This window comes from Achromobacter sp. JCM 18799 (assembly GCF_055395645.1).
The window spans coordinates 3,086,431-3,139,566 of the sequence record NZ_AP043866.1; the positions used below are offsets into that span (position 1 = coordinate 3,086,431).

62 protein-coding genes (1 of these 62 only partly in view) are annotated in these 53,136 nt (G+C 65.7%); 23 read left to right on the forward strand and 39 right to left on the reverse strand.

The window, feature by feature from the left end; genetic code table 11:
* Positions 1 to 52: 52 nt before the first annotated feature.
* Both ACZ5YA_RS14470 and ACZ5YA_RS14475 read left to right on the forward strand, forming a co-directional pair.
* Entirely contained in the window at positions 53 to 1,027 is a 975-nt protein-coding gene (locus ACZ5YA_RS14470) for a Bug family tripartite tricarboxylate transporter substrate binding protein (RefSeq protein WP_306635905.1), read from the forward strand.
* A complete protein-coding gene (locus tag ACZ5YA_RS14475; RefSeq protein ID WP_059379471.1) occupies positions 1,024 to 1,536 on the forward strand; it encodes a GAF domain-containing protein in 513 nt (170 codons plus the stop codon). The genes ACZ5YA_RS14470 and ACZ5YA_RS14475 overlap by 4 nt, the downstream gene beginning before the upstream one ends.
* Before the next feature lie 33 nt (positions 1,537 to 1,569).
* Here the strand turns inward: ACZ5YA_RS14475 and phnE are convergent, their stop codons facing one another.
* The 3 genes from phnE to phnC form a co-directional block, all read right to left on the reverse strand.
* On the reverse strand, positions 1,570 to 2,364 hold the full coding sequence (gene phnE / locus ACZ5YA_RS14480; protein WP_088142243.1) for a phosphonate ABC transporter, permease protein PhnE: 795 nt from the start codon (positions 2,362 to 2,364) through the stop codon (positions 1,570 to 1,572).
* 81 nt (positions 2,365 to 2,445) lie between these two features.
* Entirely contained in the window at positions 2,446 to 3,426 is a 981-nt protein-coding gene (gene phnD, locus ACZ5YA_RS14485; RefSeq protein WP_059379473.1) for a phosphonate ABC transporter substrate-binding protein, read from the reverse strand.
* Between the two features lie 31 nt (positions 3,427 to 3,457).
* Positions 3,458 to 4,294 (reverse strand): phosphonate ABC transporter ATP-binding protein, encoded by an 837-nt coding sequence (gene phnC / locus ACZ5YA_RS14490; RefSeq protein WP_059379474.1) that lies wholly within the window; start codon positions 4,292 to 4,294, stop codon positions 3,458 to 3,460.
* 195 nt (positions 4,295 to 4,489) lie between these two features.
* On the opposite strand from phnC, the gene ACZ5YA_RS14495 reads away from it, so the two are divergent.
* The 5 genes from ACZ5YA_RS14495 (at position 4,490) to ACZ5YA_RS14515 (ending at position 7,075) form a co-directional block, all read left to right on the forward strand.
* Positions 4,490 to 4,921, forward strand: coding sequence for a GFA family protein (locus tag ACZ5YA_RS14495; RefSeq protein ID WP_059379501.1), 432 nt, complete (start codon positions 4,490 to 4,492; stop codon positions 4,919 to 4,921).
* A gap of 53 nt (positions 4,922 to 4,974) precedes the next feature.
* On the forward strand, positions 4,975 to 5,340 hold the full coding sequence (locus ACZ5YA_RS14500) for an ArsR/SmtB family transcription factor (protein WP_059379475.1): 366 nt from the start codon (positions 4,975 to 4,977) through the stop codon (positions 5,338 to 5,340).
* Positions 5,333 to 5,872, forward strand: coding sequence for an SRPBCC family protein (locus tag ACZ5YA_RS14505; protein ID WP_059379476.1), 540 nt, complete (start codon positions 5,333 to 5,335; stop codon positions 5,870 to 5,872). Before ACZ5YA_RS14500 ends, ACZ5YA_RS14505 begins: the two co-directional genes overlap by 8 nt.
* 499 nt (positions 5,873 to 6,371) lie before the next feature.
* Positions 6,372 to 6,635 (forward strand): translation initiation factor IF-1, encoded by a 264-nt coding sequence (gene infA, locus ACZ5YA_RS14510; RefSeq protein ID WP_013395703.1) that lies wholly within the window; start codon positions 6,372 to 6,374, stop codon positions 6,633 to 6,635.
* A gap of 152 nt (positions 6,636 to 6,787) precedes the next feature.
* Positions 6,788 to 7,075 (forward strand): hypothetical protein, encoded by a 288-nt coding sequence (locus ACZ5YA_RS14515; RefSeq protein ID WP_059379477.1) that lies wholly within the window; start codon positions 6,788 to 6,790, stop codon positions 7,073 to 7,075.
* Positions 7,076 to 7,111: 36 nt separating this feature from the next.
* Here the strand turns inward: ACZ5YA_RS14515 and ACZ5YA_RS14520 are convergent, their stop codons facing one another.
* From ACZ5YA_RS14520 to mog, 3 genes are read right to left on the reverse strand one after another with little or no spacing between them, the layout of a single operon-like run.
* On the reverse strand, positions 7,112 to 7,981 hold the full coding sequence (locus ACZ5YA_RS14520) for a peptidoglycan DD-metalloendopeptidase family protein (RefSeq protein ID WP_059379502.1): 870 nt from the start codon (positions 7,979 to 7,981) through the stop codon (positions 7,112 to 7,114).
* Between the two features lie 5 nt (positions 7,982 to 7,986).
* Positions 7,987 to 8,325 carry a hypothetical protein gene (locus tag ACZ5YA_RS14525; protein WP_059379478.1) on the reverse strand — a complete coding sequence of 113 codons (339 nt, stop codon included), beginning with the start codon at positions 8,323 to 8,325 and terminating at the stop codon, positions 7,987 to 7,989.
* Positions 8,326 to 8,385: 60 nt separating this feature from the next.
* Positions 8,386 to 9,018, reverse strand: a complete 633-nt coding sequence (gene mog, locus ACZ5YA_RS14530) for a molybdopterin adenylyltransferase (RefSeq protein ID WP_118932809.1) — start codon at positions 9,016 to 9,018, stop codon at positions 8,386 to 8,388.
* Positions 9,019 to 9,298: 280 nt separating this feature from the next.
* Here mog and ACZ5YA_RS14535 point away from each other — a divergent pair, with 280 nt between their 5' ends.
* The 4 genes from ACZ5YA_RS14535 to ACZ5YA_RS14550 all read left to right on the forward strand — a co-directional run bounded on the left by ACZ5YA_RS14535 (position 9,299) and on the right by ACZ5YA_RS14550 (position 12,896).
* Entirely contained in the window at positions 9,299 to 10,426 is a 1,128-nt protein-coding gene (locus tag ACZ5YA_RS14535) for a D-alanyl-lipoteichoic acid biosynthesis protein DltD (protein ID WP_464092695.1), read from the forward strand.
* A 13-nt stretch (positions 10,427 to 10,439) separates the two neighbouring features.
* Positions 10,440 to 10,565, forward strand: a complete 126-nt coding sequence (locus tag ACZ5YA_RS14540; protein ID WP_262422096.1) for a hypothetical protein — start codon at positions 10,440 to 10,442, stop codon at positions 10,563 to 10,565.
* 104 nt (positions 10,566 to 10,669) lie between these two features.
* Entirely contained in the window at positions 10,670 to 12,145 is a 1,476-nt protein-coding gene (locus ACZ5YA_RS14545) for an inorganic phosphate transporter (RefSeq protein ID WP_059379480.1), read from the forward strand.
* A 97-nt stretch (positions 12,146 to 12,242) separates the two neighbouring features.
* Positions 12,243 to 12,896 carry a DsbA family protein gene (locus tag ACZ5YA_RS14550; protein WP_118932799.1) on the forward strand — a complete coding sequence of 218 codons (654 nt, stop codon included), beginning with the start codon at positions 12,243 to 12,245 and terminating at the stop codon, positions 12,894 to 12,896.
* 16 nt (positions 12,897 to 12,912) lie between these two features.
* Here ACZ5YA_RS14550 and ACZ5YA_RS14555 read toward each other — a convergent pair whose 3' ends face one another.
* The 5 genes from ACZ5YA_RS14555 to ACZ5YA_RS14575 are packed head-to-tail and all read right to left on the reverse strand — an operon-like array spanning position 12,913 to position 15,947.
* Positions 12,913 to 13,527 (reverse strand): glutathione S-transferase family protein, encoded by a 615-nt coding sequence (locus ACZ5YA_RS14555; protein WP_059379482.1) that lies wholly within the window; start codon positions 13,525 to 13,527, stop codon positions 12,913 to 12,915.
* A 42-nt stretch (positions 13,528 to 13,569) separates the two neighbouring features.
* Complete coding sequence (locus tag ACZ5YA_RS14560; protein ID WP_059379483.1) at positions 13,570 to 13,917, reverse strand: AzlD domain-containing protein; 348 nt, start codon at positions 13,915 to 13,917, stop codon at positions 13,570 to 13,572.
* On the reverse strand, positions 13,914 to 14,627 hold the full coding sequence (locus ACZ5YA_RS14565; protein ID WP_059379484.1) for an AzlC family ABC transporter permease: 714 nt from the start codon (positions 14,625 to 14,627) through the stop codon (positions 13,914 to 13,916). The genes ACZ5YA_RS14560 and ACZ5YA_RS14565 overlap by 4 nt, the downstream gene beginning before the upstream one ends.
* A gap of 55 nt (positions 14,628 to 14,682) precedes the next feature.
* Positions 14,683 to 15,000: a chaperone modulator CbpM gene (locus ACZ5YA_RS14570; protein ID WP_059379504.1), complete on the reverse strand. Its 318-nt coding sequence runs from the start codon at positions 14,998 to 15,000 to the stop codon at positions 14,683 to 14,685.
* Positions 15,001 to 15,002: 2 nt separating this feature from the next.
* Positions 15,003 to 15,947 (reverse strand): DnaJ C-terminal domain-containing protein, encoded by a 945-nt coding sequence (locus ACZ5YA_RS14575; protein WP_464092696.1) that lies wholly within the window; start codon positions 15,945 to 15,947, stop codon positions 15,003 to 15,005.
* Between the two features lie 192 nt (positions 15,948 to 16,139).
* Between ACZ5YA_RS14575 and ACZ5YA_RS14580 the strand changes: the two genes are divergently transcribed.
* The 8 genes from ACZ5YA_RS14580 (at position 16,140) to fabI (ending at position 23,799) form a co-directional block, all read left to right on the forward strand.
* Positions 16,140 to 16,631, forward strand: coding sequence for a GNAT family N-acetyltransferase (locus ACZ5YA_RS14580; RefSeq protein WP_464092697.1), 492 nt, complete (start codon positions 16,140 to 16,142; stop codon positions 16,629 to 16,631).
* 53 nt (positions 16,632 to 16,684) lie between these two features.
* Entirely contained in the window at positions 16,685 to 17,014 is a 330-nt protein-coding gene (locus ACZ5YA_RS14585; RefSeq protein WP_054451523.1) for a DHCW motif cupin fold protein, read from the forward strand.
* Between the two features lie 101 nt (positions 17,015 to 17,115).
* Positions 17,116 to 17,751, forward strand: coding sequence for a glutathione transferase (gene yfcF, locus ACZ5YA_RS14590; RefSeq protein WP_059379487.1), 636 nt, complete (start codon positions 17,116 to 17,118; stop codon positions 17,749 to 17,751).
* Between the two features lie 17 nt (positions 17,752 to 17,768).
* Positions 17,769 to 18,164, forward strand: coding sequence for a VOC family protein (locus ACZ5YA_RS14595; RefSeq protein ID WP_059379488.1), 396 nt, complete (start codon positions 17,769 to 17,771; stop codon positions 18,162 to 18,164).
* 182 nt (positions 18,165 to 18,346) lie between these two features.
* Positions 18,347 to 20,728, forward strand: a complete 2,382-nt coding sequence (locus ACZ5YA_RS14600) for a DUF3141 domain-containing protein (protein ID WP_464092698.1) — start codon at positions 18,347 to 18,349, stop codon at positions 20,726 to 20,728.
* On the forward strand, positions 20,725 to 21,669 hold the full coding sequence (locus ACZ5YA_RS14605) for a phosphate acetyltransferase (protein WP_059379490.1): 945 nt from the start codon (positions 20,725 to 20,727) through the stop codon (positions 21,667 to 21,669). The genes ACZ5YA_RS14600 and ACZ5YA_RS14605 overlap by 4 nt, the downstream gene beginning before the upstream one ends.
* Before the next feature lie 175 nt (positions 21,670 to 21,844).
* On the forward strand, positions 21,845 to 23,029 hold the full coding sequence (locus ACZ5YA_RS14610) for an acetate/propionate family kinase (protein ID WP_059379491.1): 1,185 nt from the start codon (positions 21,845 to 21,847) through the stop codon (positions 23,027 to 23,029).
* Positions 23,026 to 23,799, forward strand: coding sequence for an enoyl-ACP reductase FabI (gene fabI, locus ACZ5YA_RS14615; RefSeq protein WP_059379492.1), 774 nt, complete (start codon positions 23,026 to 23,028; stop codon positions 23,797 to 23,799). Before ACZ5YA_RS14610 ends, fabI begins: the two co-directional genes overlap by 4 nt.
* Positions 23,800 to 23,835: 36 nt before the next feature.
* Here fabI and ACZ5YA_RS14620 read toward each other — a convergent pair whose 3' ends face one another.
* From ACZ5YA_RS14620 to ACZ5YA_RS14685, 14 genes are all read right to left on the reverse strand, one after another.
* On the reverse strand, positions 23,836 to 25,524 hold the full coding sequence (locus ACZ5YA_RS14620) for a SulP family inorganic anion transporter (RefSeq protein WP_251881101.1): 1,689 nt from the start codon (positions 25,522 to 25,524) through the stop codon (positions 23,836 to 23,838).
* Positions 25,525 to 25,926: 402 nt separating this feature from the next.
* Positions 25,927 to 26,172, reverse strand: coding sequence for a DUF2274 domain-containing protein (locus ACZ5YA_RS14625; RefSeq protein WP_019043472.1), 246 nt, complete (start codon positions 26,170 to 26,172; stop codon positions 25,927 to 25,929).
* Positions 26,169 to 27,446, reverse strand: a complete 1,278-nt coding sequence (locus ACZ5YA_RS14630) for a TraB/TrbI/VirB10 family type IV secretion system protein (RefSeq protein WP_019043471.1) — start codon at positions 27,444 to 27,446, stop codon at positions 26,169 to 26,171. Before ACZ5YA_RS14630 ends, ACZ5YA_RS14625 begins: the two co-directional genes overlap by 4 nt.
* Before the next feature lie 2 nt (positions 27,447 to 27,448).
* Positions 27,449 to 28,453, reverse strand: coding sequence for a P-type conjugative transfer protein TrbG (gene trbG, locus ACZ5YA_RS14635; RefSeq protein ID WP_023083099.1), 1,005 nt, complete (start codon positions 28,451 to 28,453; stop codon positions 27,449 to 27,451).
* Entirely contained in the window at positions 28,450 to 29,154 is a 705-nt protein-coding gene (trbF, locus tag ACZ5YA_RS14640; RefSeq protein WP_019043469.1) for a conjugal transfer protein TrbF, read from the reverse strand. Before trbF ends, trbG begins: the two co-directional genes overlap by 4 nt.
* Positions 29,155 to 29,171: 17 nt before the next feature.
* Positions 29,172 to 30,560: a P-type conjugative transfer protein TrbL gene (trbL, locus tag ACZ5YA_RS14645; protein WP_019043468.1), complete on the reverse strand. Its 1,389-nt coding sequence runs from the start codon at positions 30,558 to 30,560 to the stop codon at positions 29,172 to 29,174.
* Positions 30,557 to 30,871: a hypothetical protein gene (locus ACZ5YA_RS14650; protein ID WP_023083100.1), complete on the reverse strand. Its 315-nt coding sequence runs from the start codon at positions 30,869 to 30,871 to the stop codon at positions 30,557 to 30,559. Before ACZ5YA_RS14650 ends, trbL begins: the two co-directional genes overlap by 4 nt.
* A 12-nt stretch (positions 30,872 to 30,883) precedes the next feature.
* Positions 30,884 to 31,627, reverse strand: coding sequence for a P-type conjugative transfer protein TrbJ (gene trbJ, locus ACZ5YA_RS14655; RefSeq protein ID WP_023083101.1), 744 nt, complete (start codon positions 31,625 to 31,627; stop codon positions 30,884 to 30,886).
* On the reverse strand, positions 31,624 to 34,074 hold the full coding sequence (gene trbE, locus ACZ5YA_RS14660; RefSeq protein WP_019043465.1) for a conjugal transfer protein TrbE: 2,451 nt from the start codon (positions 34,072 to 34,074) through the stop codon (positions 31,624 to 31,626). The genes trbJ and trbE overlap by 4 nt, the downstream gene beginning before the upstream one ends.
* Before the next feature lie 12 nt (positions 34,075 to 34,086).
* A complete protein-coding gene (locus tag ACZ5YA_RS14665; RefSeq protein WP_019043464.1) occupies positions 34,087 to 34,356 on the reverse strand; it encodes a VirB3 family type IV secretion system protein in 270 nt (89 codons plus the stop codon).
* Positions 34,353 to 34,745, reverse strand: a complete 393-nt coding sequence (locus ACZ5YA_RS14670; RefSeq protein ID WP_019043463.1) for a TrbC/VirB2 family type IV secretion system protein — start codon at positions 34,743 to 34,745, stop codon at positions 34,353 to 34,355. Before ACZ5YA_RS14670 ends, ACZ5YA_RS14665 begins: the two co-directional genes overlap by 4 nt.
* Complete coding sequence (gene trbB, locus ACZ5YA_RS14675; RefSeq protein WP_019043462.1) at positions 34,742 to 35,812, reverse strand: P-type conjugative transfer ATPase TrbB; 1,071 nt, start codon at positions 35,810 to 35,812, stop codon at positions 34,742 to 34,744. The genes ACZ5YA_RS14670 and trbB overlap by 4 nt, the downstream gene beginning before the upstream one ends.
* On the reverse strand, positions 35,809 to 36,297 hold the full coding sequence (locus tag ACZ5YA_RS14680; RefSeq protein ID WP_023083102.1) for a hypothetical protein: 489 nt from the start codon (positions 36,295 to 36,297) through the stop codon (positions 35,809 to 35,811). The genes trbB and ACZ5YA_RS14680 overlap by 4 nt, the downstream gene beginning before the upstream one ends.
* Positions 36,294 to 38,300 (reverse strand): conjugal transfer protein TraG, encoded by a 2,007-nt coding sequence (locus ACZ5YA_RS14685; protein ID WP_019043460.1) that lies wholly within the window; start codon positions 38,298 to 38,300, stop codon positions 36,294 to 36,296. Before ACZ5YA_RS14685 ends, ACZ5YA_RS14680 begins: the two co-directional genes overlap by 4 nt.
* A 35-nt stretch (positions 38,301 to 38,335) precedes the next feature.
* On the opposite strand from ACZ5YA_RS14685, the gene ACZ5YA_RS14690 reads away from it, so the two are divergent.
* The gene (locus tag ACZ5YA_RS14690) at positions 38,336 to 38,569 is read left to right on the forward strand and encodes a hypothetical protein (protein ID WP_127913711.1); all 234 of its coding nucleotides are present in this window, start codon (positions 38,336 to 38,338) and stop codon (positions 38,567 to 38,569) included.
* Here ACZ5YA_RS14690 and ACZ5YA_RS14695 read toward each other — a convergent pair.
* The 13 genes from ACZ5YA_RS14695 to ACZ5YA_RS14755 form a co-directional block, all read right to left on the reverse strand.
* Positions 38,536 to 38,802, reverse strand: coding sequence for an EexN family lipoprotein (locus ACZ5YA_RS14695; RefSeq protein WP_024570447.1), 267 nt, complete (start codon positions 38,800 to 38,802; stop codon positions 38,536 to 38,538). The genes ACZ5YA_RS14690 and ACZ5YA_RS14695 overlap by 34 nt on opposite strands.
* 33 nt (positions 38,803 to 38,835) lie before the next feature.
* The gene (locus ACZ5YA_RS14700; protein ID WP_134283722.1) at positions 38,836 to 39,747 is read right to left on the reverse strand and encodes a LysR family transcriptional regulator; all 912 of its coding nucleotides are present in this window, start codon (positions 39,745 to 39,747) and stop codon (positions 38,836 to 38,838) included.
* A 241-nt stretch (positions 39,748 to 39,988) separates the two neighbouring features.
* A complete protein-coding gene (locus ACZ5YA_RS14705; RefSeq protein WP_019043457.1) occupies positions 39,989 to 40,852 on the reverse strand; it encodes a universal stress protein in 864 nt (287 codons plus the stop codon).
* 14 nt (positions 40,853 to 40,866) lie between these two features.
* A complete protein-coding gene (locus ACZ5YA_RS14710) occupies positions 40,867 to 42,345 on the reverse strand; it encodes a SulP family inorganic anion transporter (protein WP_019043456.1) in 1,479 nt (492 codons plus the stop codon).
* Between the two features lie 312 nt (positions 42,346 to 42,657).
* Positions 42,658 to 44,646: a relaxase/mobilization nuclease and DUF3363 domain-containing protein gene (locus tag ACZ5YA_RS14715; protein ID WP_019043455.1), complete on the reverse strand. Its 1,989-nt coding sequence runs from the start codon at positions 44,644 to 44,646 to the stop codon at positions 42,658 to 42,660.
* Positions 44,647 to 45,094: 448 nt separating this feature from the next.
* On the reverse strand, positions 45,095 to 45,682 hold the full coding sequence (locus ACZ5YA_RS14720) for a S26 family signal peptidase (protein ID WP_019043454.1): 588 nt from the start codon (positions 45,680 to 45,682) through the stop codon (positions 45,095 to 45,097).
* Positions 45,679 to 46,203 (reverse strand): DUF2840 domain-containing protein, encoded by a 525-nt coding sequence (locus ACZ5YA_RS14725; protein WP_019043453.1) that lies wholly within the window; start codon positions 46,201 to 46,203, stop codon positions 45,679 to 45,681. The genes ACZ5YA_RS14720 and ACZ5YA_RS14725 overlap by 4 nt, the downstream gene beginning before the upstream one ends.
* Entirely contained in the window at positions 46,200 to 46,469 is a 270-nt protein-coding gene (locus tag ACZ5YA_RS14730; protein ID WP_019043452.1) for a hypothetical protein, read from the reverse strand. Before ACZ5YA_RS14730 ends, ACZ5YA_RS14725 begins: the two co-directional genes overlap by 4 nt.
* The gene (gene parA / locus ACZ5YA_RS14735) at positions 46,466 to 47,104 is read right to left on the reverse strand and encodes a ParA family partition ATPase (protein WP_019043451.1); all 639 of its coding nucleotides are present in this window, start codon (positions 47,102 to 47,104) and stop codon (positions 46,466 to 46,468) included. Before parA ends, ACZ5YA_RS14730 begins: the two co-directional genes overlap by 4 nt.
* Before the next feature lie 265 nt (positions 47,105 to 47,369).
* Entirely contained in the window at positions 47,370 to 48,215 is an 846-nt protein-coding gene (locus tag ACZ5YA_RS14740) for a replication initiator protein A (RefSeq protein WP_019043450.1), read from the reverse strand.
* A gap of 26 nt (positions 48,216 to 48,241) precedes the next feature.
* Positions 48,242 to 48,532: a helix-turn-helix transcriptional regulator gene (locus tag ACZ5YA_RS14745; RefSeq protein ID WP_024570164.1), complete on the reverse strand. Its 291-nt coding sequence runs from the start codon at positions 48,530 to 48,532 to the stop codon at positions 48,242 to 48,244.
* An 83-nt stretch (positions 48,533 to 48,615) separates the two neighbouring features.
* Positions 48,616 to 49,365: a DUF2285 domain-containing protein gene (locus ACZ5YA_RS14750; protein ID WP_019043448.1), complete on the reverse strand. Its 750-nt coding sequence runs from the start codon at positions 49,363 to 49,365 to the stop codon at positions 48,616 to 48,618.
* Between the two features lie 342 nt (positions 49,366 to 49,707).
* Positions 49,708 to 50,055, reverse strand: coding sequence for a DUF2958 domain-containing protein (locus ACZ5YA_RS14755; RefSeq protein WP_019043447.1), 348 nt, complete (start codon positions 50,053 to 50,055; stop codon positions 49,708 to 49,710).
* A gap of 223 nt (positions 50,056 to 50,278) precedes the next feature.
* Between ACZ5YA_RS14755 and ACZ5YA_RS14760 the strand changes: the two genes are divergently transcribed.
* The 3 genes from ACZ5YA_RS14760 (at position 50,279) to chrA (ending at position 52,375) form a co-directional block, all read left to right on the forward strand.
* The gene (locus ACZ5YA_RS14760; protein ID WP_024570163.1) at positions 50,279 to 50,572 is read left to right on the forward strand and encodes a helix-turn-helix domain-containing protein; all 294 of its coding nucleotides are present in this window, start codon (positions 50,279 to 50,281) and stop codon (positions 50,570 to 50,572) included.
* Positions 50,573 to 50,846: 274 nt separating this feature from the next.
* Positions 50,847 to 51,149: a PadR family transcriptional regulator gene (locus ACZ5YA_RS14765; protein WP_019043445.1), complete on the forward strand. Its 303-nt coding sequence runs from the start codon at positions 50,847 to 50,849 to the stop codon at positions 51,147 to 51,149.
* Positions 51,146 to 52,375 carry a chromate efflux transporter gene (gene chrA, locus ACZ5YA_RS14770; RefSeq protein WP_019043444.1) on the forward strand — a complete coding sequence of 410 codons (1,230 nt, stop codon included), beginning with the start codon at positions 51,146 to 51,148 and terminating at the stop codon, positions 52,373 to 52,375. Before ACZ5YA_RS14765 ends, chrA begins: the two co-directional genes overlap by 4 nt.
* 58 nt (positions 52,376 to 52,433) lie before the next feature.
* Here the strand turns inward: chrA and ACZ5YA_RS14775 are convergent, their stop codons facing one another.
* Positions 52,434 to 53,136: the 3' portion of an IS110 family transposase gene (locus tag ACZ5YA_RS14775; RefSeq protein WP_024570162.1), read on the reverse strand. It continues 254 nt past the right edge of the window; 703 of the gene's 957 nt are visible here — the last part of the coding sequence; its start codon lies beyond the right edge, outside the window; the stop codon is at positions 52,434 to 52,436.

Consider the following 53,136-nt stretch of genomic DNA (forward strand, 5'->3'; position numbering starts at 1 on the left):
TGTTTCATTCAACCGGCACACAGACCGGACATCAAGCAAAGGGGTAAACACCATGAAACTGCAATTCAAACGACTGCTGCGCACGTGCGCGCTGGGACTGGCGCTGGCCGCGCCCGCGCTCACCCACGCCGCGTGGCCCGAAAAACCCATCACGCTGATCGTGCCGTGGGCCGCGGGCGGCTCCACCGACATCCTGGCGCGCGTGCTGTCCGAAGGATTGACCCAATCGCTGGGCCAGCCCGTGATCGTGGAAAACCGCTCGGGCGCGTCCGGCAACATCGGCACCACCTTCGTGGCGCGCGCCAAGCCCGACGGCTACACCTTGCTGGTCGGCTCGATGAGCACGCACACGATGAACCAGGCGCTCTACTCCAGCATGCCGTTCGACGGCGTGAAGGACTTCACGCCCATCGCCGAACTCGCGCTGGTCACCAACACCCTGGTGGTGAACCCGTCGGTCCCTGCGTCCAACGTGAAGGAGTTCATCGCCTACCTGAAGGCCAATCCCGGCACCGTGGCCTATGCCTCCGCCGGCCAGGGCTCCACCAACCACCTGAGCGCCGCGCTGTTCGAGAAGGCCGCCGGCGTGAAAATGATGCACATCCCCTACCGCGGCGGCGCGCCCGCGGTGCTGGACACCGTGGCCGGCCGCACGCAGGTGCTGTTCAGCGCCGGCACGCAGACCCTGCCGCACGTGCAGAACAACAAGCTGAAGCTGCTGGCCGTCACCGAGGAAGCGCGTTCGCCGCTGCTGCCCGAGGTACCCACGGTGGCCGAGACCTTGCCGGGCTACGAGCTGTCGGTCTGGTACGGCGCCTTCGGCCCGGCAGGCATGCCGCCCGAACTGACCGCACGCCTGAACCGCGAGATCAACCTGATCCTCAAGCGTCCCGAAGTCATCAAGAAAATGGGCGACATGGGCGTGCTGCTGACCGAGACCACGCCGGAGCAATTCGGCCAGATCCTGGCGCGCGATGCCGACAAGTACGGCAAGCTGATCAAAGAACTGGGAATCACCGCCGAATGACCGTAAGCATCCGTTCCGCTGCGCCGACGCAGGCCGGCGTGGCCGCCATTGTCCAGGCATACGCCGCCGCCGATTCCACGGCGGCCTTCCGGGCCATCGACGCCCATGCGCATGCCGCGCTGGCGCACACGCTGTGCACGGTCAACCGCTATGACGCGCAGGCCATGCGGGTGCTGCGGCTGTATAGCTCCAACCCCGAGGCCTATCCGCCCGGCGGCAGCAAGGACAAGAGCGGCACGGCCTGGGGCCGCCACGTCCTGCTGGAAAAAAAAGTGTTCGTGGGTGAAGGCGAAGACGCGATCCGCGAGTTCTTCAACGACCATGACGCAATCCAGCGCCTGGGCCTGCGCTCCGTCATCAACGTGCCGGTGGTGTACGGCGAGGTCTGCCTGGGCACCGTCAACTTCCTGATGCCGCGCGCGGTGGTGTCGGAAGCCGATGTGCAGGCCGCGCAGCTGGCGGGCCTGCTGGCGCTGCCTGCGTTCCAGGCGCTGCTTCCGCAGGCCTGAGGCCGGCGGGGCCCGCCCGGGCCCCGCGCAGGCTCAGATGAGCGCGCGCCGGATACGCGCGGACGCCATGTCGATGATGACCACGAAAGCCACGATGATGATCATCACGGCGCAGGTTTCGGCGTAGCGGAAACTGCGGATGATTTCCCACAGCACGGTGCCGATGCCGCCCGCGCCGACGATGCCGACCACCGAGGCCGAGCGCACGTTGGATTCGAAGCGGTACAACGAATACGAGATCCACAGCGGCAGCACCTGCGGAATCACGCCGTAGACGATTTCCTCCAGCGCATTCGCGCCAGTGGCGCGCACGCCTTCCACCGGACGCGGATCGATGGCCTCGACCGCTTCCGAGAACAGCTTGGCCAGCACGCCGGTGGTGTGCACCCACAGCGCCAGCACGCCGGCGAACGGGCCCAGCCCGACCGCCACGATGAACAGCATGGCGAACACCATTTCATTGATGGCGCGGCACGCGTCCATCAGGCGCCGCATGGGCTGGTACACCCAGGCCGGCACCATGTTCGACGAACACAGCAGCCCCAGCGGCACCGCCACCACGATGGCCAGGAAGGTGCCCCAGACCGCGATCTGCACGGTGACGATCATCTCGTCCAGGTACATGCGCCAGTCGCGGAAATTCGGCGGAAAGAAGTCGGCGGCAAACTGGGCCATGTTGCCCGAATCGCGCAGCAGGTCCAGGGGCCGCATGTCGGCGCCCTGCCACGACATGACCAGCAGCGCCAGCACGACGGCCCATACGAGCAGGACTGGCAGCGACGAGCGCGGCGCGGCGGAAAGGCGGGAGGTCTGCATGGCTACGTTCATAGGAAAAGGCGATCCGCTGGTTGGGTTTCAGTTGCGGGCAAGCCGGCGCGCCCGCGGCGCACCGGCTTGCCGCTTGCAGGCTTATTGCTTGGCGGCAGGCTGGCCCAGGCTGGCCAGCTTGCTGTCCAGTTCGGCCAGCTGTTTCTGCTTTTCGGCCTGACCCAGCGTGGCGTCGGCTTCGACCTTGGCCTTCTCGCGCGCCAGCTCGATCTGACGGATCGGCACCAGCTGCTGGTTGTCGGAGACGCGGAAGCCCTGATAGGTCAGCGCCTTCAGATTGGCCATTTCACGCTCGGCGTCCTTGCCCTTGCCGTAGTTGACGAAGAAGTCGCGGATGCGGGCCTTCAGGTCGGCCGGCAGGTCGCTGCGCATGACCAGCGGGTCGGCCGGAATCAGCGGCGACTTCCACAGCACGCGCACGCTGTCGTTGGCGTCCTTGCCCGTGTTCAGGCGATAGCGCTCCAGCGCCTCGGTGTTGTTGACGGCCACGTCGACCTGCTTGTTGATGACCGACAGCAGATTGGTTTCGTGGTTGCTGGCGCGCACCGTCTTGAAGAAGGTCTTGGGTTCGATCTTGTTGGCGGCCCACAGGTAATAGCCGGGCACGGCCGTGCCCGAGGTCGAGTTGGGATCGCCCGCACCGTAGCTCAGCGTGCCGCCGCGCTTGAGCACGTCGTCCAGGGTCTTCAGGTTGCTGTCCTTGTTGACGATCAGCAGCGACCAGTAGCCGGGGTTGCCGTCCTTGTCGATGACGGAAGCGAACACTTCGCCCTTGGCGCGGTCTACCGCCTCGATTGCGGACTTGTTGCCGAACCAGCCCATCTGCACCTTGTTGAAGCGCATGCCTTCGATGATGCCGGCGTAGTCGGACGCGAAGAAGGGCTTGACCGGCACGCCGATCGCGCGGCTCAGGTCGTCGATGACGGGCTGCCACACGGACTTCAGGTTGGTCGACGATTCCGTCGAGATGATGCCGAAATTCAGGGTTTTGGCGTCTTGCGCGTAGGCCTGCGTGGACAGGGCCGCGGCGGCGATCAGGGTGACAAAGGTTCTGCGTAGCATGGAAGGCTCCGGGGAGAAATGGGTCGGGGTATCAGGCGGCTTGCGCCAGGCGGGACAGCGGCGCCATGCCGGGCATGGCCGGCGCTTGCGGCGCATATTCGGGAAGCAGCTCGCTCAGTTCGGAGCCGTACAGGTCGCTCAGCATGGCAGGCGTGAGCGCGGCGGAGGGGCCGTCGTAGACCACCTTGCCGTGGCGCAGCGCCACCACCCGCGGGCAATAGCGCAAAGCCACATCCACCTGGTGCAGCGACACCACCACGGCTACCTTGCGGCTGCGGTTGATCTGGGCCAGCGTGTCCATCACGCGGCGCGAGGATTCCGGATCCAACGAGGCAATGGGTTCGTCGGCCAGGATGACGCGGGCGTTCTGCACCAGCGTGCGGGCGATGGCCGCGCGCTGCTGCTGGCCGCCGGACAGCGTCGAAGCGCGCTGAAATGCGTAGTCGTCTATACCAACCTGGGCAAGCGCTTCAAGGCCCTGCTGCACTTCGCCGCGCAGGAACCAGCGCGTCAGGCTGCGCCACAGCGGCACGCGCGGCAGCAGGCCGGTCAGCACGTTGGTGATGACCGGCAGGCGGCCCACCAGATTGAATTGCTGGAACACGAAGCCGATGCCGGCGCGCGCGGAGCGCACGTCACGGCTCAGGCGGCCGTCGCGCTGGATCATGCGGCCGTTGACGGCCACGCTGCCCGCGTCGCCAGCCACGAAACCCGACAGATGACGCAGCAGCGTCGACTTGCCCGAACCCGAGGCGCCGAGCAAGGCAACCATCTCGCCGTCGGCCACTTGCAGGTTCACGCCGTCCAGCGCCTTGGCGCCGGCGTGGAAGCTCTTGCTGAGCCCTTGTACTTCGATGGCGTAGGTCATCGTTGAATCCCCTTGGATGTGTTCATGGCGGCATTCTGTTTTCGCGGCATGACAGCACGATGACCCGGGAATCGATTCATTTGGCTGAAAATAGGGACACTGGAACGATCTGAAAGACGTTCGTCACAAAGGCCGCCTCCAGCCCGGCGCGCCACAGGTATATTGGGGATATTCCCCACCAGCCTGGCGTTCATCATGATCAAAGGTTCCTGCCTGTGCAGCCGCGTCGCCTACGAGATCACGGGTCCGCTCACCGACGCCCTCAACTGCCATTGCACGATCTGCCGCAAGGCGCATGGCGCGGCATTCCGCAGCCGGGCGACGGTCCAGGCCAAGGACTTCGCCTGGACCCGCGGAGAAAACCACGTCACCTGGTACTGCTCGTCTCCGGGCAGCTACCGCGGCTTCTGCGAAGCCTGCGGCACGCCCCTTCTGACCCGCTTCGACCAGACGCCGGACGTCTATGGCTTGCCTCTGGGTCCGCTGGACGACGACCCCGGCATCAAGCCGGCGGCCCACTGCCACGTCGCCAGCAAGGCGCCCTGGTTCGACATCACCGACGGCCTGCCGCAGTACCCCGATGCATATGGGGCGATGGAAGAAGATCATCCGCAGGCGGTTACATAAAAATTCAACCAACTAGTTGAATTAATTCGCGAGGCAGGACTATATTCAACCTCATGGTTGAATCAATTCCCTCCCCCGCCCTCGATGCCGTCTTTCGCGCGCTGGCCGACCCCACGCGCCGCGACATGCTGCGCAGCCTGGCCCGGGGCGAACAGACCATCGGCGAACTGGCGGCGCCCCACAGCATGAGTTTCGCGGGCGCTTCCAAACACGTGCAGGCCCTGGAACGCGCCGGTCTGGTGCGGCGCTCCATCCGCGGCCGCACGCATGTATGCAGCCTCAATCCCGAACCCATGGCCGAGGCCATGCAATGGCTGCGCTTCTATGAACAATTCTGGTCGGGCAAGCTGGGCGCGCTGGAAGCCGCGCTCGCCGCCAGCCGGTCCCCGGCCGCGTCTTCTGGAGAACCACATGAGTGATCACGGCGTCGTTCTGGACCCCACCTCCATCCGCTTTACGCGGATACTGCCCGCCAGCGTCGACGAGGTCTGGGCTTTTCTCACCGAATCCGAAAAACGCGGCCGCTGGCTGGCATCCGGCGACATGGAGCTGCGCGAAGGCGGCGGCGTGACGCTGCGCTTCATGCACGCGGACCTGTCCTCGGTGGCCGAACCGGTGCCTGATGCCTACAAGCCGTACGAAGGCGGCGTCACCACGCAAGGCGTCATCACGCGCTGCGAACCGCCGCATTTGCTGGCTTTCACCTGGGGCGGCTCCCCCGGCCATCCTTCCGAGGTCACCTTCGAGCTGTCGCCGGAAGGCAAGGAAACGCGCCTGGTGCTGACCCACCGCAAACTGTCCTCGCGCGACGGCATGGTGGACGTGGCCGGCGGCTGGCATGTGCATCTGGGCGTGCTCGAAGCCCGCCTGGCCGGCCGCGCCCCGGGTCCGTTCTGGTCCGTGCTCGGCCGGGTGGAAGCTGAATACCGTGAGCGGATACCGGCACGCTAGAGTCGTTGAACAGCAACTATCGCAGCGCGGCCACAGATAAATACTGGCTAAATATTGCGCTTTGCAGTACCATAAGTCCGTGATTTTTCCGCAAAAACCGGGCTTCGGTCACTCTGCGTGCCAACCTGTACCGCCTGCGGGCAATGCTCGGGGCAACCCAGGACGTGCTTGGTTTTTCCGGAAAAACCCCTCCGCCACCGGGCGCGCCTCCACCTCCATCGTTGCGCGGCCTGGCAGCACAAGCTCCACCCCGCTTCTTCCGGCGATTTGCGCAAAAGGCGCCGCCGCGACCAAGCCGCGCACCGCGCGCACACTGCCCACGCGGCGCGAGTATCCGTCATTTCAGACATCCGCTTCGGATGCCGTGGCCCTTACCCGCGCTTGCCCGGACGTTTTACGTTCAAACCGCTGGACCCGCCCGTTCGGGTCCGACGCGCTTGCCGCTACGCGCGGCGCGCCATGCCGTCGGTATGGCTGCGCGTTTTGATAGGAGAAAAGAATGGCTAAAGAAGAACTCATCGAACTGGACGGCATCGTTGACGAAGTGCTGCCCGATAGCCGCTACCGTGTGAAGCTGGACAACGGCATCGAAGTCGGCGCCTACGCCTCCGGCCGCATCCGCAAGCACCGCATCCGCATCCTGGCCGGCGACCGCGTCACCCTGGAAATGTCGCCGTATGACCTGACCAAGGGCCGCATCAACTTCCGCCACAAGGACGAGCGCGGTCCCGCGCCGCAGCGTCCCCAGCAATTCCGCCGCTAAGCCAGGGCGACAGGGCCGGCCCCGCGCCGGCTCCCTTTTCGCGCCAGCCTTAAACCTGGGCCGCGCGATGCCGTAATGCGTGGAGCGCCCGTTCATGAAAGAATGGCGCCCTCTGCCCGGCGCGACGCCCGGCAGGACGAGCATGAAGCAAGATGGACCTGACACAAGATCTGCAAGCCGCCGCTGACCAGCTTGCCCTGGCGCGAAGAAAATTCGTCAAGGGCGAGGAAGGCCTGCGCCTGCTGCATCAGTCGCGCGAGTCCTTCATCAACAGCCTGCGCAATACCGGCCTGACCTACGCCGAGGCCAAGACCAAGTACGACAACTGCCTGGACGAGCAGGAAGCCGAGCAGTTCAACGTGCGGCAGCATATGGACTATGCCGAACGCGTGCACCAGCATGTGCTGCAACTGATCGCGCAGCAGGCCGCCACGGCCTGAGGGCGCGGTTCCGCGCCCCCAAATCCCGGGACAGGATCAGGGCTTGAACGCCCCGATGAAGATGGCCGGATCGACGCGCGCGTCGTTCAGGCTGACGTTCCAGTGCAGGTGCGGGCCGGTCGCGCGGCCGGTCGCGCCGACCTTGCCCACCAGTCCGCCGCGCGGCACTTCGTCGCCGACCTTCACGTCGATGGCCGACATGTGGCAGAACATGCTGACGAAGCCCTGGCCATGGTCCAGGAACACCGTCTTGCCATTGAAGAAGTAATCCCCCACCAGTACGACCACGCCAGCGGCCGGCGCCTTGATCGGCGTGCCCGACGGCACGGCGAAATCCAGTCCCGAATGCGGATTGCGCTCCTCGCCATTGAAGAAACGGCGCAGGCCGAAGGGGCTGGACAGGCGGCCGCCGTTCACCGGGCGGTCCAGCAGCAGGTTGCTGGGCGTGACGCCCGCGCGGTAGGCGCGGTTGGCGGCGGCCTGCTCGGCCTGCTCGCGTTCGATGCGCTTCATGTCGTCCGGATCCGGATTGACCTGGCGCGGATTCTTCAGCGTGATGTGCTGGGCCTTGTATTCCTTGGCGCCGACCTTGAAGGACTGTGAGCGCTTGCCTTGCGCATCCTTGATTTCCACCTGCTGCTCGCCCGGTTTCACGCTGAGCGGGATGCCGACCACGGCGATCCACTGCTTGCCCTCTTCTCGCACGACCAGCACGCGCCGGCCCAGGAAGCTGACCTCGGGCGCGCGCTCGGCATTGCCCAGGCCCAGGACGGCGACGCCGCCTGGCACAGGGACGTTGAGCTTGCGGCTGATGAAGCCGCTCTGCTGCTGCGCGCGGGCCGGCAGGCCCAGGCAGAGGGCGGCCGCGGCCAGGCCCAGCCGCAGGACGTCGCGACGATGCTGCATGGCGTTCACAGGCACAGGTTGGCGGGCTCGATGATGCTCTGGTCGCGGCGCGCGATGCGCGTGGACAGGCGCGCTTCGGTCTTGCCCTTCCAGTGCGTGGTCGTCAGCACGGCTTCAACGCCCAGGCTGTCTTCCTGGATCAGTTCAAAGCCGTTGCGCACAGCCTTCTGCTGGAAATTGACGCCCAGGTTCTTCCAGGATTCCGCCACGCAGGCCGTGTAGTCCTCGGGTGTGCGCTGGGTGGAGCCGTAGAAGACCGGATCGCGGTCGCGCACGTCTTTGACGTTGGCGCAGGCCGACAAGGCTGCCAGGACAGTAAGGGACAAAGCGGTGCGAACCTTCATGGCGATGGAACTCTCAAGCGGTTGGAGGTGGATGGGCGGCCAATATAACGCAGCGCCGGATCAGGCCTGCGGCGCGCGGCGGGCCGATTTGGGGCGGAAGGCCGCGATGATTTCCGGCCGGGTTTCGGCGTACGGGCCGCCGATAAGATCGATGCAATAGGGAATGGCGGCGAAGATGCCCGGCACCAGCACGGATCCGTCCTCGCCCTTCAGCCCTTCCAGCGTTTCGCGGATGGATTTGGGCTGGCCGGGCAGGTTCACGATCAGGGCGGCGTGGGCGGGCGTTTCCCGGATGACGGCCACCTGGCGCGACAGGATCGCGGTGGGCACGAAGCGCAGGCTGATCTGGCGCATCTGTTCGCCGAAGCCGGGCATTTCCTTGGTGCCGACGGCGAGCGTGGCCTCGGGCGTGACGTCGCGGCGCGCCGGACCGGTGCCGCCGGTGGTCAGGACCAGGTCGCAGCCGCAGCCGTCCACCAGTTCGATCAGCGTCTCGGAAATGCGCGCGGGTTCGTCGGGGATCAGGCGGTCCACCGCCTGCCAGGGCGAGGCCAGGGCGCCGCCCAGCCATTCGCGCAGCGCGGGCAGCCCCTGGTCCTGATAGGTGCCGCTGGAGGCGCGATCGGAAACGGACACCAGGCCCACGATCAATTCGTCGGGGTGCTTGCGGGCGATACGGGTAGTGGCGGTCATGGGCTGCGCAATCTTGGTGAGGAACATTCGGGCGGCGCGGATGCGGCCGCGGGCGGGGTCAATCATGGAAATCCAGAAGAGGCCCGCCAGAGCGATGCTATCGCATTCCTTCCCTGCGGGATTGGCGGCGGCGGGCGGCGCGCGAGCCGCGGACCCTGTGGCAAAAAGGCGAATTGCGCTCTGGCCCCGCTTTCCCGCGCTTGTTCCGGTCATGCCCGCTCGATAACATCCGCTAACAAACCTGTCCAATAGAGAGGGCCCCGCGCGGCATTGGTTCCCCATGTTCAAACGCACACTACGGCAGCATGCGCTGGCGGCGGCGCTGGCCCTGGCCGCGGCGGCCGCCGCCGGATGGGGCGCGCTGCACTCCCTGGCGCTGAAAACAGAACCCGTGCCGGCGGCCGCGCCAGGCATCTACATCCCAAACCTGGGCAACACGCTGCAGGAACAGACGCGCAACCTGTCCCGCATGAGCCAAGCCCTGCGCACGGGCGACCGGCTGGTGATCCTGGGTTCGTCGGAGCTGACCAGCAACGACCTGCGCTTCGTGCCCTACCGCTACCTGGCCGACGAATTGCAGATGCCGGTCCTGGCCTATGGCCATTCGGGCTTCCAGTCGCTGGGCATGCAGCTGGTGCTGGCGGCGATGGCCGAGGACCTGTCGCCGGCCTCGCGCGTGGTGGTGATGCTGTCGCCGGGCTGGTTCGACGGTGAAGGCGGACTGGGACCCGACGAGTTCAAGGAGCACGCCAATCCGCTGCTGCCGCGCCTGCTGCGGCAGCCCGAAGGCCGGGCGGAGGTGGTCCGCTGGCTGCAGGCCAAGGGCGACGTGGGCGTCGCCTGGTCCATGGCGGCGGAACAGGCCTACGTCTTCCGCCAGCGCCTGGTCGACCTGTGGGCGCCCGCTGCCCATGCAGCGCCTGCCCCCGAACGTGAACGCGAGGGGCCGCCCGCGGCCGCCCGCGTGGTGGATTGGGAAGCGCTGGCCGCCGAGGCCCAGGGCGCCGAACAGGCCCTGATGGGCGGCAACCGCTATGCCGTGCGCGACGAGTTCTTCAATAAGTACCTGCGCAGCATCCCCGAAGGCGGCAAGACCGCCTATCTGCCCCAGCCGCTGACCGGCCGCGACGAGCTGCGCGAGCTGGACGCGCTGATGGCGCTGCTGCGGCAGCGCGGGGTCAACGCCTTGTTCGTCATGCAACCGCTGCATCCCCTGGTGTTCAAGGACCTGGACCGGTTCGGCCCCGTGCAGCGGGAAGTGGCGGCGCTGTGCCAGCGCTACGCCATGCGCTGCATGGACATGTACAGCGCGCCCTTCGAAGTGGGGACGCTGCGGGACGTGCAGCACCTGGGCGAACTGGGCTGGCTGCGCGTGAACCAGAAGATCGCGGAAGTTTTCTACCCATGAAGGAGGGCCGGCAATGAAACGAACCCTGTGGCTGTGCCTGCTCTATCTGGGCGTCCTGGCGGTGATGATGATCCAGGCGGATACCTCGGCGAACCTGGGCAAACCGATGGAAATCGAGTTCCAGTATTCGAAATTCTGACCCCGGGCGGGGTTGGCTGGCCGCACTTGGTAGCCGCAAGCAACCAGTGACAGGTCACAAATCTGCAATAATCGGCTCCTCTCGCCGGAACCTCCCCCGCCTCCATGTTCGACCTCTTCCACGGCCTAGACCTCTGGGTTGGCCTCAGCCTTGCGCTGGCCCTGACATTCGTCCTGGCCTTCGAATTCATCAACGGATTCCATGACACGGCGAACGCCGTGGCCACGGTCATCTACACCAAGGCCATGCCGCCGCATCTGGCGGTGGTGCTTTCCGGCATATTCAACTTCCTGGGCGTACTGCTGGGCGGCGTGGGCGTAGCCTATGCCATCGTGCATCTGCTGCCGGTGGAACTGCTGATCAACGTGGATACCGGCCGCGGGCTGGCCATGGTGTTCGCCATGCTGGCCGCGGCCATCGCCTGGAACCTGGGCACCTGGTACTTCGGCATTCCGGCGTCCAGCTCGCACACGCTGATCGGCTCGATCCTGGGCGTGGGCCTGGCCAACGCCCTGATCACCGACCTGCCGCTGGCGGACGGCGTCAACTGGGGCAAGGCCATCGACATCGGCCTGTCGCTGGTGGTGTCGCCGGTGGCCGGCTTCCTGGTGGCGGGCGGCCTGCTGCTGGCGCTCAAGCGCTGGCTGCCGCTGTCGAAGATGCACAAGACGCCGGAACAGCGCCGCGCCATCGACAACAAGAAGCATCCGCCCTTCTGGAACCGTCTGGTGCTGGTGCTGTCCGCCATGGGCGTGAGCTTCGTGCACGGCTCCAATGACGGCCAGAAAGGGATCGGCCTGATCATGCTGGTGCTGATCGGCATCGTGCCCGCCAACTTCGTGCTGGACACCAACAGCACCACCTACCAGATCGAGCGCACCCGCGACGCCGCCAACCACCTGAACGTGTTCTACCAGCGCAATGAAGCCATGCTGGGCGAATACCTGGCGCTCAAGCGCGTGGACGCGACCACCGAGCTGCCGCGCAACTTCCGCTGCGATCCCGAACTGACCATGCCGACCATCGCCGCGCTGCAGGCCGACCTGCACGGCGTGTCCAACTACGCCGACCTGCCGGCCGAGAAGCGCATCTCCGTGCGCCGCTACCTGCTCTGCCTGGACGACACGGCCAAGAAGGTCGCGCGCATCGAAGGGCTGCCGGCCCGCGAACGCGCCGACCTGCAACGCCTGCGCGCCGACCTGACGGCCACCACCGAATACGCTCCCTTCTGGGTGATCGTGGCAGTCGCCCTGGCGCTGGGCGCGGGCACCATGGTCGGCTGGCGCCGCGTGGTGCTGACGGTGGGCGAGAAGATCGGCAAGCAGGGCATGACCTATGCGCAGGGCATGTCCGCGCAAGTCACCGCGATGGGCGCCATCGGCATCGCCAACGTCTTCAGCCTGCCGGTGTCCACCACCCACGTGCTGTCCTCGGGCGTGGCCGGGACCATGATCGCCAACAAGAGCGGCCTGCAGGGCAGCACCGTGCGCAACATCCTGATGGCCTGGGTGCTGACCCTGCCCGCCTCGATGCTGCTGGCCGCCGGCCTGTTCTGGGTCGGCGTGCAGATCGCCGGTTGATACTGAGCGGCCGTGCAGGCAATCTGCACGGCCGATGCAACACTCTGGCTACCCCGCCAGGCTTTCTCCGGGGCAGGCCCGCGTCTACCATGACGCCATGGCTACCTCAAATCCCACCCTGCATTACATTTTCGACCCGCTCTGCGGCTGGTGCTATGGCGCCGCGCCGCTGGTGGAGGCGGCTCGCGCCGTCCCCGGCCTGGACATCGCGCTGCATGGCGGCGGCATGATGACGGGCGGCAACCGCCAGCCGGTCACCGACAGGCTGCGCCGCTACGTCATGCCGCATGACGAACGCATCGCCGGCCTGACCGGCCAGCCCTTCGGCGACGACTACTACAACGGCCTGTTGCGCGATGAGGGCGCGGTGTTCGATTCCGAGCCGCCCACCACCGCCATCCTGGCCGCGCAGACGCTGGCCGGCCGCGGGCTGGACCTGCTCAAGCGCATCCAGCGCGCGCACTACGTGCAGGGACTGCGCATCGCCGATCCCGCGGTGCTGGCCTCCCTGGCCGCCGATATCGGCCTGGACCCGGAAGCCTTCCGCGCTGCCTACGCCGCGGCGCAGGGCGCCGAAACCGCCGCGCACATCGCCGCCAGCCGCAGGCTGCTGGCGCAGGTCGGCGGCAGCGGTTTTCCCACCCTGGCGCTGGAACGCGATGGCATCTGCGAAATGCTGGAGCCCAGCCGCTACCTGGGCCGTCCCAAGGAATGGCAGGCAGACCTCAACGCCCGCATCGGGCGCGGTTGAAGCCCGATGCGCCGCTTCAGGCTTCCTCGATGTCCCCGTCGCGCTGCAAGGCGCGATGCATGGCTGGCCGGTCGCCCAGCCGTTCCGCATAGGCGGTGAACACGGGCGTCTCGGGCATGACCTTCACCTGCATCATGTATTGCAGGGTGCCGCCCAGCACGATGTCCGCCGCCGAGAACCGGTCGCCCAGGAAGAACGGCCGCGCCTGCAAGACCCGGGTCAGCACCTGTTCGACCTCCTCGGCCGAACCCCAACCCAGCGCGCCGCCCGGATGCGGCGTCTTGAAGGCGCGCTCGGCCATGGCGGGCTCGAATACGCCGGTGGAATACGCCAGCCAGGTCAGGTAGGGACCGCGCAGCGGATCTCCCACCACCGGACCCAGCCCCGCTTGCGGGAACAGATCGGTCAGATAGAGGGCGATGGCGGGCGTCTCGAACACGGGCACGCCGTCATGCACCAGGGCTGGCACCTTGCGGTGCGGGTGGATGTCGATGTAGTCCGAGGGCATGTGGCCCGCGCTGTCGGTGCCGCGGATGGACACCATTTCGGTGTCGTAAGGCACGCCCAGTTCTTCGAGCAGCCAGAGTATCCGGAACGAGCGCGAGCGCGGCGCATGATAAAGCGTAAGCATGGTCGGCCTCCGTGGAAGTCCGACCATTTTGCCCCGCTGGCCTTACGCCGCCAAGGCCAGCAACACCCCGTATCCCGCCATGCCCAGCAACACCGCGACGCCAGCATTGCTGACCAGGCGGGCCGCCACGGCGGTCACGACCAGACCGCCCACATAGGGACCGAGGTTCGCCGCCTGGTCGCCGGCGGCCAGGAGGTCAGGCACGATCACCGCCGCCGCGATTCCCGCCAGCAGCGATGGCCCCAGGGCGGCCAGCGCCGAGCCTTCGCGCGACAGGTGGCGCAGCAGGCGGCTGCGCTCGGACAGCATGAAGGGCAAGGCGCGCGTCAAATAAGTGATGGCCGCCATGGCGATCACCGCGCCCCAGAAACCCAGTCCGTCAGTGTTCATGCGGACCTCCTCAGCCGATACGCCGCGCAGCCGATGACCGCGCCGGCCAGGATCGCCAGGCTGGTATGGCCCAGCGCGGCCACGGCCCCGGCTCCGGCTACTGCCGCGACGATGGGCAGGCCCATGCCGCGCTTCGCGCTTTGGCATACCAGGGCCATGAACAGCGCGGGCAGCGCAAAGCGCATCACCTGGGACAGCATGGGGTAGTGGCGCTCCAGGCCGTCTCCCGCGTAGACGCCGACGGCCGTGCCGGCGATCCAGGTCAGCCACGCGCCCAGCCCCAGCGCGATCATCCAGCGCTGGCGGCCCGCGGGCTCCACGGTCTGCAAACGGTTGAAAGCCGTGGCGAAGACTTCATCGGTGAGCAGGAAGGCGACCTTCAGGCGCTCATTCAGCCCCGCCGGCAGGAAACGCGACAACAGCGGGCCGTACAGCAGATGGCGGGCATTGAGCAGCGAACACAGCGCCACCACCCACAGCCACGGGGTGCCGGCCTTGATGGAAGCGAGCAGCAGGAACTGGCTGGCGCCGGCATAGACCAGCACGGAAATCAGTACCACTTGCAGGGGCGACAGGCCCGCGGCCACGCCCGCGATGCCGAAAGTCACGGCCACCGGGAAGTAGCCGATCATGACGGGCAGGCAGGATTTCAGGCCGTCGATGCGGGCGCTGCCCGCAAGCGCGGGCGCGGGGGCTGGAGGGGTCTGCAAGATGTTCCGCTGGGCTTCTTCAACAACCAGCTAGTTTACCTACCCGCGCGCAGCCCTACTTGTCCTCCAGGCCCAACGCGCGCAGTTGCGCCTTCAGGCGGCGGACTTCCTGGCTCAGGTCCAGGATCAGCGCGGCGGCGTCCAGCCCGGCGCCGTAATCCCGCACCAGGCGGCGCGCATCCAGCGCCCGTTGCAGGTCGGTGCTGTAGAAGCGCCATTCGGCGGGGCCCTGGCCGCTGGCGCTGACGATGCCCACTTCGACCAGCCGCACGACCCATTCGACTTCCTCGCCGCAGGCGCGGGCCAGGTCGTCGGCGGAAAGCGGCCGGGACTTGCCCACGACCGTGGCGGTGGTGACGACTATTTTTTTCATGGTCATACCCCCAGGTGGCGCCGCGGATTGAAGGGCAGGTCCTGCCGCAGCTTGCGGTAGGCCTCCTTGGCCGCTTCGCTATCGGCGGGCGGCAACACCAGGTCCAGCACCAGGTAGAGATCTCCGGGGGGATCGCCCGGAATACCGCGGCCGCGCAGGCGCAGCTTGCGGCCGTTGGCGGACCCCGCGGGGATCGACACTTCGACCGTGCCGCCGGGCGTGGGCGCATGCGCGCTGGCGCCCAGCGCGGCTTCCCATGGCGCCACCGGCAGCGTCATGTAGAGGTCGCGGCCGTCGACGCGGTAGCGCGGATGCGGCTTGAAGCGGACTTCCAGATACAGGTCGCCGTTCTCGCCGCCGCCATAGCCAGGCATGCCCTGCCCGGCCAGCCGGATGTACTGGCCTTCGCGCACGCCGGCAGGAATGCGCACGCTGAGCGTGCGGGTCTGCATGTGGGGATGGCCCTGCTCGTCCATCTGCATGGAACGCAGGCTGATGTCGCGCGTGGCGCCCTTGAGCGCGTCTTCGAGGTCCACCTCGATCGCGGCGTGGTGGTCCTCGCCGCGCGCGCGGAATTCCTGTTGCCGCTGCGCCCCGCCGCGCCGGTTGCGGCCGCCGAACAGCGAAGAGAAGAACTCGCTGAACTGCGCCTCGTCGCCGGGCGCGGCGCCGCGGTGGAACTCGAAGCCTTCGTCCCAGCCGGGGGGCGGCTGGAAGCTGCCTTCGGGCGAGACGCCAGCGGCCAGATTGTCGTAAGCCTGGCGCTTTTCCTTGTCGCGCAGCACGTCATAGGCTTCGTTGACGTCGCGCATGCGCGTTTCGGCGTCGCTTTCCTTGCTGACGTCGGGATGGTACTTGCGAGCGAGCTTGCGGTAGGCGCGCCGGATGTCGTCTTCTGAGGCGTCCCGCTCCACGCCCAGCATGCTGTAGTAGTCCTTGAACTCCATGTGCAGCCCTTGGCAAAGCGTTGCGGCCGCCTCCGGTTGCGCCGGGTCCGGCCTGGGATATCAAGAAGATAGGGGTTATGGCGCGATTTTTCAATGCGCCTTGTCAGGCGTCCGGCATCGCGCATAATGACCGGTTGCCGGCGCTTGCAGGCGCCCGCCCCGATCACGGCTAGCCCACAGGAACAAGAGATCGTGCTGGAAATCATCGACGCAGACTTCAACGACCCCGAACACGGCCGCCAGGTGCTGGCCATGCTGAACGAATACGCCAGCGGCCCCATGGGCGGCAACGCCCCCCTGCCCGCCTACGCGCAGCAGAACCTGATCGCCGAGCTGGCTCGCCGCCCCACAGCAAGGGCGCTGCTGGCCCGCATCCACGGCGAAGCCGCGGGCGTGGCAATCTACCTCGAGGGCTTCTCCACTTTCGCCTGCCGCCCGCTGCTCAATCTGCACGACCTGGGCGTGGCGGAAAAATTCCAGGGCCGGGGCGTGGGCAAGGCCCTGCTGTCGGCGCTGGAAGAGCGGGCGCGTGATCTGGGCTGCTGCAAGATCACCCTGGAAGTGCTGGAAGGCAACGCGGTCGCCCAGGGGCTGTACCGCAAGCTGGGGTTCGAAGGCTATGCCCTGGACGAAACCACCGGCCGCGCCATGTTCTGGCAGAAGAAGCTGCCAGCCCTGGCGTAGTCTCTGCTCCTTACCGGACGCTATCGCGTCCGCACCACCACGCAGGAATCACCATGAAGATGAGCAACATTCCCTTCGGCACCACCGACTGGTCCGAGGTCGAGCGCACCGAGCACGCCGGCGAGACCGGCATGGCCTATTGGCGCACCCGGCAGTTCGGCGACCTGCGCGTGCGCATGGTCGAGTACACGGCCGGCTACCTGGCCGACCACTGGTGCAGCAAGGGCCACATCCTGTTCTGCCTGGAAGGCGAACTGCACACCGAACTGGAAGACGGCCGGCAATTCGTGCTGACGCCCGGCATGAGCTACCAGGTCGCCGACCAGGCCGAGCCGCACCGCTCCTCCACCGCCACCGGCGCCAAGCTCTTCATCGTCGACTGAGGCCCCGCCGCGACAGGCCGGCCGCAGATGCGTTACGCTTTGACGTATCCGCGGCCTGCTGCCGCGGCGCATGTTGTTACTGTCAGACCGGAGACTAGATTTTGGGCGCCCCGCTTACGCTATTCGTCGATTCCCTGTTCCTCAGCCCCTACGCCATGTCGGCCTATGTGGCGTTGACTGAAAAACAGCTGCCGTTCGAGGTGCGCCCCATCGACCTGGAAGCCGGCGAGCAACGCATGCAGCCCTACCAGAGCCGCGCGCTGACTTCCCGGGTGCCGGCATTGACGCATGCGGATTTCAGCCTGACCGAATCGACCGCCATCACCGAATACCTGGAAGACGCCTTTCCCGCCCCGGCGCACGCCGCGCTGTATCCGCGCGACCTGCGCCAGCGCGCCCGCGCCCGCCAGTTGCAGGCCTGGCTGCGCAGCGACCTGGGCGCGCTGCGCCAGGAACGTCCCACCGAAACCGTGTTCTACGGCGCCGCCGGCCTGCCGCTGTCGGATGCCGCCCATGCCGCCGCGGCCAAGCTGATCCACGTGGGCACCCATCTGCTGGGCGCGGGCCAGACCTCGCTGTTCGATGAATGGTGTATCGCCGACACCGACCTCGCGGTCATGATCAAGCGCCTGTTCCAGGACGACCTGCCCGACGCCCTGCGCGCCTACGCCGAGGCCCAGTGGCAGCGTCCCTCCGTCCAGAAATGGCTGGAGCACAACACCGCCGCGCGCTCCTGAACCGCCCGGGAGGCGCGATGCAACTGCTGGATCACGTCTCCATCGCCGTTTCCCGCCTGGACGCCGCCCGGCCCTTCTATGACGCCGTCATGCTGGCCCTGGGCGCGGCCAAGGTCTATGACCGCCCCGACGCGCTCGGCTATGGCGAACGCTGCCGTGCCGGCAGCAGCCAGCACAGCTATCTCTCCGTATTCGCCGACGACGCAGCCGCCCCTGCGGCGCGCCGGCACTGGTGCTTCAAGGCGCCCAGCCGCGCCGCCGTCGACGCCTTCCATGCCGCCGGCTTGGCGCACGGCGGACGCGACGACGGCGCCCCGGGCTTGCGCGAGCACTACCATCCGCAGTACTACGCCGCCTTCCTGCTGGACCCTTGCGGCAACCGCATCGAAGCAGTCTGCCACCACCCTGATTGAACCGCTGCCCGGCTGACCGGTCCTAAAGGGGACGGATAAATCGGCCATGGGTTGACCTGCATCAAGACGCTTGATGTTGCACCGCAACAACCGTTGCGGTGTAATGGGGAGGTCAACTCGGCCGGTTCCACTCTGAATCGGCGCGGCGGTCCGCCGCCGCAAGCAACCTACAGGAGATCGCCATGGCCGGATCCGGCAACGATCGCGTACCCGCCCCACCCTTCAACCCCTGGACGGCCGCCTACGAATATGCGGTGGACGCCTGGCAGCGCGGCGTGCTTTACGCCGATGTGATGCGCCAGCGCGGCAACCAGTACCACGAGCACATGGCCAAGCGCGCGCCCAACGTGCTGAGCATGGAGTCCGAACTGGTGATGGACGGCCGCTGTCTGCCGCGCCCCGTCAACTACGGCCTGCTGCGCATCAAACCGCCGGAAGGCGTGGAAACCGACCCGATCAAGCGCCCCTTCCTGGTGGTCGATCCGCGCGCCGGACACGGCCCCGGCATCGGCGGCTTCAAGCCCGAAAGCGAGATCGGCGTGGCGCTACGCGCCGGCCATCCCTGCTACTTCGCCACCTTCCTGCCGCAGCCCATGCCGACCCAGACCGTCGAGGACGTGATGATGGCCGAGGCGCGCTTCCTGGAAGAGATCATCGCGCTGCACCCCAACGCCGAAGGCAAGCCGGTGGTGGTAGCCAATTGCCAGGCCGGCTGGCAGATCATGATGACCGCCGCGGTCCGCCCCGAACTGTTCGGCCCCATCATCGTGGCGGGCGCGCCGCTGTCCTACTGGGCGGGCTGGCGCGGCATGAACCCCATGCGCTACGCCGGCGGCCTGCTGGGCGGCAGCTGGCTCACCGCCCTGACCAGCGACCTGGGCGACGGCAAATTCGACGGCGCCTGGCTGGTTCAGAACTTCGAGAACCTGAATCCGGCCAACACTCTGTGGTCCAAGCAGTACAACCTGTACTCCAACGTCGACACCGAGGCCAAGCGCTACCTCAGCTTCGAAAAATGGTGGGGCGGCCACGTCTTCCTGAACGGCCCGGAAATCCAGTACATCGTCGACAACCTGTTCGTCGGCAACCGCCTGGCCACCGCCGGCCTGGTGACCTCGGACGGCATCCGCATCGACCTGCGCAACATCCGTTCGCCCATCGTGGTGTTCTGCTCCAAGGGTGACAACATCACGCCCCCGCCGCAGGCGCTGGGCTGGATCCCCGACCTGTACCAGAACGAATCCGAAGTGCTGGCGCACGGCCAGACCATCGTCTATGCCGTGCATGAAAGCATCGGCCACCTGGGCATCTTCGTGTCCGGCAGCGTGGCGCGCAAGGAGCACCAGGAGTTCACCTCCAACATCGACATGATCGACGTGCTGCCGCCGGGCATCTACCAGGCGGAGATCGCCGACAAGACGCCCGACACGCCCAACGCCGATCTGGCCTATGGCAACTACGTGCTGTCGTTCGAGCAGCGCAGCCTGGACGACGTGCGCGCCATCGTCGATCGCAACGAAGAGGACGACCGCCGCTTCGCCGCCGTCGCCCGCATTTCCGACATCAACCTGGGCATGTACCGCAGCTTCGTGCAGCCCTGGCTGCGCGCCCTGGTAACGCCGCAGTCGGCGGAATGGTCGCAGCGCCTGCATCCGCTGCGCCTGCCCTACGAGCTGATCTCCGACCGCAATCCTGCCATCGCGCCGATTGCGCAAGTCGCCGAACAGGTGCGCGAACACCGCCAGCCGGTATCGGCCGACAACCCATTCCTGATGGCCCAGGAAATGTTCTCGAACCTGATCGAGACCAGCCTGAACATCTGGCAGGAGCTGCGCGATTCCGCCGACGAACGCACCTTCATGGGCGTTTATGGTTCGCCGCTGGTGCAGGACCTGGCCGGCCTGGGCGCGCGTTCCGGCCCACCGCGCAAGCATCCGGGCGTATCGCCCGAGCACCGCCGCTTCATGGAAGAGCGCGCCGCCGAGCTGCGTTCGCTGATGCTGGAAGGCGGCCTGCGCGTGGCCGCGATCCGCATGCTGCTGTATGTGTCGGGCGCCGAAGGCGGCCTGGACGAACGCAGCTATGCGCTGATCCGCAAGATGCGCGCCGAATCCGACACCGCGCTGTCGTTGCAGGAGTTCAAGGACATCATCCGCGATCAGGCCTTGATGATGACGCTGGACGCGGCCGGCGCCATCCAGGCCATACCGCATCTGCTGGAAGGCGCGCCAGCCTCCGCGATCCGCGAAACGCTGGACACCATGAAGCACGTGCTGGAGGCTGCCGAGCCCCTGAGCGAGGCCGCCCGCATCAGCCTGGACGAAATGGAACGCATCTTCGAGTACGCCGAGCGCCGTGCGCAGAAGCGTGACGAGGCTCAGCAGCCCGCGCCCAGGAAAACGCCGGCCGTTGCGCGCAAATCGGTGCGTGCGGCGGCGGCCAGGCATGAAGCGCCCTCGGCCGCGGCCGAGCCGGCCGTCCCGGTGCGCGCCAAGAAGCGTAGCGCCTCCGCCAAACCCGCCGCGCGTCCCGCGCGCAAATCCGCCAAGGCGAAATCCGCATGACGCTGCCCCCCACCACCCATTACGACAGGCTCATCGCGCGCGCGCAGACGCTGACGCCCGCGCATTGCGCCATTGCACATCCCTGCGACGAACCCTCGCTGTCGGCCGCGCTCGAGGCGCGCGACCTGGGCCTGCTCAAGCCTATCCTGGTGGGCCCGGAGCAGAAGATCCGCGCCGTCGCCGCCGAGCACAAGCTCGACCTGGGCGATGCGCGCATCGTCGACGTGCCGCACAGCCACGCGGCGGCCGAATGCGCCGTCGCCCTGGTGCGCAGCGGCGAGGCCGAATTGCTGATGAAGGGCAGCCTGCACACGGACGAACTCATGCATGAAGTGGTGGCGCGCAACACCGGGCTGCGCAGCAGCCGGCGCATCAGCCACGTCTTCATCATGGAAGTGCCGACCTACGCCGAACCGCTCTTCATCACCGACGCGGCCATCAACATCTTCCCGGACCTGGAAACCAAGGCCGACATCATCCGCAACGTCATCGACCTGCACCACGGCCTGGGCCTGGGCGAGCCGCGCGTGGCGATCCTGTCCGCGGTCGAACAGGTCAATCCCAGCATCCCCAGCACCATCGAAGCCGCCGCGCTGTGCAAGATGGCCGACCGCGGCCAGATCGAGGGCGGCCTGCTGGACGGCCCGCTGGCGCTGGACAACGCCATCAGCCCGGACGCCGCGCGCATCAAGGGCATACGCTCGCCGGTGGCCGGCGTGGCCCAGGTGCTGGTGGTGCCCGACCTGGAGGCCGGCAACATGCTGGCCAAAAACCTGACCTTCCTGGCCAACGCCGAGGCCGCGGGCATCGTGCTGGGCGCGCGCGTACCCATCATCCTGACCAGCCGCGCCGACAGCCCCCGTTCGCGCCTTGCGTCCTGCGCGGTTGCGGCCATCTACGCGCACCACCTGGCCCAACAGCAGGCCCGCCCGCTGGTGTAATGGAACCCACCCCCTACCCGCTTGCGCGGGCCCCCTCAAGGGGGCGGCGCAGGCGGACCGGCGGAGCCGGATCCGCGGCGCCCCGGATCAAGACCGGCACACATAGCGCGGGCTGCGGCATTCTTCTCGCCGTTAAGTACGCGTACAACTTGCCTCAACACGGAATCACAGCGACATGAGCGACACCATCCTCGTCATCAACGCCGGCAGTTCCAGCATCAAGTTCTATCTGTACGACATCGACGGCGCGCAGGAGCTGGCCCCGCGCCTGGGCGGCCAGCTCGAAGGCATAGGCACCTCGCACCCGAAGCTGAAAGTGCGCGACGCCGCCGGCCAGACCCTGGTCGAACGCGAGATCGCGCCCAGCCACGCGCCCGACGTGCCCAACGGCCAGGAAGTCGTCGGCACCTGGCTTAGCGGCCACCTGGGCGGCGCCCCGCTGGCGGTAGGCCACCGCGTGGTGCACGGCGGCCCGGATCTGTCCGAGCCGGTGCTGATCGACGACGCCATCCTGGCCAAGCTCGACACCTTCACGCCGCTGGCGCCGCTGCACCAGCCGAACAACCTGGCGCCGATCCGCGTGATCCGCGAGCGCCGGCCCTGGATTCCGCAGGTCGCCTGCTTCGACACCGCGTTCCACCGCAGCCACTCCGACGTGGCCGACCGCTACGCCCTGCCGGAACGGCTGTACCAGGAAGGCGTGCGCCGCTACGGCTTCCATGGCCTGTCCTACGAATACATCGCGCAGCGCCTGAAGAAAGCGCTGCCGGACATCGCCGACGGCAAGATCATCGCGGCCCATCTGGGCTCGGGCGTTTCGGCCTGCGCCATGCAGCACGGCAAGAGCGTGGACAGCACCATGGGCTTCACCGCGCTGGAAGGCCTGCCCATGGGCACCCGCCCCGGCCGCCTGGACCCGGGCGTGGTGCTGTGGATGATGGAACGCGGCATGACCCACGACGAGATCGAGCATCTGCTCTATCACGACTGCGGCATGAAGGGCTTGTCCGGCATCAGCAACGACATGCGCGAACTGCTGGCCAGCGACGCGCCCTCGGCCAAGCTGGCGCTGCAGTATTTCGCCTGGCGCGTGGCCGAAGGCATGATAGGCCTGGCCTGCGCCATGAACGGCGTGGACGGCATCGTCTTCACCGCCGGCGTGGGCGAGAACTCCGCCGAGATCCGCCAGGCCATCAGCGAGCACTGGGGCTGGCTGGGCATCAAGCTGGACCCGGAACGCAACGCCCGCCATGGTCCCCGCATCTCCGCCGACGACAGCCGCATCGGCGTCTACGTGGTGCGCACCAACGAGGAACTCATCATCGCCCAGCACACGCTCGAACTGGTGAGGCAGCGATGAGCGCGCTCCTGCCGCTGGCGGGCAAGCGCGGCCTGGTGACGGGTATCGCCAATGCGGATTCGATCGCCTGGGGCTGCGCCAAGGCGTTTCACGCCCTGGGCGCGGAATTGGCCGTGACCTACCTGAACGACAAGGCCTTGCGGCATGTGGAGCCGCTGGCCCGCCAGGTGGAAGCGCCCCTGCTCTTGCCGCTGGACCTGATGCGCGAAGGCCAGCTGGAGGCCGTGTTCGACAGCGTGGCCGCCGAATGGGGTCAGCTGGATTTCGTGCTGCATTCCATCGCCTTCGCCCCGCGCGACGATCTGCACGGCCGCGTGACCGACTGCTCGCGCGAAGGCTTCCTGCAGGCCATGGACGTGTCCTGCTGGTCCTTCATCCGCATGGCCAAACTGGCCGAGCCGCTGATGCGCAACGGCGGCGCGTTGTTCTGCATGAGCTACTACGGCTCGCAGATGGTGGTCGAGCACTACAACATGATGGGGCCGGTAAAGGCGGCGCTGGAGTCCGCCACCCGCTACCTGGCGGCGGAACTGGGCCCGCAGGGCATACGCGTGCACGCGATATCGCCGGGGCCGCTGAAGACGCGCGCCGCTTCGGGTATCGCCGAATTCGACGCGCTGCTGGACCGCGCCCAGGCCAAGGCGCCCACGCGCAGCCTGGTGTCCATCGACGACGTGGGCGAAGCCACCGCCTGGCTCGCCACCGATGCCGCCCGCCGCATGACCGGCCAGACGATCTATATCGACGGCGGCTATCACATCATCGATTAAGGGGGGCGCCTGGCCGGGGCGCCTTGGCTGGGCGCGCTAGCCCAGCGCCGCGGGCGGCGCCTGGCGCCAGCGTTCGATCGCTTCCACGGCCTGCTCGGGGCTGCCGAAGATCTTGTCGCGACCGATCTTCTTGACCAGGCCGGAGCGCTCCAGCGCGGTGCGGAACTGGCCATGTCCGCCCGCCACCAGCAGCGTGATGCCGCGCTCGTCCAGCTCGTGCTTCAGTTCATACAGCGCCTCGACCGCGTCGGCGTCGGCCTGGGTCATGGCTTCGGCGTCCAGCACGAACCAGCGCACGTCGCCCGCCTGCTCGATGACCTCGCGCGCGCGGCGGCGGAAGGCGTCGGCGTTGAAGAACCACACCGAGGACTCGAACAGCCAGATCACCGTACCCGGCACCGGCTGGGCTTCGGGATTCAGGTGCAGCTTGCCCAGCACCGTTTCCCCGGGCAGCCGGCCCAGCAAGGCATCGCGCGGATTGCCCGACACATACATCGCATACAGCAGCGTGGCGCCGACCGACACCGCCACGCCCTGCAGCACGCCAAAGCCCACCACGCCCACCGCGGCCAGGATGCCGAAGGCCAGCTCGATGCGCGAAATGCGTGCCAGGCGCATGAAGGCATGGCCGTCGAACAGGCTGATGGCGGCCAGCAGCAGGATGGCCGACAGCACGGCCTGCGGCAGCCAGAACAGCGGCCCGCTCAATAGGCTCACCACCACTGCCAGCGCCACCGCCGCGGTGACGCTGACCAGCGGCGAGGAACCGCCGGCCACCAGCCCCACCGCCGTGCGCGAGTCCGCGCCCGTCACCACGAAGCCCTGGAACAGGCCCGCCGCCATGTTGGCCGCGCCAAAGCCCACCAGCTCGCGGTTGGGATCCACGTGTTCGCCCGTGCGCGCGGCAAAGCTGCGCGCCGTCACGATGCCGCTGGAAAAGCTGACAACGAGCACCCCCGCCGCGCCCAGCAGGATGCCGTCCACGCCCTCCAGGCGCACCGGCAGGCTCAGGGCCGGCAAGCCCGCAGGCACCTCGCCCACGACGGCGATGCCCAGGCCAGGGAAGTTGAACAGCCAGGACAGCACGCAGGCCAGCACCACCAGCAGGATGGGACCGGGCCAGTTCGGCCGCCAGCGCTTGACCGCCACCAGCAGCGCGCAGGACGTCAGGCCCAGGATCAGGGTAGGAATCTGGATTTCGGGCAGGCGCCGCGACAGCTCCAGAAAGGGATGCACCAGGCCGCTGTTGCGCAGGCCCACGCCGGTCAGGCCGCTCAACTGCGACAGCGCCAGCGTGATCGCCACGCCCGCCATGTAGCCGATCAGCACCGGCCGCGACAGCAGGTTGGCCAGCACGCCCAGCCGCAGCGCGCGCGCGATCAGGCAGCCCACGCCCACCGTCAGGGCGATGCCGGTGGCGGCCACCAGCCGCTCTTCCGGCGTGGTCAGCGCCATGCCGGTCAGGGTGGCGGCGATCAGGGTGCAGGTGGCCGTATCCGGCCCGACGATCAAGGTGCGCGACGAGCCGAACAAGGCGTAGCCCAGCATCCCGGCGATGGCCGCCCACAGGCCCGCCACCGGCGGCACGCCCATCATGGCGGCATAGGCCAGGCCCACCGGCAGCGCCACCGCCGCCACGCTCAGGCCGGCGGTGATGTCGCGCCGCGCCGATTCCCGGGTGATGCCGCGGAAATTGTTGAGGCCGGGAATAAAGCGTAGGTTCATGGTGCTGCGGAGAAATCGGGGATGAAGCGAGCGCGAGGCGCGCCAGATTGCGCCAAGGCTACACCAAGCCAGCCAAACCGTGGCGGCCGGGATCAAGGCGCCGACATAAAAAATGGCCAGCGTCAAGCCTTTCGTGCAAAACACGGGAGGCTTGAAACCATATATGGGGCAATAGGTTAGCTCTGTTTTATGCCGCTTGCAGGGGATGCGGTGTTGTGGACTGGGGGCCACATAAGAGCCTGTAGAAAGCAAGCCGAGTCGCGTTGTAGCGATGGAGATTGCCAAGAACTGGCAGGCCTGCTCGGTCACTTTAGCCCATTCCCTCGCAGCCTATCCAGAACGAAGAACGCGCAGCGTTGGGCTGCGCGTTCGAGTGATGGTCAATCTGGTTCCGGTGCACCTTCAGCTTGGGTTCGGCGGCAAGGACTTGTTGGCGTTTCCTTTCCTGAATCCCCGATCCCCCGCCATGAACGCCTCCAGCATGTGCGGGATCAGCGTCGAGGCATCGACCGCCTCGCCATACGCCTGCGCATGCAGCGCGGCGTAGCGGTCGAGATCGGCTTTCAAGCTGGCCGAGCAAGCGAAGGTCAGCTTGACGCTTTCGGTCTTGGGCAGCGGCCCCAGCCGCAGTTTCCTGGTCGAGCTCATCGCGAAGTCCCCTTGTTGAAGAACAGCGGCTGATAGGGCCGCAGCACCAGATCGCGGTTCACGATGATGCGCACTGGCAAGCCGGGACGGCTGGTCAGCGTGGGTTGGATGTTGAGGTTGCGCCGGGTCACTTCCTGGCCGACTTGGTTCACCGTGTCCTGCAGGCTGTCGCGCCCGGCGATGATGACGCGATCACCGTCCTGGCGGTTCTCGGGTGCGGCCAGTTCGGCACCGACGCCCAGCAGCGTCGTCAGCACGGCACCGGCAAAAATCCGATCCCAATGCCAGTCCACGTCGTCTTCCAGACCGGCATAGCCCGCCGGGTCGGTGCCGATCAGGTTGTCGAGCGTGAGCGAAGACGTGTCCGGCAGGATGATGCGGTTCCACACCACCTGCACGCGGCTCTGGCCGTAGCTGACCTGGCTGTTGTACTTGCCCAGGATGCGCGAACCCTGCGGGATCAGCAGGAACTTGCCTGTGGCCGTGTCGTAGATCGGCTCCGTCACCGTGGCGATCACGTCGCCCGGCAGGTCTGACTTGATGCCCGTCACCAGCGCACCTGCGATCACCGTTCCTGCCATGACTTGGTACGGCGATGCGGGCATTTGCAGGTTGCCGGAGTTACGGGTTTCCCTAGAGCCGCCTGTCAGGAACGCCTCTTTCTGGTCTTGCCGGTTCTGCACGGCAGTCGGATCAGCAGGCTGGGCCGCCGTCGAGGCTGGGCCAGCGGCCAGCGGATCGAAAGCGGCATTGGCAGCGAAGCCTGCCGCGGCAGCGACCTGCGACTGCGCCACGGGCGCAGCCTGCGGGGAACCCGTGCGGAAGAACACCGATGAAGCTGCCGCTGCTTCTTCTTCCTTGCGTAGCGCATCGTTGGGGTCGTAGCCGGGCGCGGCATAGGTGGCGGCAACTGGCTGCTGCGAATTGACGATGGCTGGCCCTAAATCGCCCGGCAGCGGTGGCCCGAGCTCCGGCACGTCGGGCGGCAGCGCTGGCAGCTTGGAATAGTCCGTCGGCAGCGCATCCAGCCCTTCCGACTTGGACACGCGATCCACGTTGTACAGCTCGGTAGACTCGCTCGCGCTGCGTTGCTGCGGTTGCAGCGACCAGATCAGTGCGCCCATCAGGCCGACCGACAGCCCGCCGGAGAGGATGGCCAGCGTGCGCCGGTTCAGGCGCGTGACCGGGCGCGGTTGGGCGCGCAGCGCCACCGCCTCGGGTGCCACCTTGTCCGCCTGCGGCGCGTCAAGGTCGGGGGTATCGTCCTGGCTCATGCTCAGTTCCTCCCAGCAATGCCATCCGTGCGCTCGATGCGCACCACGTCGCCCTTGTCGGCCCCTAGGCGCAGTTCGGCCGCACCGAACAGCCGATCCACGATGTAGTACGGCGAGCGGAAGCGGTAGTTCACCAGTTGCCCATGGCCCTGCGCGCCGATGACAAACAGCGGCGGCAGCTCGCCCTGGGCGATGCCTGCAGGAAACTGGATATAGACCTTCTCGCCATCGTCGAAGGCGCGCAGCGGCTTCCACGGTGGATTGCTGCCGCTGATTGCATAGCGAAACCGGATGTTCTCCAGCGACAAGCCTGCATCGACCGGCGCGGCAGCGTTGGCGGCTTGGGCCTGGCGCTGCAAGGCCAGCATTCGATCCTTGGGATAGTCCCAGGACACGGACGCCATCCATGCCTTGTCGGTCGAAGTCAGTTCCAGCAGGTACGTCCTGCGGCTGGTGGTGATGACCAGATTGGTCTTCAACCCGGAACGGATAGGCTTGACCAGCACATTGACGCGCAGATCGGCCCCGCTGCCGCTGGAGGTGTCGCCCACGATCCAGCGCACGGTATCGCCCGCAGCGACCGTCACCAGTTCCTCGCCGGGCTGGAGCGCGATCACGGTCACGCGGCCCACGGACGCATAGACCTGATACAGCGCGCCGTCAGTGAAGGGCCAGACCTGGATCGCATTGACGTAGCCCTCACGGGTCGGCGCAATGCGCGCCTCGGCATTGGCACGCGAAACGCGCACCTTCTCGTCGGCAGGCTCCGGTGAAGCCGGGGTCGCATCAACGTCCGGCAGCGGTTTCAACTGTCCGGGCAATGCCAACGGTTCGGGCACTGCCACCACTTCGATGGGCGTGGGCGGCTCGGGCAATGGCTGAGCCTGCACCGGCTCATCGAGCGAGATCACCGGCGGCGGCTTGCCCTGCGTGGCGCAGCCCGCAAACAGGACAGTCGATGCCAGCAGGATCACCGGCAATGCGGTTTTACGGAAACGTGCATTCATGGTTTGGCTCCTTCAGAAGAATCCAGTTCACGGCTCCACGACAAGCCATTGACGTAGATGCCCAGCGGGTTGCGGCGCAGGCGTTCTTCGGTGCGCGGGGTCTGCTGCACGATGGACACCACCGCCGTCCATCGCTCCAGCCCGGTCGCCGCGCCATTGACGTAGCGGCGCTCTGTCCAGCGCACGTTGAACGACGCCTCGCTGGCGCGAACCACACTGGTGATCTGCACCGTCACCGATTCCTTGCCGATGCGGGCAAACGGGTCATTCACCCGCGCATAGTCGTTGAGCACCGCCGCGCCACGATCGGTGGTGTAGTCGTAAGCATCGAGCCAGTTCTGGCGCACGACGATGGGGTCAATGGACAGCGAGCGCACCAGCGTCACGAAGCGCGCGATGTGGTGTGCCGTCTGCGCATCGGTGGGCCGATACGGCGTGGCCGCTTCGCCCACGGTGCGCACCTGGCCGGACTGATCGACCTCGATGACATAGGGCGTGACGATGGATTGGGCCGAGCGCCACACCAGGCCGCCGGCCATCAGCAATGCGAGCACCAGGCAGCCGAAGGCCATCAGCCGCCAGTTCTTGGCCTGCACGCGGGCCGAGCCGATGCGCTCGTCCCACACCTGGGCAGCGGCTTGATACGGAGTGGCAGGCTGCGGCGTATCGGCATAGCGCACCTGCGGTCGTTTGAATCGCATGGAGTTCTCCTTGAAAGTCAGCTATCGGAATCCCGCAGGCTCGGGCCTTGGCCCGAACCGCCGCCGTCGCCACCGCGCAGCGTGTGCGCGGCCGTAGTGGTGGCCTGGATGAGTCGTTGGCGGCGTTGCAGGTTTTTGGCCCAACCGGGCTGCTCTTGTTTTTGCGCGTTGGCTGTGTTGCCAGCGGCATCGCCTGCGGCGGCTGGCCCCGCAGTGCCACCGCCTGAGCCGCCATCGGCACCAGAGCCTTGCCAGCCTGCTTTGAATGGCGCTGCAGCCTTGGCCGCTGCTGCCTTGATGCCAGCACCAGCGCGCTGGCCAGCGGCCTGTGCGCCGCCCTTGGCAACACTGCCCAGCCCGGCCATCGCGCCCTTGGCTCCGCCGCCCGCAGCGGCGGAACCGGCCTGGAAAGCCGACTTCGCGCTGCCAGCCGCCGAGGTTGCAGCCCGCGCACCAGACCCGGCGAGCTTGGCGGCAGCCGGTGCCATGCGCGCACCGGCCATCACAGCACCGCCCACGCCGGTGGCTGCGGCACCTACGGCAACCGCCGCGCCTGCGGCACCAATCGCAGCACCAGCCATCGCGCCTGCGCCAAGCTGCGGTGCACCGGATACCAGCCCGGTGGCAATGCCCGGCCCGAAGATCCCCAACGCCAGCAGCGTGAGCGAGGCCAGCATGATGACCACCGCATGGTCGATGGACGGCTCGGCCGGATGCACTTGGAACTCGGCAAACAGGCCCGAGCCGATGCCAACGATGACGGCCAGCACCAGCACCTTGATGCCCGAGGACACCACGTTGCCCAGCACCTTTTCGGCGAGGAACGAGGTCTTGTTCCACAAGGCGAAAGGCACCAGCACGAAGCCCGCCAGCGTGGTCAGCTTGAACTCGATCAACGTGATGAAAAGCTGGATCGCCAGCACGAAGAAGCACAGGATCACCACGGCCCAGGCCAGGAACATGACCACGATGGGCGTCATGTTCACGAACACCTCGGGGAAGCCCGCCATGTCGCTGATCTGCTCAAGAATCGGCGCTGCCGCGTCGATGCCGGTCTTGGCCAGGCGGCCCGGTTGCAGAAATTCGCCCATGCTCATCGTCGAGCCGCTGGCCGTTAGGCCCAGGCCCGCGAACGAGCGGAAGACGATGCTGGCCAGCCAGTTGAAGTTGTTGATGATGTAGGCGAAGGCGCCGACGTAAAGCACCTTGCGCAGCAGTTTTGCGATCAAGTCATCGCCCTGGCCGGTGGCGTGGCTCATCGCCCAGTACAGCCCAGCGATGGTCATGTCGATGACGATCAGCGTGGCGGTCAGGAACGCGACTTCGCCCTGCAGCAGCCCAAAGCCCGAGTCGATGTAGCGCGAGAAGGTAGCGAGGAATCGGTCGATCACTGTCACGTCATTCATGGCACGTCCCCCTCGAAGGGCATGGCGTCCTGGTCACTGATGGGTGTGTCGAAGCTCGGTGGGATCGGCGGCAGATCGGCCAGCGTGTGGAACTCGTCAGGCCCGGTTTCACCGGCGAAGAAGCGCCGCCGGAAGGCTTCAGCCGCAGCCAGGCAAGCGTCTTCGCCTGCCGTAGCCCGGTCGGCTGCACACTGCGCACGCAAAACCTTGAGCCGCGCGGGATTGGCAGCCAAGGCTGCGGCCAGGTCTTCGGTCGGCTGCTGGCTGCAAGCGACCAGCAGCACGGGCAGCAGCAAGGAAACGCATCGCATGGCCGTCTCCCGTCAGTTGCCGTAGAAATCCACGCGCTGCGGCGTGTATGGCGTGCCGTCGCCTAGGAAGCGGCGCGTCACTTCCCGGCCGCGTTCGACAGCCGCTGCTTGGCGTGCCAGTTCCAGCGCGGCGGCGCGTTCCTGCGTGATCTGGAGCTGCTGCGCCTGGATCGACTGCTTGGCCTGCAAGGCCAGAAGCTGATTGGTCGCCTGCATGGCTTGCAGTGCGCCGGTGGCGGACTGACTCTGGCTGACCAGGTCGGACAGCGCGCTTTCGTCTTGCGCCAGGTTCTGCGACACCTGCGCCTGCATCCGCATCGCGGTATGCAGGCCGTTCAAGGTGTTCTTCCAGCGTTCCTGCGCGTCGCGCAGCATCTGGTCGCCGCTGACGGTCGCGGCGTACTGCTCCGGGTACAGCCGGGCGAAGGTGGCATCCATGCTCTGCACGTCGTAGGCCAGGCCGCGAGCCTCGGCGATCAGCCGCTCGGTGGTCGCCAGCGTCGAGCGCAGGCGATTGACGATGTTGAAGTCCAGATTCGTCAGATTGCGCGCCTGGTTCATCAGCATCTGCGCTTCGTTCTGAAGCTGGTTGATCTGATTATTGATCTGCTCCAGCGTGCGCACGGCGGTCAGCGTGTTCTGCACGAAGTTGGACGGGTCGAACACCGTCAGCGCGGATGCAGGCTGCACGGCCAGCAGCGATGCCGACAGCACGGCGGCGAGCGAGACGGACCGCAAACGGGGTTGGGTTTTCATGGTGAAACCTCCTGGGGTTGAGAAGCGAGGAAGGACGCTGCCGCCGGCGAGGACGGCAGCAGATCAGCGGCCCAATCGAGGCCACGATGACGCAGCCAGGCACCGGCGAAGCCCGGTGTGCCTGCGTCCAGCAGCACGCGATCCATGTCGCGTTGGTCTTGCGGAGTGGATGCCCCGGCGAAGGCCAAAGTTGCTGGCCCCAGGTCGAGGTCGAACAGGCGATTGCCCAGGCGCGATTGGTAGTAGTAGTCACGCTTGGGCTGCGCGGTCGCCACGATCTCGATCTGGCGGCTGTTGAGGCCGAAGCCCTCGTAGATCGTGCGGATCTGAGGCTCGGTCGCCTGTGGGTTAGGGAGAAAAATCCGGCTGGCGCAGCTTTCGATCACTGCCGGTGCAATACTTGAATCCTTGATGTCGGCCAGCGACTGCGTGGCGAAGATGACGCTGACGTTCTTCTTGCGCAGCGTTTTGAGCCACTGGCGGATGCGGGCAGCGAACACCGGATCATCGAGGAACAGCCAGGCTTCATCGAGGATCAACAGCGTGGGCGCGCCGTCGAAGCGTTCATCGAAGCGGGCGAACAGGTAGCCCAGCACGGCCAGCACTGCCGCCTTGCTGTGCATCAGCTCTTCCATCTCGAAGCCCTGCACGCTGCCGGAACCCAGCCGATCAGAATCGGCGTCCAGCAGCTTGCCGTGGGCACCACCCAGCACATAGGGCGCGAGCGCCTGGCGCAGTGCGTTCGATTGCAGCAGCACCGAGAGGCCCGTCAGCGTGCGCTGCTCCACCGGCGCGCCGGCGAGGCTGCCGAGTGCCGACCAGATCGCGGCCTTCTCGTCCGGGCCAATGGAGACACCTTCATGCAGCAGGCGGCCTTCCACCCATTCGGCGGCCCAGGTGCGGTAGCCCTCCTGGTCGATGCGGGCCAATGGCTGGAAAGCAATCGCCCCGTCATTGCCTAGGTCGTAATGCTCGCCGCCCAGCCCGAGGATTGTGGCACGCATGGAGCGGCCCATATCGAAGGCGAAGATGCGCGAGCCGGGATAGCGGCGAAACTGCATCGCCAGCGTAGCGAGCAAGACCGACTTGCCCATGCCGGTCGGCCCGGCGACCAGCGTGTGGCCCACGTCGCCGATGTGCGTGACCAAGCGAAAAGGCGTCGCGCCATCGGTGCGGGTGACGATCAACGGCGGGCCATCCAGATGCGCGTTCTTCTCCGGCCCGGCCCACACCGCTGACAGCGGCATCATGTGCGCCAGGTTCAGCGTCGAGACGATGGGCTGACGCACGTTGGCATAGGCATTGCCAGGGATGGACGACAGCCAGGCATCGACTGCATTGAGGGTCTCGGGGATGGTCACGAAGCCCCGGCCCTGGATGACGCGCTCCACCATGCGCAGCTTCTCGTCGGCTACGGCCGGGTCGGCATCGAGCACCGTCACAGTGACGGTGAGGTAGCCGAAAGCGACTTGATCGCTGCCCAGTTCCTGCAAGGCGGCATCGGCGTCGGCCGCCTTGTTGCTAGCATCGGTATCGACCAGCGGGCTTTCCTGCTGGAAGATCGTTTCGCGCAACAGCGCGACGACGTTCTTGCGTTTGGCAAACCACTGGCGGCGCAGGCGGCCGAGTTCTTTTTCCGCCTCAGCTTTGTCCAGGCACAAAAAGCGCGTGCTCCAGCGGTAGCCAAAGCCCAGGCGGTTGAGGTCGTCCAGAATCCCTGGCCACGTCGAAGTCGGAAAGCCTCGCACCGACACCACGCGCAGGTGCTGGTCGCCCAGCATGGGCGCCAGACCACCGACCAGGGCGCAGTCGGCCAACAGTGCGTCGATATGGAACGGCACGTCGGGCACACCGACGCGGTAGCGCCGCATGGACACCGTGGCGTGCAGGTAGCTCAGTGTCTGGCTGTCATCGAGCCAGGCGATTTCCGGCATCACGCCGTCGAGCAAGTCGAACACGCGATCCGTTTCCGCCACGAAGGCTTCCAGCCGCCCACGCCAGTCCACGCCATCGCCTGGCGGGTTCTCATAGAGCATTTTGGCGGCGCGGGCGCGGGACTCTTCTGGTGGAAGATAGGCAAGTGTGAAGTGATAGGCACTCTCAAAATGCTGGCCGGATTCCTCGAAGGCCGCGCGGCGTTCTTCATCCACCAGCCATGACAACGGCTCCGGGAATTCGGAGCGTGGATAGCCTGCTGCCGGGCGGCGCTCGGCTTCGATGAACAAGGCCCAGCCCGAACCAAGCCGGCGCAGTGCGTTGTTCAGCCGCGCTGATGTAGCTATTAGTTCGCCTTGCGTGGCGCTGTCCAGATCCGGCCCGCGAAAGCGTGCCGTGCGCTGGAACGAGCCATCCTTGTTCAGTACCACGCCCGTCGCGATCAGCCCGGCCCAAGGCAACCAGTCGGCCAAGAGCGCTGGCCGCTGGCGGTATTCGGCAAGGTTCAGCATGTCGGCTTCTCCCTATGCGTCCAGCAGCGGCTTGTGTTTGATGTGCCGGGCGAAGACCTGCATGAACTGCGGATCGACACGCGCCCCCCAAACCGCCAGCGAATGGCCGACGATCCACATCACCACGCCGGGAATCCACAGTTGCAGGCCCAGCCCGACGGCGGCGGCTAGCGTGCCGTTGGCGATCGCTACGGTGCGCGGCGCACCGCCCAGCAGGATCGGCTCGGTCAGTGAGCGATGCAGCGGCACTTCAAACCCCGGAAGATCGGTGGCCGTGCTCATACGACGGCCCCGCCGGAGAAGCTAAAGAACGACAGGAAGAAGCTCGAAGCCGCGAAGGCGATGGACAGGCCGAAGACGATCTGAATCAGCTTGCGGAAGCCACCGCTGGTATCACCGAAGGCCAGCGCCAGGCCCGTCGCAATAATGATGATGACCGCGACGATGCGAGCCACCGGCCCCTGGATCGACTCCAAAATGGATTGCAGCGGGCCTTCCCACGGCATCGAGGAACCGGCCGCCTGCGCGGTTCCGGCCAGGAACAGCAGCAGCGCTGCCAGCAGCAGCCCTTGCCGTGCGGGGCGGGCCAGGCTACGCAGTCGTGCCAGGCTGGACAGGTGGGAAAGCGGATTTACGGAAAAGCGGAAAGCAGGAACGTGCATCTGCGTCATGGCAGTTCTCCAGGTTGGTCAGGGATCGAGGAAGGCGCAGCGGCAGCGGCTGCAAGAGGAACCGGCGGAAGCTCGGAGAACGGTGCTTCCAGCGCATCCGCCAGGCGGTAGCCCTCGCCGTCGAAACCGACGACGCGAGAAATGGTTTCGACGTGGCGCTTGCGTCCACGGCCTGCGATGTGGATCACGACATTGACCGCCTCGGCGATCAGGGCGCGGGGCGGATGCACCGCCACTTCGAGGATCAGTTGTTCCAGGCGCAGCAGCGCACCCAAGGCGGAGCCGGCATGGATGGTGGCGATGCCACCGGGGTGGCCAGTGCCCCAGACCTTCACCAGATCCAGCGCTTCGCCGCCGCGCACTTCGCCGACGATCACGCGATCCGGGCGCAGCCGCATCGTGGCGCGCACCAGCTCTTGCATCGACACCACGCCTGCGCGGGTGCGCAGCGGCACATGGTCACGGGCAGCGCATTGCAGTTCGATGGTGTCTTCGAGCACCAGTACGCGGTCGCCGGTGGCGGCGATCTCGGCCAGCAAGGCATTGGCCAGCGTGGTCTTGCCGGTACTGGTGCCTCCGGCGATTAGGATGTTGTGCCGCTCGCGCACGGCGTGACGCAGAAACTCGGCCTGCCCAGCAGTCAGGATGCCTTCGGCCACATAGCGATCCAGACCGATGATGCTCACGGCACGCTTGCGCAGCGCAAAGGCCGGGCCAGGTGCAGCGGGCGGCAAGATGCCCTCGAAGCGTTCGCCCGTCTCCGGCAGCTCGGCAGTCAAGAGCGGTTGGCCGCGATGTACCTCCGCACCGACGTGGGCGGCCACCAGGCGGATGATGCGTTCGCCATCGGCCTCGGGCAGTTCGACGCCGAGCGGCGCACGGCCAGAGGACAGCCGATCCACCCACAATGTCCGGTCGGGGTTAAGCATCACCTCCACAACGTCCGGGTCTTCCAGCGCAGCAGCGATCACCGGCCCCATCGCCGTGCGCAGCATCTGGATGCGGCGATCCTGGGACGCCTCAGCGGATGAGCGTGGATCGGGCGGGGTCTGTGGAACGGCACTCATGACGCACGCTCCGCTGTGCGTTGATGGGCTTCGGCCAACGCCGCCGCGTCGTCCATGCGCATGCCGAACTCACGACCTTGGGGGTGCAGTTCTTCCACCACGTCGCGCACCAGGCTGCGGCCACGCATCAGGTGCCGACCCAACTGTTCGACGAACTGCTCGAAACGAGCCTTGCCCTGAGCGCGAGCCGCATCCTGATGGGCTTCGGGCACCGGCGTACTGACGGTCAGGTAGTAGCGGATGAACAGCGCCAGCGTTTCGATCTGGATGTTCTGGTCACGCTCCAGACGCTCGGCCTGCCGCGACAGACGATCCAGCCGCTTGGCGATGGCGGCCTCACGCTGGTCGCCAGCATCGGGCGACAGCCAGGACGCCAAGGCAGCGGCGACGATGCTGGACTTCGAGACGCCTTTCTTCGTGGCTAGCTCGTCCAGGCGCTTGGCGTGCTCGTGCTGAATGAACAGGTTCAATCGGTATTGGCTCATAGGTTGATTCCGTCGTTGGGGTCGAGAGAAGCCAGTCGCGCCGTGCGTTGCAGTGCGGGGTCGAGCTGGTCGGGAAGCACCGGGGGCATGTCGTCGTCATCGAGCAGCGACAGATCGCTGGTCGGGGCGTCCATCTCGGGGGCATAGGCGATGGCTTCCGACAGTTCGGGCTGGCGGCGTGGGCCGCCGTCGTCAGTCGAGCCCAAGGCCTCCAGGTCATCGGCGGATGCCGTGGCCGGTGCCGCAGGAACCGCGGGTATTGCCAGGCCGCTCCAATCGTCAGGTCGTGCAGGCGGTACATCGGCGTAGGGGCCAGCCGTTACTACAGGCGGGGGCAATACCCGTTGTTTGAAATTGGCGTCGGCGAAGTAGCGCAGCTTCTTCGCCTTGATCGGTGCGACGCTGGACACCATCACCACCGCTTCATCGGTCGGTAGTTGCATCACTTCGCCCGGCGTCAGCAGCGGACGTGCGGTTTCCTGGCGTGACACCATCAGGTGCCCCAGCCACGGTGCAAGCCGGTGGCCTGCGTAGTTGCGCTGGGCGCGCAACTCAGTGGCGGTGCCCAAAGTTTCTGAAATACGCTTGGCGGTTCGTTCGTCGTTGGTGGCGAAGGTCACGCGCACATGGCAGTTGTCCAGAATCGAATGGTTCTGCCCGTACGCCTTGTCGATCTGGTTGAGCGACTGCGCGATCAGAAAGCTGCGGATGCCGTAGCCCGCCATGAAGGCCAGCGCCGTCTCGAAGAAGTCCAGACGGCCAAGCGCCGGGAACTCATCGAGCATCAGCAGCAGCTTGTGCCGGCGCTCGATACCGTCACTGCCATCGAGCGATTCGGTGAGCCGCCGGCCGATCTGGTTGAGGATCAGCCGGATCAGCGGCTTGGTGCGCGAAATGTCGGAAGGCGGCACTACCAGATACAGCGATACCGGATACTCTGCTGCGATCAGGTCGCCGATGCGCCAGTCGCAGCGCGAAGTGACTTCCGCCACGGTCGGATCACGGTACAGACCAAGGAACGACATGGCGGTGGACAGCACGCCCGACCGCTCGTTGTCCGACTTGTTGAGCACTTCGCGGGCAGCGGATGCAACGACGGGATGCTGGGCACCGCCCAGGTGCTTGGTCGTCATCATCCGGTGCAAGGTCAGCTCGAACGGGCTGGCCGGATCACTGAGGAAGTTGGCGACGCCGCGCAGCGTCTTGTCTTCCCCCGCGTACAGCACATGCAGGATCGCCCCGACCAGCAGCGCGTGGCTGGTCTTTTCCCAGTGGTTGCGTTTCTCCAGCGCGCCTTCGGGATCGACCAGGATATCGGCGATGTTCTGCACGTCGCGTACCTCATGCGCGCCGCGCCTTACTTCCAGCAGCGGGTTGTAGGCCGCTGAACTGGCATCGGTCGGGTTGAACAGCAGGCAGTGGCTGAATCGACTGCGCCAGCCAGCGGTGATCTGCCAGTTCTCACCCTTTATGTCATGGATGACGGCGGATGCCGGCCAGGACAGCAGCGTCGGCACCACCAGGCCCACGCCCTTGCCGGAGCGCGTCGGCGCAAAGGTCAGGACGTGTTCCGGCCCTTCGTGCCGCAGGTAGTGGCCGTCATGCTGGCCGAGAAAGACGCCAGCAGGCTGCGTCAGCCCGGCCTTGCGAATGTCGGCGGCATCGGCCCAGCGGGCCGAGCCATAGGTCGTCACTTTGCGCGCCTGGCGCGAGCGCCACACCGACATGGCGATGGCGACCGCCACGGCCAGCAGGCCGCTGCTTGCCGCGATCATGCCGCCGGTGTCGAAGACCTGCGGCGCGTAGGCATCGAAGAAGAACCACCACTCGAAAAGCTTCCACGGGTAATAGACCGGCTTGCCGTGGAAGTCGAACCAGGGCGAGCCCAGGCGTAGTTGGTAGCCCAAGGCTGCGGCTGTCCATTGCGTGGCAACCCACACACCGGCGATCACGATGCCGAACACGGCGGCGATCTGCCCGAACAACACACCTTGAGCCTGCATACCTTGGCCTCCGATTTCTCCTGCGCTGATTCCCCGTGGAAAACGCGGCACGAAGGCGTGCCGCAGACGTCAGGATCGGTGTCGGTTCAGTGCCGGTCAAAGACCGTTATCGGCAGCAAGGTGATGCAGAAAGCATGGTTTCATGCAGGGACAAAGCCAATAAAAACGCCGCAGGCATGAGCGCGCTGCGGCGTGTTAAGAAAGAAAAACAGGATATGCGGCAAGCCGCCAACGGTCAGAACTTCGGCGGCGTTTCCGATGGCGTGTAAGGCACCTTGCCGTCGCCGAAGAAGCGCTTGTTCGTCGCTTCGGCCACCCGGTTGCACAGCACGTCGCCCATCGTCGGGCGCTCGGTCTTGCACTGGAGGCGCAGTTCCTTCAAGCGCTCGGGATCGGCGGCCAGCTCTTCGACGGTCGGCACAATAGCTTCCTGGTTCGACGGCTCGGATGGGCCGCAGGCGGTGATTGCAGCAACCAGCAAGAACGGGGCAATCAGCTTCAAAATCATGATCCGACATCCTCTCGCAGATAGGGTTTAAAACGTGGGTTTTTCCGTCCCTTCGGGAGAGTCGATTGCGTGGACGCGCTGTTTGAATCGTGTCACCGATTCGGTGAACTCGTCCTCGCGGTACAGCACATACGTAACGAGCATGGGAGTTCGCCCTGCCAGCGAACGGGCGACTACGCCGGGTTCGCGGCTACCTGTGATATGTGGCGCTCCGGCTAAACCCAAGGCAAAGCCTGCTGCCACTAGCGCCATCATTAGGTCGAAGGACGCAACACGTTCTGCAATCAGCGGTTCCAGGCCTGCTCGCTGAAGCATGCCGTCAACCTGCCGGGCATGCCCTTCGCAAATCGAAGGATCACAAAGCACTAGTGGATGACGCAGAACCTCTTCAAGCGGAATGCGCTTGTACCTGAGCAATGGATGCCGCGCAGGCACTGCCACCATTAACGCATCACGCCACGCCGCCTCGGCTACGATACCTTGGCCGACTTTGTTCCACTGCGCAAACCCAACATCGTATAGATCGTCATGTAGCCCCTTGATCTGTTGAGAAAGCGGCACCTCGAAAAGGCGCAAATCGACTTCGGGTTCCTCCTGCCGACATAGCGCGAGTAACGTCGGTAAACGTGAAGGCGTGATGCCGTCAGACAGAGCGATGCGCAGTTGCCCATGAAAGCCATTGGCCGCTGCCTTAACGCTATCGCGAGCCTGCTGTAAGGCCGTGAAGGTGCGAGGAACATGCTCGAGGAAAAGCTTCCCTGCCCGTGTCAATCGAGTGCTGCGGCTAGTACGGATGAATAGCTGCTCGCCGACATCAGCTTCTAGTTCTTTAATGGTGCGCGATAACGGCGATTGCTCGATGTGTAGTTTTTCAGCGGCGCGTGCGAAGTGCAGTTCTTCTGCGACGGCCAAGAAGCAGCGTAGATGACGCAATTCCATAGGAATCTCCCTGTCCATAGGCGCGTGGCCACCGCTCACGCGCGCCTTTCAACAAACTCTCGTCATGAACCGCCAATGTGTTGAAAACTTCTAAAAGGACAGGTTGTTATCAGCGGGACAAATCGCCTTATGCAGCGCAGATCAACTAGTTCGCTTCAAACTTCCCATCCAGATGTATTGCCGGTTGACGGTGATCGGTTTGGCTCAAACCTGACAGCCAATTAGTGGCGTTGATCAAGACTTAACGCAGTAGAAGAATTGGAATGTGTGACGAACGCAGTAATTCAGCCGTCTTGCTTCCGAACAGAAGAGCGCGCAGTGGCGAGTGACTGAATGCCCCCATAATGAGCAGGTCAATTTCCTGTTCTTTCACTGCCTTTTCGACCACTGCTCCGGCATCTCCGGGCACTAGCGAAGCGGTCACTTCAGAGCTCGCTCTCGACAGAGTTTGCTTCGCCCATTCAAGCGATTTGGCTTGACCGCCAAATTGATTTCCAGACATCAAAATTCTGATGGGCAAGCCTCGCAGCAAAGGGCTGCTGGACAACATCTCCATGCCACGCCGAATTGCAGTGCCGCCATCAAAAGCGATCATGACGCGCTCAGGAGGCTTGAATTCTTCACTTACAGTAAGAATCGGAAGCTTTAAAGCGCGAATAATGTTTTCGACGTGATGGCCTAGCTCATTTTCGTGCGTTCTGGCCCCTTTGCCTCTTCGCCCCAACGCCAGCAAACGCAAGCCTTGCGCTTGCTCAATTAACGTATCTTCCAGAGAACCGTGGCGCTGTCGCACATCGACACGGGCTGCACCTGCCAAGATTGCGCGTTCGCGCAGTCGGTTCAAAAACAACCGGCCTTGCTCCCTCGCGCTCTTGGCGTGTGCTTCATCTTCTGCAGACAGATGTGCCAACAGACTCTCTTGAGCGTCGATACCGATTGCGCCGCTGTGATCGTCATCCGTTGCCCGCTCGGGATGGCTGTCGATCACGTGCAGAAGCTCCAGCGGAGCATCAATACGGCGTGCCGCCCAGGCAGCGCAGTCGGCCACATGAACCGCGTAGCGTGATTGATCGACGCAAGCAAGCACTTTATTTTCGTTTTTCATGATTTGCTCTCCTCTTAGTGGCCTGCGAGCATGTCCGCTGCGCCGTCCTTGTCGTGAATCCCGAACTTGTCCACCATCGTGGCGCTGGCCTCGTTCAGGCCAGTCACCTCCACTTCCGTACCTTCTCGCCGGAATTTGATGACTACCTTGTCCAAGGCGCTAACCGCAGTGATGTCCCAGAAATGGGCGCGGCCGACGTCAATTCGCACCTTTTCAATGGCTTCCTTGAAGTCGAATGAATTGACGAAGCGTTCGGCCGATGCAAAGAACACTTGGCCGGTAATGGTGTAAACGCGCATGCGGCCTTCGTCCTCCGTGTGCGAGGAGGCATGGAAGATCCGACCGACCTTTTGGGCGAAGAAAAATCCCGAGAGCAGCACACCAACCAGCACGCCTTTGGCCAGATCGTGGGTGCCCACTGTCATAGCGACAGTCGCGAGCATCACCACACTGGAGCTTTTAGGGTGCTCTCGCAAGTTACGGATCGAGGCCCAATTAAAGGTGCCGATGGACACCATGATCATCACAGCGACGAGTGCTGCCATTGGGATACGGGCCACCCAGTCACCGATAAAAACCACCATCAGCAGAAGAAATACGCCAGCGGCCAATGTGGAGAGACGGCCGCGGCCACCGGATTTCACATTGATGACCGACTGACCGATCATCGCGCAACCGGCCATTCCGCCAAGAAAGCCGCTCGCGATATTTGCGACGCCTTGACCTACGCATTCCCGGTTTTTGTTACTGCTCGTGTCGGTGAGGTCATCGACGATGGAAGCCGTCATCATGGATTCCAACAAACCCACTACGGCCAAAGTTGCAGATACTGGGAAGATGATCTGGAGTGTCTCCAAGCTCAACGGGACATCGGGCAGTAGGAACACCGGCAGGTTGTCGGGCAACTGCCCCATATCGCCTACTGTGCGAATGTCGAGGCCGAGTAAGATCGAGACGGCTGTCAGCACCACGATGGCGACAAGCGGCGACGGTATCGCCTTAGTAACGTAAGGGAAGAGGTAAATGATGCCCAGGCCTGCAACCGTCATGGCATAGACGTGCCAGCTTACGTTCGTCAGCTCCGGCAGTTGAGCCATGAAGATCAGAATGGCCAAGGCGTTTACGAAGCCAGTAATAACTGAGCGTGAAACAAATCTCATCAGCGTGCCCAGTTGCAGCCAGCCTGCGATGATCTGGAGTACACCGGTTAAGACGGTGGCAGCGAGCAGGTACTGCAGCCCGTGCTCTTTAACGAGGGTGACCATCAGCAATGCCATCGCGCCTGTGGCTGCCGAGATCATGCCAGGGCGACCGCCAGTGAAAGCTATCACTGTGGCTATGCAGAATGAGGCATACAGGCCGACCTTGGGATCAAGGCCTGCGATAATCGAGAAAGCGATTGCTTCAGGGATAAGGGCAAGCGCTACAACAACGCCTGCTAACAGGTCGCGTCGGACATTGGAGAACCAGTCCTGACGTAAGGATTTCATCATTGATCTATTCCGGTGCAGGCTCGGCCGCAGGCTGGAACGGGACTAGGCGCGAATGCCTCTTTCCGATCCCGGAATAGAGAACAGCCCAAGACTATGGGCTGGCAAACCACAGCCAGTCATACATACAGCCTCGTGCGAGCGAAGATTGAAATTAGGAAACGGCTCGCTGCGAGACTGATAGTTACACTGGTCGATACTCCAATAGTGTTGGCTGTGAATTTGAAAATTGCTCTTGAATTGTAACCTGTCTTTGCGCGTAGCGGCAAGTTGAGAGGCATGACGACCCCATAAAAGCCATCGTCGTGAGGTGGATCACTGGCTTAACCCGCGCTGCCGCGTGAAATGCCAAACCGCCGTATCGCCCCGGACTGTCGCAGCAAGTTGCTGTCCTAGTCGCCGCTCAATCACAGGCTTCCACGGCACCAAGTTGAACCCGATCCCGTCATCGAGCACCGCGTAGCGCCCGCTGGCAAGCATGACGGATCGGCGGTAGATACCTGCTACACGTTGCCCGTCTGTGGTCGGGCGGTGCTCCAGGCCGGTTTCGGCGGCAATGTCCTTGGCGACCTGCGCCAGTTCTCGATTGCGCAGCGTGCCCAGCAGATTCCGGGCGAGGATCACATGCTGTCCCCGCCGCTCGGCCAGCCCCTGTTCTTCAAGGAAGTCGGCGCGCTGCTGCATGGCTTGCTTGGCGTCACCGCCAAAGCCCGAGTCGCCCAGCCCCTTGCCGCCACCGATCAGTTGTTGGTCGAGCCAAGTGGCGCCAATCACGCGTGCCTGCCGCTCAATCGGCAGATGAGATTTCAGCTCTACGGCCACGCCGCCCAGCCGTTGCGAGTCGTACTGGCGGCCACGTTCGGCCAGGTCGTCCGGCACCCTCCATAAGCCATCGGCCACGCGCTCCACGATGCCGGCCCGGCGCAGGGCTTCCAGCCGGCGGACGTGGGCCGCGACGACCTCCTGCGGGTCGCGGCCGGGCTCAGCTCGGCCTTGCTCGATCGCCAGGTGATGATCGGTGCGGTAGAGGCCATCGCTCGCCAACGCGGCGATGTTCCTGTCGGCCGCCCGCACCACGGCGGAACCGCGTACCTCCACCACGGCTCCGGTGGGATAGTTCGCCAGCTCGTCGCGGGTGTTCAACGCGACGTAGTGGGCCTTGCCGTCCACGCCGTCGATGACCAGATAGCCGCGGTCGTGCAACTCGTCGGCCAGCCCCTTGGCGGCCACGCGGCCGATGACGGTGCGGCCGTCGTCGCCGGGCTCGAACACCGCCAGCTCGCGCGGCTGGCCGCTCATGGCCCGCTGCATGGTGCGGATGATGTCGCCGCGCTCGCCCAGGGCGCGCAAGGTCTTCTCGGCATCCGCATGGACGGCCCAGGTGCCGGGCTGCGTCTCGTCGGCCAGGCCCATGCGCTGCAAGCGTTGCAGGCGGCCGATCAACAGCAGGCGCTGGCGTTGCAGCTTTGGTTCATTGAAGCGTTCGATCTGCACCCGGCCATCCTCGCCGGCCTCGCGTTGCAGCGTGCAGTCGAGGCTCGTCCACCGCTCTTGTTCCACCTCGCGCTGCAAGGTCTGCTGGATCTCCAGTTCAGTGCGCGGCCCCAGCCATTCCGTCGCCAGCTCGGCGGCCCGGTGGCGGAAGCCGTGGGCGATGTAGTCGCCCGCGATGATGAGGTCTTTGCCGGTGTCGTCGCGTCCGCGCACGATCAGGTGGGTGTGCGGGTTGTCGGTGTTCCAGTGATCCACCGCCACCCAATCCAGCCGCGTGCCCAAGTCAGCTTCCATGCGGTTCACCAGATGCCGCGTGTAGGTGCGCAGGTCGTCCAGTTCGGCGCCATCCTCGGGCGAGACGATGAAGCGGAAATGGTGCCGGTCATCGGCACAGCGTTCCTTCAAGGCTTCAAGGTCGGCATCGTCGGCCTGCGCCCCGTAGGCCAGACCCGGCTCGCCATCGCGGCCCGCACCGTCGCGCTCGATGTAGCGCAGGTGCTTGGCGAGTGACTGCGGGCTGGCCCGTTGGTGATTGACCAGCAGCGTCTTGATGGTCACGCGCCGCGACATGGGCGTCAGCTTCGCCCCGGCGAAACGCGCCGCCGTGTGGCCGCGCCCCAGGCGCGAGCCGGGCCGCTGGCCTGCGCGCTGGCCGCCGGACACGGCGGAATGGCGTATCGAGGACTTGCCGCCGCTGGCCTTGCCCGCCTGCTTGAGCACCTTGGAAACGAAGCTCTGGCCCTGGCCCTTGCCCCGGTTCTTCGGGGCGCTGGGACGCACGCGGAAATCGTCGTCGCGGTGGTCGGTCATGGATGCGCTCCCCGCAAGCTACGGCGTGTCCTGTCGTGCAAAGCACGCGGACATGCCTGCGTTGGCGCGGGCCTCGCGCCCCACGCGGCACGGTGGCGAAGCCGCTCCGTGCCGCGCCACCCCCATGTGCAGACAGGCTTTGGGCGCGGCCCGGTGCCGCGTCCTTTTGTCTTGCCTTCCGCATTTGCCTCCCGCATCCGCTCCCGGCAATTGCGGCCCGGTGGCAAGGCTGCACCAGCAGCCAGCGCACCGGCGAACACGGCGATGGCCGCAGGCCAGCCGTGTTCGAGGCAAGACGCCTGCACGTGGGACGGCTGCGCCTGAGACAGCGCGAAGTGCGGTGCGAATGCACACGCACTGCATGCGCGACGACACGGCGACGAACAGCGGAACGACACGCCCGATGGCACGATGAGATGCATGGCGACGTACAGCGAATCGGCGGCCATCATGGGCGCGACTCCAGCCAAACCGGGCGCGCAACGCCGATCACGGCGGCTGCGCTGACCGGCCCGAAATACCGGCTGTCGAACGACGCCGGATTGGTCACGCTGAGCAGGAACAGCTCGCCAGGCTGAAGGCGACGGCACTGCTGCCAGGATGGCAGCGGCCGGCCCCAGCGATCGGCAGGCAGCACGGCGGCTGAAGGCACGCCGTCGATGCGGACTTTGCCGTCAGCGATACACACCTCTTGCGGCGCCATCGCGCCCACGCGCTTGAGCAACGGGATGCGCGTCGGCAGGTAGCCGCGATGCGCAGCGAGGGCGGCAGCCTCTGCGGGCATCGGCACCAGCACGATGCTGCCCACGGACAAAGGACGTGGCAGCGAGCTGGTGCGATGGTCGAGCGGATCGACGCGATACCAGCCGACCGCCACGCTGTCGGACGGGTTGTAGGTCAGGCGCGGCAGTGGATGCACGAAGGACGCCCAGGCCAGCGCAGCGAGGCCGCAGGCGGACAGGCCCGCCAGCATGAGGCGGGCGCGCAGGCGCGAGTGTGGATGCGTGAGAGCAGTGGGAACAGAAATCGTGGTCATGACAGCGCCCTCCCGGCCAGCCAGGCGGCGTGCCGCTCGGCGCTGTATTCGGGCAACGGCAAGCGCGCCGCGAGCCGGTTGCCCAGCGTGCGCCAGTACGCGGGCGAAGTGCCAGCAGGTGCGATGCTCAGCGCCTCAATGGCGTCGATGCGTGCCAGCACGGCACGCACCGATTGCTCACCCTCGACGTGCAGCAACAGGCGTGCGCCTGGTTGCACGCCGGGGATGCGCTGCGCGCCATCCATCGGCATGCAAGCCTGCATCACCATGAGCTGCCAGCGGATCGTGCCGTAGTCGTTGGCCTGCCAACGGATGCGGCATAGAACCGCGTTCGGTGTGAACACCGCGCAGCGGCGCCAGCGGTCGAACCGGATGATGCGAGCAGGATCACCGAAGCGCAGGTAGAGGTCGAAGCGTTGGTCGATGTATGCGAGCGCAACGCGCGTCAGCGGCACGCCGTCGGCCACGCCGACAGGCGGGATGGACGGCGGTGCCGAAGCCGTCGAGGCGGGTGTGTTCATGAGGACTTCTCCGGGAATTCCCGCTCCAGCAGCGCGCGCAACAGATCGGCCACCGTCACGCCTTGCGTGAAGGCCGATACCTTGATGCGCGCCCGCATGGCGGGCGTGATGTCGAGGGTCAGGCGGGCCGTGTAGAGGTCGCCTTTCTGGAGGTCATCGGCACTGCCCTGGCGAATCCACGCCTCGGCGTGCGGATTCGCGGGCGGACGCGCGCCGATGCCGATGCCGATGCGCTTGCCCGTGCGCTTGCTGGCAGGACTGCTCATGACGGCCACCGCAGCAGTTCATCGACCAGCGCAGTGATTTCGCGCGCGGCGGCGCTGTCTGGCGCCATCTCGCGCGCAAGCCGGCCAGCGGCCACACTGTCGGCGAACACGATGCGCTGATGCACTTCCGAGTGCAGCGCAGGAAGTGGCTGATCGGCCAGCGCGCCGCGTGCTTCACGCCCGATCACGGTGGTGCTTACGCGCCGGTTGATGACGAAGGCCGCGCGCAGCGCAGGCCGAAACACCTGCGCCTCGCGGATCAGCGCCACCATCTCGGCGCTGGCCCACAGGTCGTAAGGGCTGGGCTGCACCGGGATCAGCACGCGTTCGGCTGCCATCAGCGCGGAGCGCGCCAAGGCGGCGATGCGCGGTGGCCCGTCGATGATGACGTGATCAGCCCGCCTGGCGAGTTCTGGCGCCTCCTGGTGCAGCGTTTCGCGTGCAAGGCCCACGGCGCTGAACAGCCGTGGCAAACCTTGCTGGCTGCGGCGCTGCGTCCAGTCCAGTGCGGAGCCTTGCGGGTCGGCATCCAGCAGGATGACCGACTGCCCGCGCATCGCCAGCTCGCCGGCGATGTGGGTGGCGAGCGTGGTCTTGCCGACGCCGCCTTTCTGGTTGAGCAGCGCGACGATCATAGCCTGGCCCTCCCTGCTGGAGAGCCCGGCTGTCGCTGCTGGTTTTCGTGCCCTTCGCTCGCCGGTTGGGTGGTTGTCCACCGAGACGCGGCGCTTCTACTAAAAGTTAGAGAATTTAAGTTAGGGAAGTTAGGAGAGGCCGAAACCCGCGCCATCATTGGCTTGGCGGCCGATTTTGTTGCCTGATAGCACGAGGATTCGTTGCCTGATAGCACGATACCTCTGTTGCCTGATAGCACGAGTCCGTCCACAGGCTGCGCAGCAGTTATCCCCGTGCCGTGGACGGCACGGGCCGGAACGTCAGCAGCGGCGAGGCAATGCCCGAGACGTACTCGATGCCCAACTGGTAGCCAGGCAAGGCTTGCCGCGCCACCAGTGCCCGCAGGTCGGCGGCGAAGTCGTAGTACCGCGCCACGCTGCCCGACTTGCGGTACAGGTGCTGGAAGTCGAACTGCCAGCCGCCAGGCTGTCGCCCGCCGTGCTTGCGCACCAGTCGGTACAGCCACCGCTCGATCCCACCGGTCAGCCGGAAATACGCTGGGTCGATGGTCAGCACCAGCGCAGCATCCATGACGCCCGCGTAAAACCAGTCCGGCAGGATCAGCTCCAGCCCCAAGGGTGTGCCCTGGGCATCGGCCAGCTCCTTCCACTCGTTGATCCACGAGAAGCGGTGCAGCCGCCTTCCGGTTGTCTCCCGGATCGACGTGGCCACCGTGGTGGACTGCAGGCGATCCAAGGCCGCCTTGAGGCGCTGATAGTCGCGCAGCGACGTACCGCGCCCGATAAAGCGCAGGATCTCGTAGGGTGTGGCCTGCATCAGCCGCGACGGGCGCAAGCCCGCATCGCGCGCTTCCACGATCTGGCTGGCGGCCCAGATCAGAACGTCCGCATCCCAGATCGTGGCGATGCCATGCTCCTGCGTGCCCTCCACGCGGATCGTGATGCCGCTGGCGCGGAAGTCGATCGGCTCCGTGCGCCGCGACTTCGCCAGCGAGAAGAACGGAAAGGCCATCAGGTCCTGGCTGTCGCGCGGCGCCATGTCGCCCGGCAGGGCACGGAACAGATCGAGCTGCTCGCGTTCCTGCCGAACTTGCCCCAAGGGGCTGGACATGGCGATGGCCTCCGGCGCTCCAGCGGTCAGCGCGCACGGCTGTCCGCCGAGTGCTGCTCGGCGTATTCGGGATCGGACGTGCTCTCGAAGCTGCGCTCGGAAGCCCAGGCATCGAGGTCGGCCACGGCGTACATGACGCGCCGGCCGAACTTGCGGAACTTGGGGCCGCCACCCAGCACGCGCTGCTTTTCCAGCGTGCGCGGCGACAGCCGCAGGTAGTCGGCGGCCTCGTCGTTGGTCAGATAACGCTGCGGTTGCGCGGCAGCGGCCGGGGTGGTTGCGGGTGCGGCGGCAGGCCGCAAGGGAGCAGGACGCATGGTGAGAACCTCCATCGGTTGCAGGGCTCCGGCCACACAGCGCAACCGGATGGAGGCAGTCTCAGAAAACGAAGCTCTCCTGCTCAGGGTCGTTTTGCGTGGCCTTCAAAACGGCCCTTCTCAAGCGGCGCAAGCTGTGCTAGGCGTCGATAGCCGCCGCGCATCAGCGCATCGCCGCGCCGCACCAGGCGGCGCACCTTGGAGCGCAAGCCGCCATCGCTGTACCAACCGGCCGCGGTATCCGCGCCGAACAGGCCTTCAGCCACCTCGCGCAAGGACGCGCCCGCCAGGGTCGCATCGAGCGCCTGCAGGGTGTGCAGCTCCATCAACGCGGCAGGGGGCGGCCGGGGCCGAGCCATGGGTGCTGGCGTGTCAGGCACGTGGGTGGCCCCACGGCCACGGTAGGCATGGGCCACGGCCATGCCGTCCTCCAGGCCAGGCGCCAGCGCATAGCGCAGGCAATGGCCGGGGCTGCGCGCGATCAGCGCCAGTCCCTTGCCGTCATGCAACAGTTGCTTGTGGCCGGGAATACGCCAAAACGCGAACGGCTCGGCATCCGGTGGCGGATCGGCATCGGGGTGGAGTTGCACCACGGCCTCATGGCCGGGGAGCCAGGCCGGATGCGCGTCACGCGCATCCAGGGCTGGGTCTTCCAGCAGACGCATGCCCCAGCGATGCGCAGCATCGGGGCGGTGCGCACGGCGCAGCCAGTCGAGCTGGTAGTCAGGATGGCGGCGCAGGTATTCCCAGGCCAGCGCCAGCGTGTCTAGGCACAGCACGTAGAGGTAGGCGGCAGTCGGATACCAGTGCGCGAGGTGGTGCGGTTCGGCCATGACGCAAGCTCCCGTAGAGCAGGACGGCCGTCACCGGTTTCACACGCAAACGTCACCGCATCGAACTAGCATCCAATCGTGAATAAGCTGGTAGCTTAGTAACTTGCGTGTCAAGACGAAATGCATCCGATGGGTTGCATGGATCGTCTGAATGCGACGGTGGCGCGCGAGAACATGCGCGCCTCCTGCGATATCCACCGTGCCCGATGGCACGGCCGGCATCATGACCGTTTACGTCACGATGGCACCGATTTGGTGCAACAGTGCGGACTAAGACCTGACGGGTCTGGAGCAAGACCGAAATAGTCTCAATGCGCCCGGCTTGGCTTGGGCGCGAACGGCTCAATCGAGGATGGAACCATTCTCCTGAGCCAGCCGCAGGTACTCCGACAACGGGCGCACCGCCCGGAAATACCGGTCCCGCATCACGGGCTGTTTGCTCGGCCCGACGATGGATGTGAGGTCGGACAGCTTGATCTCGCACAGCTCGGGCATGCCGATCCCCAAGTCGATCAGGCCATGGGCCGTATCGCCGTCGGCGGGGTCGAGCGATACCAGCAGCCAGGTGGCGTGTGCGTCCGGCGTGAACAGCCGCACCACGGGCAGCGGGTCGATGGCCCGGCCAGCGGCGCGGGCCTGGCCGTGTTCCAGCAACAGCCTGCGCTCGTCCTCGGTGATGAGCTGGTTCATGGGCGTCCCCTCATTCGCACAAAACCGCCGAAGCGTGAAAGCGCAAAACCGCATCGGCGGGTTTGAGGAAAGACACGGATGCGGCTTTGCGCTTCTGTGAGAAGCCACAGATACGGATTTCCGTAAAAGCACGAAAGCGGCAGGCGAGCATAGTTGAACACTATAGATTGTAGTCCTATAGGGCGCAATCGGCTGTCATCTTGGATTTTGGGGAGATCCAAGGTTGGCAGCGAAACATACATTGTCGGAGGCACTAAAGACCATCAGGAAAGCGCGTGGATTGAGCCAGGAGGCGTTCTCCGACGTGTCCAGCCGCACCTACATGAGCACGCTGGAGCGCGACCTCAAAAGCCCCACCTTGAACAAGCTGGCCGAGCTGTGCGAGGTCATGGAGGTGCACCCGCTCACGCTGCTGACCCTGGCCTATGCCTGCGACGACCTGCAGCAGGCCGACCAGCTGCTGGCGCAGGTGCGCCAGGAGTTGGAGACTGTGGCGAAGAAGAGTGACACGCCATAGCGCGCGTCGGCGCTGGCATGGCCGATCCGGCGCCGCCGGTTCGAGGTATGCAGGGGCGCCAAGCCTGCGCGGCGGGGATAGCCCGCAGGGCTTTCCCCTGGAGGCAAACAAAGCGCGCAGCGCCGTTGGCGCGAAGACGTGAGCAACTGTCTTGAAAGTCAAGCCTCCCAAGCGCGCCCGAAGAGGCGCGCCTCTTCGGGGCATCTGCGTGCCGTGATAATATCGACTTTCGTTATCGTTATTCGATATGAAAGAGCAACCAACACCCCGCGCCATGGAGCACCACGACCTGCTGTCAGGGCTGATCCGCCTGCATGTGCTGCACCACGCGGCCGAGCAGGAGATCTATGGGCAATGGATGATCGACGAGTTAGCCCACCACGGCTACCGCCTGTCTCCTGGAACGCTGTACCCAATGCTGCACAAGATGGAGCGCGACGGATACCTCGTCTCCCGCCAAGAGCGTGAGGGGCGCACCGTGCGCAAGCTCTACACGATTACACCCAAGGGCAATGAAGGCTTGGCGCTGGCCAAGGAACGCATCCGAGAATTCACCGGGGAGGCGATGCACAGATGACAGATTCCACCAACACCTTGCAGCATGAGGCCGCAGCCGCACGTGGCTCACCCGTCGAAGTCTTCGGCGCCTTCCTCAAACTGGGACTGACCTCCTTCGGTGGACCGATCGCGCATCTGGGCTATTTCCGCTCGGAGTTTGTCGAGCGCCGCCGCTGGCTGGACGACCGCAGCTATTCCGATCTGGTCGCCCTGTGCCAGTTCCTGCCAGGGCCGGCCAGCAGCCAGGTGGGCATGGCGCTGGGGCTGGGCCGCGCGGGCTGGTTGGGGCTGCTGGCGGCCTGGGCGGGGTTTACCTTGCCGTCGGCGATTGCGCTGATCCTGTTCGCCTTTGGCATCGCCGAGTACCACGGGCTGGCCCAGTCCGGCTGGATCCATGGGCTCAAGGTGGTAGCCGTGGCCATCGTGGCGCAGGCCGTATGGGGCATGGCCAAGTCGTTGTGTCCTGACCGGCCCCGTGCCGCCCTGGCCATTCTGGCGGCACTGCTGACCATGATCATGCCCTCAGCCGCGGGACAGCTTGCCGCCATCGCGGCGGCGGGATTCCTGGGCTGGTGGAGATTGAAGATCGCGCAACCTGGCGGCGGCCAGGCCCACAGCTACCCGGTTTCGCGCAAGCTGGGCATCGTGGCGCTGCTGCTGTTCGCAGTGCCACTCGTCGGGCTGCCCCTGTGGGCCGCTGCCACGGGCTCGTCCACGGTCGCGCTGCTGGAAGGGGTGTACCGCTCTGGTGCGCTGGTCTTTGGCGGTGGGCACGTCGTGCTGCCGCTGCTGCAGGCCACCGTGGTGCCCAGTGGCATGGTCAGCAACGCTGACTTCCTCGCCGGCTACGGCGCGGCGCAGGCAGTGCCGGGACCGCTGTTCACGTTCTCGGCCTATCTCGGCGCGGTCGCCCACGGGCCGCTGCATGGCTGGATCGGCGGGCTGGCCCTGCTGGGCATCATTTTCCTCCCGGCCTTCTTCATGCTGGTCGGCGCGCTGCCGTTCTGGGAAGGGCTACGCCACCGCGCGGGTATCCAGACGGCCATGGCAGGCATCAATGCTGGCGTGGTCGGCATTCTGGTGTCGGCCCTGTACGACCCTATGTGGACCAGCGCCATCCACGGCAAGGCGGATTTTGGGCTGGCGCTGCTTGCGTTCGGGCTACTGACGGTGGGTCGCGTGCCTCCAGCGCTCGTGGTGCTGCTGGCCGGGCTGGCGGGCTGGGTCATGGCGATCGGTATCTGAAGCCAGTCGGCGCAGTGCGCAGGCCGGGCATGGTGACTACCGCCCACCATATAGAAAGTCACGCCGGAGCAGGCTGGTCATTCCATGGCCGCCCGGTTTTGACCATGGCATTCATGATGATCAGCAGCTTGCGCATGCAGGCCACGATGGCAACCTTCTTCGGCTTGCCAGCCGCCAGCAGGCGCTCATAGCAACGCCGTATCACGGCGTTGTGCCGCATGGCAACGATGGCGGCCATGTATAACGCGCTCCTGACCGTAGCCCTCCCGCCGCAAATGATGCGTTTACCGCGAGCCTGGCCTGAGTCCCGGTTCATCGGTGCGACACCTACCAGCGCGCAGATCTGCTTGGCCTTGAGCTGGCCAAGCTCCGGCAGCTCGGAAATCAGCGTCGCAGCCGTCGCCGGGCCAACTCCCTTGACACTCTTGAGCAATGTGGCCAGATCGGACTGGTATTGAGCCAGATGCTCCGCAATCCTTCGATCCAGCGCCTCAAGCTGCGTCGCGAGCATATCCATCAGTTCCGCAATATCTTGCACGACCTCCGGATGCGCCATGTGTTTGCGTTGGCGCTCGCTGACCAGCAAGCGTACCAACTGCCGCCGTCGAAGCACCAGTGCATGCAGGTGTTGTTGTACCTGGTCTGGCATCGGTTTGATGAAGCGATCTCGATCAGGACGCTGGTTCAGCACCTGCGCCAGTTCAGCCAGCATCCTGGCATCCACGCTGTCGGTCTTGACCAATCGCCCCATGGCCTTGGCG

What these genes read in the sequence shown, in the direction of transcription:
- ACZ5YA_RS14470 (WP_306635905.1), top strand. Translation starts at nt 53, where the DNA reads ATGAAACTGCAATTCAAACGACTGCTGCGCACGTGCGCGCTGGGACTG.
- ACZ5YA_RS14475 (WP_059379471.1), top strand. Translation starts at nt 1,024, where the DNA reads ATGACCGTAAGCATCCGTTCCGCTGCGCCGACGCAGGCCGGCGTGGCC.
- phnE (WP_088142243.1), bottom strand. Translation starts at nt 2,364, where the DNA reads ATGAACGTAGCCATGCAGACCTCCCGCCTTTCCGCCGCGCCGCGCTCG.
- phnD (WP_059379473.1), bottom strand. Translation starts at nt 3,426, where the DNA reads ATGCTACGCAGAACCTTTGTCACCCTGATCGCCGCCGCGGCCCTGTCC.
- phnC (WP_059379474.1), bottom strand. Translation starts at nt 4,294, where the DNA reads ATGACCTACGCCATCGAAGTACAAGGGCTCAGCAAGAGCTTCCACGCC.
- ACZ5YA_RS14495 (WP_059379501.1), top strand. Translation starts at nt 4,490, where the DNA reads ATGATCAAAGGTTCCTGCCTGTGCAGCCGCGTCGCCTACGAGATCACG.
- ACZ5YA_RS14500 (WP_059379475.1), top strand. Translation starts at nt 4,975, where the DNA reads ATGGTTGAATCAATTCCCTCCCCCGCCCTCGATGCCGTCTTTCGCGCG.
- ACZ5YA_RS14505 (WP_059379476.1), top strand. Translation starts at nt 5,333, where the DNA reads ATGAGTGATCACGGCGTCGTTCTGGACCCCACCTCCATCCGCTTTACG.
- infA (WP_013395703.1), top strand. Translation starts at nt 6,372, where the DNA reads ATGGCTAAAGAAGAACTCATCGAACTGGACGGCATCGTTGACGAAGTG.
- ACZ5YA_RS14515 (WP_059379477.1), top strand. Translation starts at nt 6,788, where the DNA reads ATGGACCTGACACAAGATCTGCAAGCCGCCGCTGACCAGCTTGCCCTG.
- ACZ5YA_RS14520 (WP_059379502.1), bottom strand. Translation starts at nt 7,981, where the DNA reads ATGCAGCATCGTCGCGACGTCCTGCGGCTGGGCCTGGCCGCGGCCGCC.
- ACZ5YA_RS14525 (WP_059379478.1), bottom strand. Translation starts at nt 8,325, where the DNA reads ATGAAGGTTCGCACCGCTTTGTCCCTTACTGTCCTGGCAGCCTTGTCG.
- mog (WP_118932809.1), bottom strand. Translation starts at nt 9,018, where the DNA reads ATGACCGCCACTACCCGTATCGCCCGCAAGCACCCCGACGAATTGATC.
- ACZ5YA_RS14535 (WP_464092695.1), top strand. Translation starts at nt 9,299, where the DNA reads ATGTTCAAACGCACACTACGGCAGCATGCGCTGGCGGCGGCGCTGGCC.
- ACZ5YA_RS14540 (WP_262422096.1), top strand. Translation starts at nt 10,440, where the DNA reads ATGAAACGAACCCTGTGGCTGTGCCTGCTCTATCTGGGCGTCCTGGCG.
- ACZ5YA_RS14545 (WP_059379480.1), top strand. Translation starts at nt 10,670, where the DNA reads ATGTTCGACCTCTTCCACGGCCTAGACCTCTGGGTTGGCCTCAGCCTT.
- ACZ5YA_RS14550 (WP_118932799.1), top strand. Translation starts at nt 12,243, where the DNA reads ATGGCTACCTCAAATCCCACCCTGCATTACATTTTCGACCCGCTCTGC.
- ACZ5YA_RS14555 (WP_059379482.1), bottom strand. Translation starts at nt 13,527, where the DNA reads ATGCTTACGCTTTATCATGCGCCGCGCTCGCGCTCGTTCCGGATACTC.
- ACZ5YA_RS14560 (WP_059379483.1), bottom strand. Translation starts at nt 13,917, where the DNA reads ATGAACACTGACGGACTGGGTTTCTGGGGCGCGGTGATCGCCATGGCG.
- ACZ5YA_RS14570 (WP_059379504.1), bottom strand. Translation starts at nt 15,000, where the DNA reads ATGAAAAAAATAGTCGTCACCACCGCCACGGTCGTGGGCAAGTCCCGG.
- ACZ5YA_RS14575 (WP_464092696.1), bottom strand. Translation starts at nt 15,947, where the DNA reads ATGGAGTTCAAGGACTACTACAGCATGCTGGGCGTGGAGCGGGACGCC.
- ACZ5YA_RS14585 (WP_054451523.1), top strand. Translation starts at nt 16,685, where the DNA reads ATGAAGATGAGCAACATTCCCTTCGGCACCACCGACTGGTCCGAGGTC.
- ACZ5YA_RS14595 (WP_059379488.1), top strand. Translation starts at nt 17,769, where the DNA reads ATGCAACTGCTGGATCACGTCTCCATCGCCGTTTCCCGCCTGGACGCC.
- ACZ5YA_RS14600 (WP_464092698.1), top strand. Translation starts at nt 18,347, where the DNA reads ATGGCCGGATCCGGCAACGATCGCGTACCCGCCCCACCCTTCAACCCC.
- ACZ5YA_RS14605 (WP_059379490.1), top strand. Translation starts at nt 20,725, where the DNA reads ATGACGCTGCCCCCCACCACCCATTACGACAGGCTCATCGCGCGCGCG.
- ACZ5YA_RS14610 (WP_059379491.1), top strand. Translation starts at nt 21,845, where the DNA reads ATGAGCGACACCATCCTCGTCATCAACGCCGGCAGTTCCAGCATCAAG.
- fabI (WP_059379492.1), top strand. Translation starts at nt 23,026, where the DNA reads ATGAGCGCGCTCCTGCCGCTGGCGGGCAAGCGCGGCCTGGTGACGGGT.
- ACZ5YA_RS14620 (WP_251881101.1), bottom strand. Translation starts at nt 25,524, where the DNA reads ATGAACCTACGCTTTATTCCCGGCCTCAACAATTTCCGCGGCATCACC.
- ACZ5YA_RS14625 (WP_019043472.1), bottom strand. Translation starts at nt 26,172, where the DNA reads ATGAGCTCGACCAGGAAACTGCGGCTGGGGCCGCTGCCCAAGACCGAA.
- ACZ5YA_RS14630 (WP_019043471.1), bottom strand. Translation starts at nt 27,446, where the DNA reads ATGAGCCAGGACGATACCCCCGACCTTGACGCGCCGCAGGCGGACAAG.
- trbG (WP_023083099.1), bottom strand. Translation starts at nt 28,453, where the DNA reads ATGAATGCACGTTTCCGTAAAACCGCATTGCCGGTGATCCTGCTGGCA.
- trbF (WP_019043469.1), bottom strand. Translation starts at nt 29,154, where the DNA reads ATGCGATTCAAACGACCGCAGGTGCGCTATGCCGATACGCCGCAGCCT.
- trbL (WP_019043468.1), bottom strand. Translation starts at nt 30,560, where the DNA reads ATGAATGACGTGACAGTGATCGACCGATTCCTCGCTACCTTCTCGCGC.
- ACZ5YA_RS14650 (WP_023083100.1), bottom strand. Translation starts at nt 30,871, where the DNA reads ATGCGATGCGTTTCCTTGCTGCTGCCCGTGCTGCTGGTCGCTTGCAGC.
- trbJ (WP_023083101.1), bottom strand. Translation starts at nt 31,627, where the DNA reads ATGAAAACCCAACCCCGTTTGCGGTCCGTCTCGCTCGCCGCCGTGCTG.
- trbE (WP_019043465.1), bottom strand. Translation starts at nt 34,074, where the DNA reads ATGCTGAACCTTGCCGAATACCGCCAGCGGCCAGCGCTCTTGGCCGAC.
- ACZ5YA_RS14665 (WP_019043464.1), bottom strand. Translation starts at nt 34,356, where the DNA reads ATGAGCACGGCCACCGATCTTCCGGGGTTTGAAGTGCCGCTGCATCGC.
- ACZ5YA_RS14670 (WP_019043463.1), bottom strand. Translation starts at nt 34,745, where the DNA reads ATGACGCAGATGCACGTTCCTGCTTTCCGCTTTTCCGTAAATCCGCTT.
- trbB (WP_019043462.1), bottom strand. Translation starts at nt 35,812, where the DNA reads ATGAGTGCCGTTCCACAGACCCCGCCCGATCCACGCTCATCCGCTGAG.
- ACZ5YA_RS14680 (WP_023083102.1), bottom strand. Translation starts at nt 36,297, where the DNA reads ATGAGCCAATACCGATTGAACCTGTTCATTCAGCACGAGCACGCCAAG.
- ACZ5YA_RS14685 (WP_019043460.1), bottom strand. Translation starts at nt 38,300, where the DNA reads ATGCAGGCTCAAGGTGTGTTGTTCGGGCAGATCGCCGCCGTGTTCGGC.
- ACZ5YA_RS14700 (WP_134283722.1), bottom strand. Translation starts at nt 39,747, where the DNA reads ATGGAATTGCGTCATCTACGCTGCTTCTTGGCCGTCGCAGAAGAACTG.
- ACZ5YA_RS14705 (WP_019043457.1), bottom strand. Translation starts at nt 40,852, where the DNA reads ATGAAAAACGAAAATAAAGTGCTTGCTTGCGTCGATCAATCACGCTAC.
- ACZ5YA_RS14710 (WP_019043456.1), bottom strand. Translation starts at nt 42,345, where the DNA reads ATGATGAAATCCTTACGTCAGGACTGGTTCTCCAATGTCCGACGCGAC.
- ACZ5YA_RS14715 (WP_019043455.1), bottom strand. Translation starts at nt 44,646, where the DNA reads ATGACCGACCACCGCGACGACGATTTCCGCGTGCGTCCCAGCGCCCCG.
- ACZ5YA_RS14720 (WP_019043454.1), bottom strand. Translation starts at nt 45,682, where the DNA reads ATGACCACGATTTCTGTTCCCACTGCTCTCACGCATCCACACTCGCGC.
- ACZ5YA_RS14725 (WP_019043453.1), bottom strand. Translation starts at nt 46,203, where the DNA reads ATGAACACACCCGCCTCGACGGCTTCGGCACCGCCGTCCATCCCGCCT.
- ACZ5YA_RS14730 (WP_019043452.1), bottom strand. Translation starts at nt 46,469, where the DNA reads ATGAGCAGTCCTGCCAGCAAGCGCACGGGCAAGCGCATCGGCATCGGC.
- parA (WP_019043451.1), bottom strand. Translation starts at nt 47,104, where the DNA reads ATGATCGTCGCGCTGCTCAACCAGAAAGGCGGCGTCGGCAAGACCACG.
- ACZ5YA_RS14740 (WP_019043450.1), bottom strand. Translation starts at nt 48,215, where the DNA reads ATGTCCAGCCCCTTGGGGCAAGTTCGGCAGGAACGCGAGCAGCTCGAT.
- ACZ5YA_RS14745 (WP_024570164.1), bottom strand. Translation starts at nt 48,532, where the DNA reads ATGCGTCCTGCTCCCTTGCGGCCTGCCGCCGCACCCGCAACCACCCCG.
- ACZ5YA_RS14750 (WP_019043448.1), bottom strand. Translation starts at nt 49,365, where the DNA reads ATGGCCGAACCGCACCACCTCGCGCACTGGTATCCGACTGCCGCCTAC.
- ACZ5YA_RS14755 (WP_019043447.1), bottom strand. Translation starts at nt 50,055, where the DNA reads ATGAACCAGCTCATCACCGAGGACGAGCGCAGGCTGTTGCTGGAACAC.
- ACZ5YA_RS14765 (WP_019043445.1), top strand. Translation starts at nt 50,847, where the DNA reads ATGGAGCACCACGACCTGCTGTCAGGGCTGATCCGCCTGCATGTGCTG.
- chrA (WP_019043444.1), top strand. Translation starts at nt 51,146, where the DNA reads ATGACAGATTCCACCAACACCTTGCAGCATGAGGCCGCAGCCGCACGT.